The sequence below is a fragment of the Streptomyces sp. NPDC015532 genome (genome assembly GCF_043078065.1).
Taxonomy (GTDB): Bacteria; Actinomycetota; Actinomycetes; order Streptomycetales; family Streptomycetaceae; genus Streptomyces.
On the sequence record NZ_JBIBSY010000016.1, the window covers coordinates 1 to 57041 of the forward strand.

General features: G+C 71.4%; 49 protein-coding genes. 30 read left to right on the top strand and 19 right to left on the bottom strand.

The features are described from left to right. On the bottom strand, positions 1–377 hold a 377-nt coding region (locus ACF07B_RS34640; protein ID WP_392181847.1), incomplete at its 3' end, for a carboxyl transferase domain-containing protein. Positions 378–528: 151 nt separating this feature from the next. On the opposite strand from ACF07B_RS34640, the gene ACF07B_RS34645 reads away from it, so the two are divergent. Both ACF07B_RS34645 and ACF07B_RS34650 read left to right on the top strand, forming a co-directional pair. Continuing rightward, positions 529–1398 carry a biotin--[acetyl-CoA-carboxylase] ligase gene (locus ACF07B_RS34645; RefSeq protein ID WP_369483372.1) on the top strand — a complete coding sequence of 290 codons (870 nt, stop codon included), beginning with the start codon at positions 529–531 and terminating at the stop codon, positions 1396–1398. Positions 1399–1860: 462 nt separating this feature from the next. Then, positions 1861–3258 (top strand): adenylate/guanylate cyclase domain-containing protein, encoded by a 1398-nt coding sequence (locus ACF07B_RS34650; protein WP_392181848.1) that lies wholly within the window; start codon positions 1861–1863, stop codon positions 3256–3258. A 10-nt stretch (positions 3259–3268) separates the two neighbouring features. On the opposite strand, the gene ACF07B_RS34655 is transcribed toward ACF07B_RS34650, so the two are convergent. After that, a complete protein-coding gene (locus ACF07B_RS34655) occupies positions 3269–4204 on the bottom strand; it encodes a hypothetical protein (protein ID WP_392181849.1) in 936 nt (311 codons plus the stop codon). A 19-nt stretch (positions 4205–4223) separates the two neighbouring features. Here ACF07B_RS34655 and ACF07B_RS34660 point away from each other — a divergent pair, with 19 nt between their 5' ends. The 6 genes from ACF07B_RS34660 to ACF07B_RS34685 all read left to right on the top strand — a co-directional run bounded on the left by ACF07B_RS34660 (position 4224) and on the right by ACF07B_RS34685 (position 11268). After that, positions 4224–4871: a hypothetical protein gene (locus tag ACF07B_RS34660; RefSeq protein ID WP_392181850.1), complete on the top strand. Its 648-nt coding sequence runs from the start codon at positions 4224–4226 to the stop codon at positions 4869–4871. A gap of 184 nt (positions 4872–5055) precedes the next feature. Next, positions 5056–5883: an enoyl-CoA hydratase/isomerase family protein gene (locus ACF07B_RS34665; protein ID WP_392181851.1), complete on the top strand. Its 828-nt coding sequence runs from the start codon at positions 5056–5058 to the stop codon at positions 5881–5883. A gap of 84 nt (positions 5884–5967) precedes the next feature. Further along, the gene (locus ACF07B_RS34670; RefSeq protein ID WP_369483369.1) at positions 5968–7122 is read left to right on the top strand and encodes a diguanylate cyclase domain-containing protein; all 1155 of its coding nucleotides are present in this window, start codon (positions 5968–5970) and stop codon (positions 7120–7122) included. A 177-nt stretch (positions 7123–7299) separates the two neighbouring features. Then, positions 7300–8838 (top strand): histidine ammonia-lyase, encoded by a 1539-nt coding sequence (gene hutH / locus ACF07B_RS34675; RefSeq protein WP_392181934.1) that lies wholly within the window; start codon positions 7300–7302, stop codon positions 8836–8838. 278 nt (positions 8839–9116) lie between these two features. Further along, entirely contained in the window at positions 9117–9320 is a 204-nt protein-coding gene (locus tag ACF07B_RS34680; RefSeq protein ID WP_055556530.1) for a cold-shock protein, read from the top strand. 133 nt (positions 9321–9453) lie between these two features. After that, complete coding sequence (locus tag ACF07B_RS34685; RefSeq protein ID WP_392181852.1) at positions 9454–11268, top strand: DEAD/DEAH box helicase; 1815 nt, start codon at positions 9454–9456, stop codon at positions 11266–11268. Positions 11269–11426: 158 nt separating this feature from the next. Here ACF07B_RS34685 and ACF07B_RS34690 read toward each other — a convergent pair whose 3' ends face one another. Together ACF07B_RS34690 and ACF07B_RS34695 are read right to left on the bottom strand one after the other, a co-directional pair. After that, the gene (locus ACF07B_RS34690) at positions 11427–12179 is read right to left on the bottom strand and encodes a DUF2625 family protein (protein WP_369483367.1); all 753 of its coding nucleotides are present in this window, start codon (positions 12177–12179) and stop codon (positions 11427–11429) included. A 37-nt stretch (positions 12180–12216) separates the two neighbouring features. Continuing rightward, positions 12217–12603: a hypothetical protein gene (locus tag ACF07B_RS34695; RefSeq protein WP_392181853.1), complete on the bottom strand. Its 387-nt coding sequence runs from the start codon at positions 12601–12603 to the stop codon at positions 12217–12219. A gap of 110 nt (positions 12604–12713) precedes the next feature. Between ACF07B_RS34695 and ACF07B_RS34700 the strand changes: the two genes are divergently transcribed. The 5 genes from ACF07B_RS34700 (at position 12714) to ACF07B_RS34720 (ending at position 17997) form a co-directional block, all read left to right on the top strand. Beyond that, on the top strand, positions 12714–13058 hold the full coding sequence (locus tag ACF07B_RS34700; RefSeq protein ID WP_369483365.1) for a hypothetical protein: 345 nt from the start codon (positions 12714–12716) through the stop codon (positions 13056–13058). A gap of 242 nt (positions 13059–13300) precedes the next feature. Beyond that, positions 13301–14569, top strand: coding sequence for an Ig-like domain-containing protein (locus ACF07B_RS34705; protein ID WP_362408537.1), 1269 nt, complete (start codon positions 13301–13303; stop codon positions 14567–14569). A gap of 215 nt (positions 14570–14784) precedes the next feature. Then, positions 14785–16251 carry an ABC transporter permease gene (locus tag ACF07B_RS34710; RefSeq protein ID WP_392181854.1) on the top strand — a complete coding sequence of 489 codons (1467 nt, stop codon included), beginning with the start codon at positions 14785–14787 and terminating at the stop codon, positions 16249–16251. Positions 16252–16292: 41 nt separating this feature from the next. Beyond that, positions 16293–16976 (top strand): ABC transporter ATP-binding protein, encoded by a 684-nt coding sequence (locus ACF07B_RS34715; RefSeq protein ID WP_392181855.1) that lies wholly within the window; start codon positions 16293–16295, stop codon positions 16974–16976. Positions 16977–17226: 250 nt separating this feature from the next. Beyond that, the gene (locus ACF07B_RS34720) at positions 17227–17997 is read left to right on the top strand and encodes a group II truncated hemoglobin (protein ID WP_392181856.1); all 771 of its coding nucleotides are present in this window, start codon (positions 17227–17229) and stop codon (positions 17995–17997) included. 10 nt (positions 17998–18007) lie between these two features. Here the strand turns inward: ACF07B_RS34720 and ACF07B_RS34725 are convergent, their stop codons facing one another. Next, positions 18008–18922: a helix-turn-helix domain-containing protein gene (locus tag ACF07B_RS34725; RefSeq protein WP_369483361.1), complete on the bottom strand. Its 915-nt coding sequence runs from the start codon at positions 18920–18922 to the stop codon at positions 18008–18010. Between the two features lie 173 nt (positions 18923–19095). Here ACF07B_RS34725 and ACF07B_RS34730 point away from each other — a divergent pair, with 173 nt between their 5' ends. Beyond that, on the top strand, positions 19096–20139 hold the full coding sequence (locus ACF07B_RS34730; protein WP_392181857.1) for an NAD(P)-dependent alcohol dehydrogenase: 1044 nt from the start codon (positions 19096–19098) through the stop codon (positions 20137–20139). A gap of 243 nt (positions 20140–20382) precedes the next feature. Then, a complete protein-coding gene (locus ACF07B_RS34735; protein WP_392181858.1) occupies positions 20383–22545 on the top strand; it encodes a restriction endonuclease in 2163 nt (720 codons plus the stop codon). Between the two features lie 33 nt (positions 22546–22578). On the opposite strand, the gene ACF07B_RS34740 is transcribed toward ACF07B_RS34735, so the two are convergent. After that, positions 22579–23820 (bottom strand): serine hydrolase domain-containing protein, encoded by a 1242-nt coding sequence (locus ACF07B_RS34740; protein WP_392181859.1) that lies wholly within the window; start codon positions 23818–23820, stop codon positions 22579–22581. A 447-nt stretch (positions 23821–24267) separates the two neighbouring features. Here ACF07B_RS34740 and ACF07B_RS34745 point away from each other — a divergent pair, with 447 nt between their 5' ends. Further along, positions 24268–24744, top strand: a complete 477-nt coding sequence (locus ACF07B_RS34745; RefSeq protein WP_392181860.1) for a hypothetical protein — start codon at positions 24268–24270, stop codon at positions 24742–24744. A gap of 72 nt (positions 24745–24816) precedes the next feature. Here ACF07B_RS34745 and ACF07B_RS34750 read toward each other — a convergent pair whose 3' ends face one another. From ACF07B_RS34750 to ACF07B_RS34760, 3 genes are all read right to left on the bottom strand, one after another. Next, positions 24817–25410, bottom strand: coding sequence for a DUF4291 domain-containing protein (locus ACF07B_RS34750; RefSeq protein WP_392181861.1), 594 nt, complete (start codon positions 25408–25410; stop codon positions 24817–24819). A 100-nt stretch (positions 25411–25510) separates the two neighbouring features. Next, the gene (locus ACF07B_RS34755; RefSeq protein ID WP_392181862.1) at positions 25511–26614 is read right to left on the bottom strand and encodes a serine hydrolase domain-containing protein; all 1104 of its coding nucleotides are present in this window, start codon (positions 26612–26614) and stop codon (positions 25511–25513) included. Positions 26615–26687: 73 nt separating this feature from the next. Continuing rightward, the gene (locus ACF07B_RS34760) at positions 26688–27806 is read right to left on the bottom strand and encodes a hypothetical protein (protein ID WP_362397275.1); all 1119 of its coding nucleotides are present in this window, start codon (positions 27804–27806) and stop codon (positions 26688–26690) included. A 124-nt stretch (positions 27807–27930) separates the two neighbouring features. On the opposite strand from ACF07B_RS34760, the gene ACF07B_RS34765 reads away from it, so the two are divergent. Continuing rightward, on the top strand, positions 27931–29085 hold the full coding sequence (locus ACF07B_RS34765; RefSeq protein WP_362397273.1) for a cystathionine gamma-synthase: 1155 nt from the start codon (positions 27931–27933) through the stop codon (positions 29083–29085). A 28-nt stretch (positions 29086–29113) separates the two neighbouring features. Here the strand turns inward: ACF07B_RS34765 and ACF07B_RS34770 are convergent, their stop codons facing one another. The 3 genes from ACF07B_RS34770 to ACF07B_RS34780 form a co-directional block, all read right to left on the bottom strand. Continuing rightward, positions 29114–29365, bottom strand: coding sequence for a hypothetical protein (locus ACF07B_RS34770; RefSeq protein WP_369483351.1), 252 nt, complete (start codon positions 29363–29365; stop codon positions 29114–29116). Beyond that, positions 29362–29859 (bottom strand): sigma factor-like helix-turn-helix DNA-binding protein, encoded by a 498-nt coding sequence (locus tag ACF07B_RS34775; protein WP_392181863.1) that lies wholly within the window; start codon positions 29857–29859, stop codon positions 29362–29364. Before ACF07B_RS34775 ends, ACF07B_RS34770 begins: the two co-directional genes overlap by 4 nt. A 219-nt stretch (positions 29860–30078) precedes the next feature. Next, positions 30079–30585 (bottom strand): MarR family winged helix-turn-helix transcriptional regulator, encoded by a 507-nt coding sequence (locus ACF07B_RS34780; protein ID WP_389143532.1) that lies wholly within the window; start codon positions 30583–30585, stop codon positions 30079–30081. 165 nt (positions 30586–30750) lie between these two features. On the opposite strand from ACF07B_RS34780, the gene ilvA reads away from it, so the two are divergent. The 3 genes from ilvA to ACF07B_RS34795 all read left to right on the top strand — a co-directional run bounded on the left by ilvA (position 30751) and on the right by ACF07B_RS34795 (position 34068). Beyond that, positions 30751–31980, top strand: coding sequence for a threonine ammonia-lyase (gene ilvA / locus ACF07B_RS34785; RefSeq protein WP_369483349.1), 1230 nt, complete (start codon positions 30751–30753; stop codon positions 31978–31980). A 199-nt stretch (positions 31981–32179) separates the two neighbouring features. Further along, on the top strand, positions 32180–33214 hold the full coding sequence (locus tag ACF07B_RS34790; protein WP_369483348.1) for an ATP-binding cassette domain-containing protein: 1035 nt from the start codon (positions 32180–32182) through the stop codon (positions 33212–33214). Then, the gene (locus tag ACF07B_RS34795; RefSeq protein ID WP_369483347.1) at positions 33211–34068 is read left to right on the top strand and encodes an ABC transporter permease; all 858 of its coding nucleotides are present in this window, start codon (positions 33211–33213) and stop codon (positions 34066–34068) included. Before ACF07B_RS34790 ends, ACF07B_RS34795 begins: the two co-directional genes overlap by 4 nt. 128 nt (positions 34069–34196) lie before the next feature. Here ACF07B_RS34795 and greA read toward each other — a convergent pair whose 3' ends face one another. Beyond that, positions 34197–34694 (bottom strand): transcription elongation factor GreA, encoded by a 498-nt coding sequence (greA, locus tag ACF07B_RS34800; RefSeq protein ID WP_362397256.1) that lies wholly within the window; start codon positions 34692–34694, stop codon positions 34197–34199. A 220-nt stretch (positions 34695–34914) separates the two neighbouring features. Next, positions 34915–35313, bottom strand: a complete 399-nt coding sequence (locus tag ACF07B_RS34805; protein ID WP_362397253.1) for a DUF4307 domain-containing protein — start codon at positions 35311–35313, stop codon at positions 34915–34917. A gap of 171 nt (positions 35314–35484) precedes the next feature. Here ACF07B_RS34805 and mca point away from each other — a divergent pair, with 171 nt between their 5' ends. After that, entirely contained in the window at positions 35485–36345 is an 861-nt protein-coding gene (mca, locus tag ACF07B_RS34810; protein WP_392181935.1) for a mycothiol conjugate amidase Mca, read from the top strand. Continuing rightward, positions 36338–36595 (top strand): hypothetical protein, encoded by a 258-nt coding sequence (locus tag ACF07B_RS34815; protein ID WP_392181864.1) that lies wholly within the window; start codon positions 36338–36340, stop codon positions 36593–36595. Before mca ends, ACF07B_RS34815 begins: the two co-directional genes overlap by 8 nt. Before the next feature lie 394 nt (positions 36596–36989). Here ACF07B_RS34815 and ACF07B_RS34820 read toward each other — a convergent pair whose 3' ends face one another. Further along, entirely contained in the window at positions 36990–40184 is a 3195-nt protein-coding gene (locus tag ACF07B_RS34820) for a tetratricopeptide repeat protein (protein WP_392181865.1), read from the bottom strand. A gap of 273 nt (positions 40185–40457) precedes the next feature. On the opposite strand from ACF07B_RS34820, the gene ACF07B_RS34825 reads away from it, so the two are divergent. The 5 genes from ACF07B_RS34825 to ACF07B_RS34845 all read left to right on the top strand — a co-directional run bounded on the left by ACF07B_RS34825 (position 40458) and on the right by ACF07B_RS34845 (position 49212). Further along, a complete protein-coding gene (locus tag ACF07B_RS34825) occupies positions 40458–42494 on the top strand; it encodes a thioredoxin domain-containing protein (RefSeq protein ID WP_369483343.1) in 2037 nt (678 codons plus the stop codon). 181 nt (positions 42495–42675) lie between these two features. Then, positions 42676–43938, top strand: coding sequence for a glycosyltransferase (locus ACF07B_RS34830; RefSeq protein WP_392181866.1), 1263 nt, complete (start codon positions 42676–42678; stop codon positions 43936–43938). After that, complete coding sequence (locus ACF07B_RS34835) at positions 43935–45602, top strand: ArnT family glycosyltransferase (protein ID WP_369483341.1); 1668 nt, start codon at positions 43935–43937, stop codon at positions 45600–45602. Before ACF07B_RS34830 ends, ACF07B_RS34835 begins: the two co-directional genes overlap by 4 nt. Continuing rightward, the gene (locus ACF07B_RS34840) at positions 45599–46804 is read left to right on the top strand and encodes a glycosyltransferase (protein WP_392181867.1); all 1206 of its coding nucleotides are present in this window, start codon (positions 45599–45601) and stop codon (positions 46802–46804) included. Before ACF07B_RS34835 ends, ACF07B_RS34840 begins: the two co-directional genes overlap by 4 nt. A gap of 143 nt (positions 46805–46947) precedes the next feature. Then, entirely contained in the window at positions 46948–49212 is a 2265-nt protein-coding gene (locus tag ACF07B_RS34845; protein WP_392181936.1) for a galactose oxidase-like domain-containing protein, read from the top strand. A 30-nt stretch (positions 49213–49242) separates the two neighbouring features. Here ACF07B_RS34845 and ACF07B_RS34850 read toward each other — a convergent pair whose 3' ends face one another. From ACF07B_RS34850 to ACF07B_RS34865, 4 genes are all read right to left on the bottom strand, one after another. Continuing rightward, positions 49243–49968 (bottom strand): Mut7-C RNAse domain-containing protein, encoded by a 726-nt coding sequence (locus ACF07B_RS34850; RefSeq protein ID WP_392181868.1) that lies wholly within the window; start codon positions 49966–49968, stop codon positions 49243–49245. Positions 49969–49972: 4 nt separating this feature from the next. Next, the gene (locus ACF07B_RS34855; RefSeq protein WP_384243097.1) at positions 49973–50644 is read right to left on the bottom strand and encodes a TetR/AcrR family transcriptional regulator; all 672 of its coding nucleotides are present in this window, start codon (positions 50642–50644) and stop codon (positions 49973–49975) included. Continuing rightward, complete coding sequence (locus tag ACF07B_RS34860; RefSeq protein WP_392181869.1) at positions 50641–52203, bottom strand: MFS transporter; 1563 nt, start codon at positions 52201–52203, stop codon at positions 50641–50643. Before ACF07B_RS34860 ends, ACF07B_RS34855 begins: the two co-directional genes overlap by 4 nt. 175 nt (positions 52204–52378) lie before the next feature. Then, positions 52379–53092: a hemolysin III family protein gene (locus ACF07B_RS34865; RefSeq protein ID WP_392181870.1), complete on the bottom strand. Its 714-nt coding sequence runs from the start codon at positions 53090–53092 to the stop codon at positions 52379–52381. Between the two features lie 323 nt (positions 53093–53415). Between ACF07B_RS34865 and ACF07B_RS34870 the strand changes: the two genes are divergently transcribed. The 3 genes from ACF07B_RS34870 (at position 53416) to ACF07B_RS34880 (ending at position 56901) form a co-directional block, all read left to right on the top strand. Beyond that, the gene (locus ACF07B_RS34870; protein ID WP_362397227.1) at positions 53416–55242 is read left to right on the top strand and encodes a phosphoenolpyruvate carboxykinase (GTP); all 1827 of its coding nucleotides are present in this window, start codon (positions 53416–53418) and stop codon (positions 55240–55242) included. Between the two features lie 221 nt (positions 55243–55463). Beyond that, positions 55464–56450 (top strand): serine/threonine-protein kinase, encoded by a 987-nt coding sequence (locus tag ACF07B_RS34875; RefSeq protein ID WP_384241967.1) that lies wholly within the window; start codon positions 55464–55466, stop codon positions 56448–56450. Next, complete coding sequence (locus tag ACF07B_RS34880; protein ID WP_392181871.1) at positions 56437–56901, top strand: hypothetical protein; 465 nt, start codon at positions 56437–56439, stop codon at positions 56899–56901. Before ACF07B_RS34875 ends, ACF07B_RS34880 begins: the two co-directional genes overlap by 14 nt. The last annotated feature ends 140 nt before the right edge of the window (positions 56902–57041 follow it).

The following is a 57041-nucleotide window of genomic DNA, read 5'->3' on the forward strand; positions in this document are numbered from 1 at the left end:
ATCACCTTCATGATCTTCTGGCCGAAGACCTCGCCGAGTGCCCCGCCGAAGACGGTGAAGTCCTGGGAGAACACCGCGACGGGGCGGCCGTCGACAGTGCCGTAGCCGGTGACCACACCATCGCCGTAAGGGCGGTTGTTCTCCAGGCCGAAGTCCGTCGAGCGGTGCCGCGCGAACTCGTCGAACTCGACGAAGGACTCGTCGTCCATCAGCAGTTCGATGCGCTCACGAGCCGTCAACTTGCCCTTGGCGTGCTGCTTTTCGACGGCGCGCTCCGAGCCGGCGTGCGTCGCTTCCTGGATGCGGCGCTGCAGATCCGCGAGCTTGCCCGCGGTGGTGTGGATGTCGGGGTGGTGCAGCTCTTCCGGCTCGGACATCGGGATGCGGCTCCCTGCCTGATCTAAGGGGACGTGAGGGTGACTGCTCAGAAAACGCGGTGCTCAGAAGGGGGGCTTGCTACTCATCCGTAGCGTAGTGGCGTGCCTACCCATCGGCAGTGCGGCGTTTACCACACCTAGGGTGGGTTGCATGACGCCGCGAGATGCAGCAGACGCGAACGACAACCGGTGGTCCGACCTGGACCGTCCGCCGCTGAACGGGGCCGCCCTGCGCAGGGCACTGGTCCGCGACGGCGGCCTGTGGTGCGACGTGGAGGTGGTGGAACGGACCGGGTCGACCAACACCGACCTGGCGGGCATCGTCACGGGCGAGAAGGGGGCCGACGAGGGCGCGGTCCTCGTCGCCGAGGAACAGAACGCGGGACGCGGCCGCCTGGACCGCCGGTGGACCGCTCCGGCCCGCTCCGGCCTCTTCTTCTCCGTGGTGCTGAAGCCCACCGGAGTCCCCGTCGAACGCTGGGGCTGGCTGCCGCTGCTCACCGGCGTCGCCGTCGCGACGGGGCTCTCGCGCTCCGCGGGGGTCGACACGGCACTCAAGTGGCCCAACGACCTGCTGGTCACCGTGGACGGAGAGGAACGCAAGGCCGGCGGCATCCTCGCCGAGCGCGCGGGCGGCGACGCGGTCGTCGTCGGCATCGGCGTCAACGTCTCGCTGCGCGCCGAGGAACTGCCCGTACCGGGCGCCGGATCGCTGGCGCTGGCGGGCGCGACGACCACGGACCGTGACACCGTGCTGCGGGCCGTGCTGCGCTCCCTGGAGCAGTGGTACGTGCGCTGGCGGGACGCGGGCGGCGACCCCGTCGCGTCCGGCCTCCAGGAGACGTACGCGGCCGGATGCGCGACGCTCGGGCGCACGGTGCGGGCCGAGCTGCCCGGCGGCCGGTCGATCGTCGGGGAAGCGGTGGCCCTGGACGGGGACGGGCGGCTCGTCATCGCGACCGCGGACGGTGTGCAGGAGCCGGTGGGGGCCGGGGACGTGGTGCATCTGCGGCCCGCGTGAGGCTACGGGCGCGGCGGGCCGCCGCGACCCGGGCGCACCCCGGCCGCCTCGTCCGCCCGGCGTGCCGCACCTTGGTCTGTCCCGGCGGGCCGCACGGGCCGGGGCGTCCGAGCCCGTGCGGCCCGCCGGGTCGAACCGCCCGTCGGCGCGTCCGGGAACAGCCCTGTGGGCGCCCCGCACATAGAGCGGGCGCGCGCCGAGGGTCAGAAGGGCGCGTCCGGCGCGGTGGGTGGTGCGGGGGCGTGGTCCGGCGTGGTCGCTGGTGCGCGGGCGCGGTCCGGCGTGGCGGGCGGTGCGGGGGCGTGGTCCGGTGGGGGGTGTGAGGGCATGGACCCGTGACTGGTCCGGGCCTTCGGCACCGTCCCCGGGCTCGGTCCCGCCATCGGGAGTGAGCCAGCGCACACCTGCCGTAGAGTTGAGCGCGGTCGAACCTGACCACGGCAGATCGGAAGGGCAGCAGGAGTGACCGTCGACGACACCGGCTCCGGCACGGGTGCCCAACCCGCCCCCGGCGGCGAGCCGGGCCGTACCGCCGGGCCGGTCACGGACGCGACACCCGCACGGGCCGCCGCGGACGGCGAGGCCCCGCAGGGCGCCCGTCCCGACGCGGGGACCGGCACCCGCCCGAACCACCGACCGGACGACAGCTCGCCCGCGGGATCCGGCCGCCACGGGGAGGACCGCTCCCCGGCGGGGAGCGAGATCCGCAGGGACGACCACGGGAGCGACAGCCGCCCGGACGTCCGGCCCGACGCACGCCACGAGGCGAACGGCCGGGTGGACCCCCAGGGCGAGCCGGACTCCGGTGAGGACCCGCTCGCGCTGCGTCTGGAAGGGCTGATCCTCGGCGCCGAGCGGCGGTACACCCCGTTCCAGGCGGCCCGCAGCGCGGGCGTCTCCATGGAGCTGGCCTCCCGCTTCTGGCGGGCGATGGGCTTCGCGGACATCGGCCAGGCCAAGGCGCTGACCGAGGCGGACGTGCTCGCCCTGCGCCGGCTCGCCGGTCTCGTCGAGGCGGGCCTGCTGAGCGAGGCCATGGCCGTCCAGGTCGCCCGGTCCACCGGGCAGACCACCGCCCGTCTGGCCGAATGGCAGATCGATTCCTTTCTGGAGGGCCTGACCGAGCCCCCGGAACCGGGAATGACGCGCACCGAGGTGACGTACCCCCTGATCGAACTGCTCCTGCCCGAGCTGGAGGAGTTCCTCGTCTACGTCTGGCGCCGCCAGCTCGCCGCCGCCACCGGCCGGGTCGTGCAGGCGGCGGACGACGAGGAGATGGTCGACCGCCGCCTCGCCGTCGGCTTCGCGGACCTGGTCGGCTTCACGCGGCTGACGCGCCGCATGGAGGAGGAGGAACTCGGCGAACTCGTCGAGGCCTTCGAGACCACCGCGGCGGACCTGGTCGCTGCCCATGGGGGCCGGCTCATCAAGACCCTCGGCGACGAGGTGCTCTACTCCGCGGACGACGCCGGTGTCGCCGCCGAGATCGCGCTGCGGCTCATCGAGACGATGGCCAACGACGAGACGATGCCCGAGCTGCGTGTCGGCATCGCCTTCGGCACGGTGACCACCCGGATGGGCGACGTGTTCGGTACGACCGTGAACCTGGCGAGCCGGCTCACGTCGATAGCGCCGCGCGACGCCGTCCTCGTCGACGGCGCCTTCGCCGAGGAGCTGACCCGCACCGGTGACGCGCCCGCCTCCGAGGCGGCGGCCGCGGAGGCCGCGGCGGCGGCGGAGAAGGAGGGCGAGGAACCCCCCTCGTACCGCTTCGCGCTCCAGCCGATGTGGCAGCGGCCCGTTCGAGGTCTCGGCGTCATCGAGCCGTGGCTGCTGGCCCGCCGGGCCGACGAGGCGTAGTACGTCCCGGTCACTGGCCGCCCTGGCCGGGTGACAGCAGTCCGTTCACGCAGATCCCCACGATCGGCACGCACACGTCCGGCGGCCGATGGGACGGCGCCGGGGCGGTCGGGGCCGGGGACGGGGTGTGCCGCGGTACCTCGGCGGGCGCCGTGGCCGTCGGCGTCGGTCGCGCGGGCGGTGCTGTCGTCACGGGGGCCGTGGGAATGCCGGTGCTGCCCGGTGCCGTGGCGACGGGGGCGGCGCCGCGGGCGGCCGGGACCGTGGGTCCGGGCGTCCGGACCGACGCCGGGACCGGGCTCGCGTCCGAGGTGGGTGCCGGGCTCGTCCCGCCCATCGCGGGGCTCGCCGGTGCGGCGCCTGCCCCCGTGGGCGTGGGCATGGCCGCGACGGTGGGGACGGCGCCGCCCGCAAGGTCGTTGTCGGTGGCGGTCGCGACCGGTTCGGCCTCCGTGGCCCCCGCGTCCGCGTGCCCGGTCACCGAGTCCGGGGTCATCCGGGCGAGGCTCAGCACTCCCGCGGCGAGCGCGAGGCCGCCCGCGGCGAACAGCACCCGGCGTCGGCGGGGCTTGCGGTGACGGCCCCGGACGGTACGGAGCCGGACGGGCGCGGGTTCGTCGCCGGGGGCGTTCGTGGGCTCGTCGCCGGGGGCGTACGCGGGCTCGCGCACCTCGGCGGAACGCGGCGCCGGAACGATCCGCCGCCTCCGACCAGCACCATCAGCGCCACCCGTCACCTCCCGGGCACCGCTCCCGGCTCCCCGCGCCTTCTCCGCCCCGGCTTCCGTCAGCCGGGTGTCCATCGCCAGGGTGGCCGTGTGCGGCTCAGTCCCGGTTTCCCGTGCCTCTGCCCTGGTTTCCGTCAGCCGGGTGTCCATCGCCAGGGTGGCCGTGCGCGGCTCAGTCCCGGTTTCCCGCGCCTCCGCCCTGGTTTCCGGTGCCTTCATCCTGGCTTCCGTCCGCCGGGTGTCCGCCCCGACGGGGGCCCTGCGCGGCGCGGCCCCGGCTTCCCGCGCCTTCGCTCCGGCTTCCGGTGCCTTCTCCGCCGCGGCTACCGCCCACCGGCTGCCCGTCGCGACCGCGACCCTGCGCGGCTCGGCCGCGGACTTCCGTGCCGTCGCTCCGGGTTCCCGTGGCTCCGCCTGCGCTCCGGGTTCCCGGGTCCTCGGCCCGGGCTCCGCCCGCTGGGCTCCGGTCGTGACCGGAGCCTTGCCCTGCTCCGTCACGGCCTCCGCCCTCGCGGCGCCCGCCTCGGCTCCGGCGTCGGCGGTCGGTCTTCCCGGTGAGGGGGCCCAGACCTTCGCGGCCCTGTCCGGCGTCGTCCCGGTGCTCCCCGCGGCGGCCCCGGCGCGCTCGGCGCCGGTTCCCTCCGTACTACGGGTCGCCGGGGCGGACATCGCCCTGTTGAGCGGCGTGACGCGGATCCACCCGGTGTCCGCCGGCGCGGTCCCGGCCGCCGTGGAGTCGGAGCGCCGGTCGGGCGAGGTGCCGGGACCGGTGGCCCCGGACGCCGCCCGCTGGGCCGGCGGTCGCGTGAGTGCGGGTCGCTGGCCCGGCCGGGTACTGGTGGCCTGCGGTGTCTCGCGGTTCGTCATGGTCGTCCCTCCCCGGTGAGCCGGTGCCCCTGATGCGTTGCGGCGGTGCGCAGGTTATTCACGGTCTGGGGGCGGAGAAACGAAGTCGGGCGACATGTCACTCGAACGAGGAGCTACGGCCCGAGGGGGCGGGTTTCGCCGGACGGCCCCGGCTGCGATGATCGGAGCGTCGATTGTTAACCCGCGTTAACCGGGAGGGTGTCATGGCGGAGCACGAGGCGGACCAGGTGGCGGAGCCGGCCGAGCGGAGGTTCGGGGAGTTCGTGGCCGTACGACGGCACGGGTACGTCGCCGAGCTCGTCCTCGACCGGCCCAAGGCCATGAACGCCGTGTCCACGGACATGGCGCGGTCGATCGCCGGTGCCTGCGACGCCCTCGCCGCCGACCGGGACGTCCGCGTGGTCGTGCTGACCTCCACGCACGAACGGGCCTTCTGCGTCGGCGCCGACCTGAAGGAGCGCAACTCCTTCACGGACGCCGAGCTGGTACGGCAGCGGCCGATCGCGCGATCCGCGTACACCGGTGTCCTGGAACTGCCGATGCCGACCGTCGCGGCCGTTCACGGCTTCGCGCTGGGCGGAGGGTTCGAGCTGGCGCTGTCCTGCGACCTGATCGTGGCCGACCGTTCGGCGGTCGTCGGATTGCCCGAGGTGTCCGTCGGCGTGATTCCCGGAGGCGGCGGCACGCAGCTGCTGCCGCGCCGGGTCGGGGCCGCGCGCGCCGCCGAGCTCATCTTCTCGGCACGGCGTCTGGAGGCCGCCGAGGCGCGGGAGTTGGGGCTGGTGGACGAGCTGGTGGAGGCGGGGCGGGACCGAGAGGAAGCGCTGGCTCTGGCCACCCGGATCGCCGCCAACTCCCCGGTCGGGCTGCGCGCCGCCAAGCGTGCCCTGCGCCTCGGACACGGACTCGACCTGCGTGCCGGCCTGGAGGTCGAGGACGCGGCCTGGCGCTCCGTCGCCTTCTCCGGGGACCGGGCGGAAGGGGTCGCCGCGTTCAACGAGAAGCGCAGGCCGGAGTGGCCGGGAGAGTAGCCCCGGATTCCTTGTCGTGCGACCCGTACCCCTGTTCGCTCCGCCGATGTCCCGAATATGCGCAAATATACCTAGCCTGGGGTGATGGGTGAGGACTATCGGCTGAAGGCCGTGGTGACGCTGGCGCAGGGGATGGCGGCGGCGCACACCCCGCGGGAGTCGTGGCGGGCGGCGGCGCTCGGCGCGTGCCACGCGCTGGCCGGGAGCTTCGCCGCGCTCTCCGTGTGGGAGCGCGAACTCGGCCGGCTGCGGGTGCTGGCCAACGTGGGCGACCGTGCCGCGGACGAGGACGAGTTCCCCGACGGGGAGGCCTACCCGGTGCACCAGTTCCCGGAGATCACCGAGTTCCTGCACGAGCGCTGGGCGGGCGGCGGCGAGCCCAACGCCTGGGTCGAGACCGCCGCAGGCCCCGCGGGCGGCGCCTTCGGCTACTGCCACCAGCGCGTGGCGGCGCTGCGCAGGCGCGGCCGCGGCTGCTGTGTCGTCGCGCCGATCGTGCTGCACGGGCGGGCGTGGGGTGAGCTCTACGTGGCCCGTCCGGCCGGGGCCCCCGTCTACGGCCCGCAGGACGCCGACTTCGCGACCGTCCTCGCCTCCGTCGTCGCCGCCGGGATCGCCCAGACCGAACGCCTGGAGGAGGCCCGGCGCCTGGCCTACACCGACTCCCTGACCGGACTCGCCAACCGCCGCGCCGTGGACGTACGGCTGGAGGAGGCCGTGGAGCGGCACAAGGAGGACGGCGCCGTGGTCAGTCTCGTCGTGTGCGACCTCAACGGACTCAAGCGGGTCAACGACACCCGGGGGCACGCCGCCGGCGACCGGCTCCTCGAACGGTTCGGGTCGGTGCTCTCGCTGTGCGGGGCCATGCTCCCGGGCACCCTCGCGGCGCGGCTGGGCGGCGACGAGTTCTGTCTGCTGGCGGTGGGCCCGCCGGCCGACGACGTGGTCCGTATCGCCGGTGAACTCTGCTGCCGGGCGGCCGAGTTGGAACTCGGGGAGGGTGTGGCGTGCGGGGTCGCCTCGACCGGGGACGCGATCGGCCCCGTACGGTCGGCGCGGCGGCTGTTCCGGCTGGCGGACGCGGCGCAGTACCGTGCGAAGGCCGTCCGGGCCGCGAAGCCCGTGGTCGCCGGGCGCGAGGGCCCCGACGATCCGGTGGTGCGCCTCGCGGACGCGCCCCCGCCCGCGGAGGGCGAGCGGCGCAGGTTCCGCGGACGCCACGACAGGCCCCGCACATGACGACGGAACGGCCCGCGCCTCGGTGACCCGGCCCCGGGTGCGGCGTCCGCGTCCGTGACACGGTCCCGGGCCGCGGTCGCACAGAGCGGCCGTTGTGACGTACGCCGGGGTAAGGGGTCAACCCGCCACCCGCTAGTGACATCATCGAATTCACTGCGTACGCTCCTGAATATGGATATGCACACTGTGGTGGTGGGGACGTCCGGAGTGACCGCGTCCGACGTTCTCGCCGTGGCGCGCGAAGGCGCCCGGATCGAGCTCTCCGGCGAGGCGGTGGCGGCCCTCGCCGCGGCCCGCGAGATCGTGGAGGCGCTGGCCGCGAAGCCGGAGCCCGTCTACGGCGTCTCCACCGGGTTCGGCGCCCTGGCGAGCCGGCACATCAGCCCGGAACTGCGCGCCCAGCTGCAGCGCAACATCGTCCGCTCGCACGCCGCCGGCATGGGCCCGCGCGTCGAGCGCGAGGTCGTCCGCGCGCTGATGTTCCTGCGCCTCAAGACCGTCTGCTCCGGGCACACCGGTGTGCGGCCCGAGGTCGCGCAGACCATGGCGGACATCCTGAACGCCGGCATCACCCCGGTCGTCCACGAGTACGGCTCGCTCGGCTGCTCCGGCGACCTGGCGCCGCTGTCCCACTGCGCCCTGACCCTGATGGGCGAGGGCGACGCGGAAGGCCCCGACGGAGTCGTGCGGCCCGCGGGCGAGCTGCTCGCCGAGGCCGGCATCACCCCCGTGGAGCTGCGCGAGAAGGAGGGCCTCGCCCTCCTCAACGGCACCGACGGCATGCTCGGCATGCTGGTCATGGCCCTCGCCGACCTGGAGACGCTGTACAAGTCGGCCGACGTCAGCGCCGCGCTCTCCCTCGAAGCGCTCCTCGGCACGGACAAGGTCCTCGCCCCCGAGCTGCACGCCATCCGCCCGCACCCCGGCCAGAGCGCCAGCGCCGCCAACATGCTGGCCGTGCTGAAGGGTTCGGAGCTCACCGGCCACCACCAGGACGGCGCCCCGCGCGTCCAGGACGCCTACTCCGTGCGCTGCGCCCCGCAGGTCGCCGGCGCCGGCCGGGACACCCTCGCGCACGCCCGCACGGTCGCCGAGCGCGAGCTGGCCTCCGCCGTCGACAACCCCGTCGTGCTGCCCGACGGCCGCGTCGAGTCCAACGGCAACTTCCACGGCGCCCCGGTCGCCTACGTCCTCGACTTCCTCGCCATCGCCGCCGCCGACCTCGGTTCGATCGCCGAGCGCCGCACCGACCGGCTGCTCGACAAGAACCGCTCGCACGGCCTCCCGCCGTTCCTCGCGGACGACGCCGGCGTCGACTCGGGCCTGATGATCGCCCAGTACACGCAGGCCGCGCTGGTCAGCGAGATGAAGCGGCTCGCCGTCCCCGCGTCCGCGGACTCCATCCCCTCCTCCGCCATGCAGGAGGACCACGTCTCCATGGGCTGGTCGGCGGCGCGCAAGCTGCGCACCTCCGTGGACAACCTGACCCGGATCGTGGCGATCGAGCTGTACGCCGCGACCCGTGCGATCGAGCTCCGCGAGGGGCTGACGCCCGCCCCGGCGTCCCGCGCGGTCATCGACGCGGTCCGCGCGGCCGGTGTCCAGGGCCCCGGCCCGGACCGCTTCCTCGCCCCCGACCTGGCGGCGGCGGACGCGTTCGTACGCGCCGGCGGTGTGGTGGCGGCGGTGGAGCCGGTGACCGGCCCGCTCGCCTAGGGTCCCTGCCGCACGAGGGCGGGGCGCGTCCCCGTCCTCGTACGACGCCCCCGACCTCGTACGACAGTCAGGCGTGTCCCGGCCCGCGCACGGCCGTGGACCTCGCCTCGCACTCCCGCCCCGGCGTGTGCTACTGTCTCATTGATACGTTTTTGGTACCCATTTACTTTGTGCGCCTGATCGGAATCCTCCGCAGGCGCGTTTTGTTTTACCGGCATCTCCGGCATTACCCGGTGCATCTCCGGATGGGGGCCCAACTACCTGTTCAGGAGAACAACATGGCTACTGGCACCGTGAAGTGGTTCAACTCGGAAAAGGGCTTCGGCTTCATCGAGCAGGACGGCGGCGGCCCCGACGTCTTCGCCCACTACTCGAACATCGCCAGCTCCGGTTTCCGTGAGCTCGTCGAGGGCCAGAAGGTCTCCTTCGAGGTCACGCAGGGCCAGAAGGGCCTGCAGGCGGAGAACATCGTTCCCGCCTAGTTCGAACGCGCTTTTCCAGAGCCGGGTCCCGCGCCTTCGGGTGCGGGTCCCGGCTCAGCGCTGTGACAGCTCATGCAGTCGGTGAGCGCTGTGTGTGCAGTCCGTGGGCCCAGGAAGGAAATCCAGATCCAGCATGACTCGATCCGAACGTCCCGTCCGTAAGCGGCCGGCAAACGCGCGCGCCGCTCAGACCGGCGGTTCCGCGAGGAGCGCGAGCCGGGGTACCGGGCGCCCCGGCGCCCGCAAGGTCGCGCCGCCGCAGGAATTCTCCCTGCCCGAGACCATCACCCCGGCGCTGCCCGCGGTCGACTCGTTCGACGCGCTGGACATGCCTGCCGCCCTGACGAAGACCCTCGCGGCCCAGGGCGTCATAGAGCCCTTCCCGATCCAGGGCGCCACCCTGCCCAACTCCCTCGCCGGGCGCGACGTGCTCGGCCGCGGTCGCACCGGCTCCGGCAAGACGCTCGCCTTCGGGCTCGCGCTCCTCGCCCGCACCGCAGGCCGCCGCGCCGAGCCGCGCAGTCCGCTCGCGCTCGTCCTGGTGCCCACCCGCGAACTCGCCCAGCAGGTCGACGACGCGCTGACGCCGTACGCCACCGCCGTCAACCTGCGCGTGACCACGGCCGTCGGCGGGATGTCGATCGGCCGGCAGGCCGGCACGCTGCGCCGCGGTGTCGAGGTGCTCGTGGCCACCCCCGGGCGGCTCAAAGACCTGATCGAGCGTGGCGACTGCGCCCTCGGACAGGTCGCGATCACCGTGCTGGACGAGGCCGACCAGATGGCCGACATGGGCTTCATGCCCCAGGTCACCGCGCTGCTCAAGCAGGTCGAGCCGGGCGGCCAGCGGCTGCTCTTCTCGGCCACGCTCGACAAGAACATCGACCGGCTCGTCAAGATGTTCCTCACCGACCCGGTGGTGCACTCCGTCGACCCGTCCGCGGGCGCGGTGGTGACCATGGAGCACCACGTGCTGCACGTCGCCGACGAGACCGACAAGAAGGCGGTCGCGCTGCGGATCGCAGCCCGCGACGGCCGGGTGATCCTCTTCGTGGACACCAAGCGCGGCGCCGACCGCTTCACCAAGCGGCTGCTCGCCAGCGGTGTCCGGGCCTCCGCCCTGCACGGCGGGCGCAGCCAGCCGCAGCGCAACCGCACCCTCGACCAGTTCAAGACCGGTCAGGTCACCGCCCTCGTGGCCACCAACGTGGCGGCCCGCGGCATCCACATCGACGACCTCGACCTCGTGGTCAACGTCGACCCGCCGACCGACCACAAGGACTACCTCCACCGCGGCGGCCGCACCGCCCGCGCCGGAGAGTCCGGCAGCGTCGTCACCCTGGTGCTCCCCGAGCAGAAGCGTGAGATGACCCGGCTCATGGCGGACGCCGGCATCACGCCGCGCACCGCCCGGGTCAAGTCCAGCGACGAGGAGCTCGCCCGCCTCACCGGCGCCCGCGAGCCTTCCGGCGTCCCGGTCGTCATCGAGGTTCCGCAGCCGGCCGAGCAGCCGAAGGCGCGGCCCAAGGCGCGGCGTGCCACCGGGGGCGGGGCCAGGCGCCCGGCGGTCTCCGGCGGCGACACGGCAGGACGCTCCGGCTCCGGCTCCGACGGCCAGTCCCGCCGGCAGCGCGGCGGCCGTCCGGGCACGGACGCGGCGACGGGCGGCACGGCCGCCGGACGCCGCGCGAGCACCGGGGGAGCGGCCACGGGCCGTCGTACCGAGGCCGGTGGTGGCGCGGGTCGTCGTACCGAGGCCGGTGGTGGCGCGGGTCGTCGTACCGAGGCCGGTGGTGGCGCGGGTCGTCGTACCGAGGCCGGTGGCGGCGCGGGTCGTCGTACCGAGGCCGGTGGCGGCGCGGGTGCCGGTCGCTCCGGCGGCCGCGGGCGTGCTCCGCAGCGCGGTGGTCAGAACGGCGGCCAGGGCGGTGGCGGCCGCAGGGCCGCCTGACCCGATCGGACCGTTCGGCTTCGCCGCGGCCCCGTACACCCCGGCATCACGCCCGGGGGTGCGGGGCCGCCGCGTTGACGGCCCACACCCCCGCCTGGGGCCGGGAGGCCGCGTCGCGTGCTTCCCGGAGCCGAACCGGGCCGCGCGCCGCGGGGGTTTCAGACGTCGCCGAGGAAACCCGGGTCGACCCCGTCCAGTTTCAGGGCGAAGTTCCGGTGCAGGCTGAGCAGTTCCGCCAGCGGCACCGCGCGGCGGCTGGTCGACATCAGGTCGCGCCGCGCCTCCGCCGACCACAGGAACGGCATCACGGACAGCCCCTGCGTGCCAGTGAGGGCGCCGGACTCGGCCCGCCAGCCGGGCCAGCGCAGCGTGTCGTAGAACTTGTCCGTGCCCTCACCGAGGAGCCACTGGAGCCATGCCCCGTGGCCCACTTCGAGCGCCTCCCACTTCAGTGAGTCCGGCGCGAAGTACACGACCTCTCCGGGACGACCGGGACGTCCCACCGACTCCGGGGCCGCGCCGTTGAGGGCGAACACCCCGCCGAGCACGTCGTGGCCGACGACGAGCCCGCCGTCGCGCGGGCGCCAGCCGGGATCGAAGTACTCGGGGAATTCGTTGACTTCGGCCAGCGAGGGCAGGTCCGTCGAGCCGCCCGGAAGTCCCGTCGGCTCGTCCTCGGCCGGACTGCCGTAGATCCGCAGCCATCCGCTGTCCAGCACCACACCGCCGCAGTTGAGCACCATCCCGCCCAGCCAGGACCGCGCGGTGACCTGGAGCTGGAGCAGGCTCGCGCGGGCCAGACCGGGGTCCACCGGGGGAACCTCCATGGACACCCCGCTCGCGGCGATCGCCTGGGACAGCAGCGGCCAGGCCGGTTCCTCGACGTCGGTCAGCTCGCTCAGCTCTCGCATGGCTTCCCCGTGGGTTGTCCGGACGCGGTCGATGCGCTCAGTAGGCCATCATGCGCTCTCGGCGCACGGAATACGTCACGAATCCGGCGCCCAGACCGAGGAAGAGGGTGCCGCCGACGAGATACGGAGTGGTGTCCACGGCGCCTGTGTCCGCGAGCCGGGTCCCGTTGTCCCCGGAGAGCGTGTGCGGCCCCTCGTCGCCGGAGAGCGCCCGGGTCCCGTCACCGTCCGTCCCGGCGGACGCCCGTGCCGACGCGGTGGAGGCCGGTGCCGACGCGGTGGAGGCCGGTGCCGCGGACGACGGCGCCGTCGAGGCCGGTGTGGGCGCGTTCTGGGTCGCGTTGGCGGACGGGACGAACCACAGGGCACCCAGGAGGGTCCCCGCTGCGGTGGCGGTCAGCAACGATCGACGTGCGGCGGACACGAAATATCGATCCCCTTGTGGCGCTTGCGAATTGGCCGTGCGGGCCGATGCTAGTGAAAGGCGCGGGTCGTGGGAAAGTCGCGCGTGCCGGGGGCCGTACGCTCCCTCCCATGAGCACCCCTGAGACTTCACAGTTTGTACGGCTTCGTGTCGAACTCGTGCTGGAGATCGACGATGCCGGCGCCGTCACCCGGGCCGCTTTGGGCCGGATCGCCGACGACGCGGACCTGCCGGCCGACGAAAGAGCGCATGCCGAGGGCGCGGTGACGGAAGACACAGCGGAGGCCCTCGCCTATCTCGTCGACCCGTTCGACCTGGTCAGTGCGGTTCCCGGAGTCGAGCTCGCGCAGGCCTCGTGGAGCAGTGAGCCCATTGACTACGATCCCGATTCGCCGGATTGGGACATTGACGAGGATGATGCCGACGAGGACGACGAGGAAGACGTGCGCGGCTGAAACGGTCCGGGAACCCTGACCCCGGTCGGCGAACGCCGTCCGGGGTTCTTTGTCCCGGTGAAGCGCGAGCCGCCTCCGCACCACCCCCGCGCACCACTCCTCCGTACCACCTCGGTCGGTGTTTCCGAGCGCGGCGGACGTGGCGTGGGCCACACTTCCGCGTGAAGTGGAACGCGGTGAACCGGTTTTGGCGTTCTTATTGGTTACGGGACTCCCGTGGTCCTTTTCGGGAATCGGCAACGATGGAGAAGCGTGTGATGACGAACAGTAAGCGGCGCAAGCGTCTTTTGACCGCGTCCGCACTGCTCGGCGGGGTGCTGGTGCTCTCTGCGTGCAGCGGAGACGGGGACAAGGCCGGCGCATCGGACGGCGGCGACTCCACGTCGCAGGCCAAGGTCGACGAGGCCGCGGCCAAGAAGACGTCCGAGGCCCTGATCAAGATCACGCCCAAGGACGGTTCCGACAACGCCTCGATCAACAACGGCACCGCCGTCACGGTCAGCAAGGGCTCGCTCACGTCCGTCTCGATGAAGACCGCGTCCGGCACCGCCGTCGCCGGTCAGATATCGGCCGACAAGAAGAGCTGGAAGCCGCTGAACCGCCTGGAGCGCGCCACCACGTACAAGATCGCCGCCGAGGCCGCCGACTCCGAGGGCCGCACCGCCCACGAGAACGCGTCCTTCAGCACGGTCTCCCCGGCCAACAGCTTCATCGGCAACTTCACGCCCGAGGACGGTTCCACCGTCGGTGTCGGCATGCCGGTGTCGATCAACTTCGACAAGGCGATCACCGACAAGGCCGCGGTGCAGAAGGGGATCACCGTCTCCTCCAGCAGCGGCCAGGAGGTCGTCGGGCACTGGTTCAACGCCAACCGCCTGGACTTCCGCCCCGAGAGCTACTGGACCGGCGGTTCCACCGTCACCCTCAAGCTGAACCTCGACGGGGTCCAGGGCGCGAGCGGTGTCTACGGCGTGCAGCAGAAGACGGTCACCTTCAAGATCGGCCGCAACCAGGTCTCCATCGTCGACGCCAAGACCAAGACGATGCAGGTCACCCAGGACGGCAAGGTCGTCAAGACCATCCCGATCTCCGCGGGCGCTCCGGAGAACACCACGTACCAGGGCCAGATGGTGATCTCCGAGAAGTTCAAGGAGACCCGGATGGACGGTTCGACGGTCGGCTTCAAGGACGACAAGGGCAAGGGCGAGTACGACATCAAGGACGTGCCGCACGCCATGCGTCTGTCGAACTCCGGCACCTTCATCCACGGCAACTACTGGGGCGCGAAGTCCATCTTCGGCTCCGTCAACACCAGCCACGGCTGTGTGGGTCTGTCCGACACCAAGGGTGCCAACGACGCCGGCACGCCCGCCGCGTGGTTCTTCAACCACTCGCTGATCGGTGACGTCGTGGTCGTCAAGAACACCGGCGACAAGACCATCGCCCCGGACAACGGCCTCAACGGCTGGAACCTGGACTGGGCGGCCTGGAAGGCCGGTTCGGCCGCCTGAGCCGAGGCGCGGGCCTGACGGTCCGCGAAGGCCGGGGCGGGACCTGACGGTCCGCCGCGGCCGGGACGCGAACGAACACCGATGCGGCGGTGGCCCTCACGGGCCGCCGCCGCATCGGTGTCTCCCAAAGATTTCCTGGCCCGGCCACAGCCTTCTCATGGTTCTCTTATTTCGGCCTTATTCCTTCATCACACGGCGTAACTAGCTTGCGGCGCATGTTCTTCACCTACCTGAGGCGCGAACTGCGCCGCCGCAGAAAGGCGGCCCTCGTCGTCGCCTCCGGGCTCGCCCTGGGCATAGCCCTGGTCATCGTGGTCAGTTCCGTGTCCTCGGGCATGGAGAAGGCGCAGGGCAAGGTCCTCCAGTCGCTGTACGGGCTGGGGACCGACATGACGGTCACCAAGGCCGCCGCGCCGGCCAACAGCACCAGCGCCCGCCCGCGCTTCAACTTCGACGCGAAGGACAGCGATTCCGACAAGGAACAGAGCAGCGACCGCGTCATGGTCCAGGGCTTCCAGACCCTGGCCTCCTCGACCGTCGCCAAGGTCGACGCGCAAAAGGGCGTCGCGGACTCCGTCGGAGGCCTGAGCCTCCAGGTCGTCCGCATCAACGGCCAGTTCACCCGGGGCCAGTTCAAGCAGGACCCGAACAGCGGTGGCAGCCGGCAGGGCGGCCCCGGCGGCGGCCAGCAGTCCCCGCAGGGCCGCGTCGAGGGCGGCGGCGCCAACTTCGACGTCAACAACTACACGGTCTACGGCACCGACGTCACCAAGCCCGCCCTGGGCCCGCTGACCTCGTCGAAGATCACCAGCGGTCGTACGTTCAAGACCTCCGAGACGAACGCGAAGGTCGTCGTCGCGGACAAGTCGTACGCCAAGGAGAAGAAGCTCAAGCTCGGCGGCACCGTCACCGTCAAGAGCGTCAAGTACAAGATCATCGGCATCGCGACGCCCGACAGCGGCGACGCGGCGGCCAACCTCTACATCCCGCTCCAGCAGGCGCAGACGCTCAGCGGCTCCAAGAACAAGGTCACGACGATCTACGTCAAGGCCGCGGACTCGCAGCAGATCGCCGGCGTCAAGAGCACCATCCAGAAGAACATCTCGGGTACGACGGTCACCACCTCCGCCGACCTCGCGGACACGGTCTCCGGCTCCCTGTCCACCGCCTCCGACCTCGCCTCGAACGTGGGCAAGTGGCTGTCGATCGCGGTGCTCGTGGCCGCGTTCCTGGTCGCCGGTCTGCTCACCTCCTCCGCCGTGTCCCGCCGGGTGCGTGAGTTCGGCACCCTCAAGGCGCTCGGATGGAAGTCGAGCCGGGTGACCCGCCAGGTGGTCGGCGAGGCCATCGTCAACGGTCTGGTCGGCGGTGCCCTCGGTATCGCCCTCGGCCTCGCGGGCGCCTACGTCGTCACCGAGATCAGCCCCAACCTCCAGGCACAGCTGGGGAACACGGGCGGCGGCGGCCCGGGCGGCGGCGGTCCCGGTGGCGGCGGCTTCGGCGGCCCGGCGCGGCAGACCGCGTCCAAGGCCCTCGACGTCGCGCTCACCGCGCCCGTCAGCGTCAACACCATCGTCATCGCGGTCGCCCTGGCCGTGGCCGGCGGCCTGATCGCCGGCGCCTTCGGCGGCTGGCGCGCCTCCAGGCTGCGCCCCGCCGACGCCCTGCGCCGCGTCGAATAAGCCCCGCCCCTCACGTACTTACGTATCCCAGGAGTAAGACCATGTACGAACTCAGAGGCGTCACCAAGCGCTATGCGCGGGGCAAGGAAACGATCGACGCGCTCGCGGGGATCGACCTGACGATCGGCGACGGCGACCGCCTCGTCATCCAGGGTCCCACCGGCGGAGGCAAGTCCACCCTGCTCCAGATGCTCGGCGGGCTCGACCGGCCCACCGCGGGCAGCGTCGAACTCGACGGCGTCGACATGGCCAGGCTGTCCGAGGCGAAGCTCACCAAGGTGCGCAGCGAGAACATCGGCTTCGTCTTCCAGAGCTTCAACCTGATCCCCACGCTCACCGCCCAGGAGAACGTCGAGACCGCGCTCGTACCGCTGCGCGTGAAGGCCAAGGAACGGCGTGAGAGGGCCGCGGCGGCCCTGGAGTCCGTGGGGCTCGCCGAGCGGCTCGGACACCTGCCCGCCGAGCTGTCCGGCGGTCAGCAGCAGCGCGTGGCGATCGCCCGTGCCCTGGTCAAGCAGCCCAAGGTGCTGCTCGCCGACGAGCCCACCGGCAACCTCGACGAGGGCATGCGCGACGAGATCATGGACGTGCTCGAAACCATGTGGAAGGAGCACGGGCTGACCTTCATCATGGTCACCCACGACTCCGCGATCGCGAAGAAGGCCCCGCGCGTCGCGACGATCCGCAAGGGGAGGATCACCGTCAAGGAGAACGCGAAAGCCTAGCGGCGGCAGCAGCGGCGGCGGCGGGCACGGGAACGCGGGGCGGAGCGTACGCGCCGTCGCTGTCGCCGTCGCCGGCGGCGTCGGCCCGTCCCGTCCCGCGTCGGCCAGTCCCGCCTGGGCCCGGCCCGCCTCAGCTGTCCCGCTTCGGGCCGCCCGCCTCGGTCCGTTCCACGCGGGCGGAAGTGAGCCCGCAGCGAAAGGGCCACCGGAAAGAGAGCTTCCGGTGGCCCTTCCGTGTTTGTGTGGGGGCATGACCGTCTCGACAGTCGAATACGTCCGCTACCGGATTCCCGAGGAGCAGTCGGCCGCGTTCCTGGCCGCCTACACCCGCGCCGCCGCCCAGCTCGCCGCGGCCCCGCAGTGCGTCGACTACGAACTCGCGCGCTGTGAGGACGACTTCGAGCACTTCATCCTGAGGATCACCTGGACCTCGACCGAGGACCACATCGAGGGCTTCCGCACCTCCGAGCTCTTCCCCGACTTCCTCGCCGAGATCCGCCCCTACATCGTCAGCATCGAGGAGATGCGCCACTACAAGCCGACCTCGGTACGGGGCCAGGGCGCCGCCGTGCCCACGCTCTACGCCTGGGCGGGCGGCGCGGAGGCCTTCGCCCGTCTCACCGAGGCGTTCTACGACAGGGTCCTCAAGGACGACCTCCTCGCGCCCCTGTTCGCGGACCTCGCGCCCGAACACGCCGCCCATGTCGCCCTCTGGCTCGGCGAGGTCTTCGGCGGACCGCCCGCCTACTCCGAGACCCAGGGCGGCCACGGCCACATGGTCGCCAAACACCTGGGCAAGGGCATCACGGAGGCCCAGCGCCGCCGCTGGGTGAACCTGCTCCAGGACGCCGCCGACGACGCGGGACTCCCCACCGACGCCGAGTTCCGCTCCGCCTTCGTCGCCTACGCCGAGTGGGGCACGAGGCTGGCCGTGTACTTCTCCGGCCCGGACGCGACGCCGCCGGCGGAGCAGCCCGTACCGAAGTGGACCTGGGGCGCGGCGCCGCCGTACCGGCCGTGAGCCTGATCCGTCAGCGGGGTGAGGACGCGCCCGCCCGGGTCGCGTCCGTCCCCCACGACGCCAGCAGCCGCAACGCCTCGGCCGAGGCGGACCCCGGCTCCGCGTGATACGTGACCAGCGCCAGCTCGCTGTCGCCGATCAGCCGGAACGACTCGAACTGCAACGCGAGGTCGCCCACCAGCGGATGCCGCAGCAGCTTCACCCCGTGGCTCTTCTCCTTCACGTCGTGCGTCGCCCACAGCCGCCGGAAGTCCTCGCTCTTCACGGACAGCTCCCCGACCAGCGCGGCCAGCCGCGGATCGTCCGGATGGCAGCCCGCGTCCATGCGCAGCAGACAGACGATGTCGATCGCCTTCTGCTCCCACTCCACGAACAGCTCCCGGTACTCGGGCCGCAGGAAGACCATCCGCGCCCAGTTCCGCTCCTGCGGCGGCAGCTCCGACCAGTCCCCGAACACGGCCGCGGCCATCCGGTTCCACACGAGCACGTCCGAACGACGACCGGTGATGTACGCCGGGACGCCGTCGATCGTGTCCAGCAGCTGGCGCAGGGAGCCGCGCACCTGCTGTGGCCTGACCGTCTGCCGCTTCTTGTGCTGCTTGGGCTTCGCGAGGTGCGTGAGGTGGTTGTGCTCGGCATCCGTCAGACGCAGCGCCCGCGCGATGGAGTCCAGCACCTCGGCCGACACGTTGCGGCCGTTGCCCTGTTCGAGGCGTGTGTAGTAGGCGACGGACACCCCGGCCAGCTGGGCCAGCTCCTCGCGGCGCAGTCCGGGCACCCGGCGGTGCCGCCCGAAGTCGGGCATCCCGACGTCCTCCGGCTTCAGCCGGGCACGGCGGCTGCGCAGGAACTCGCTCAGCTCGGCGCGACGGTCGAGCGGGTGGGCCGCTTCCCCGGCGGGCACTTCGGAGGGCTGTTCATCCATGCTCCAGTATCGACGGTCGTACGTCGCGGAGCCTGACCCCGCCAGTGGTAGGACCAGCGAACGTACGCAGAGCCGTGGCCTGGGTGAACCCCGGGAGATCGGGCAGGCTGAACGCCGTGCCCGGCGTGAGACAGCCGGGCACGGACCACCCCCCTCCCGAGGAGAACCCCGGCATGACCACTGTCGTCGCGTACGCCGCCCCCGCCGCCAAGGCTCCGCTGGAGCGCACCACCATCGAGCGTCGTGAGGTCCGAGAGCACGACGTCCTGATCGACATCAAGTTCGCCGGCATCTGCCACTCGGACATCCACCAGGCCCGCGAGGGCTGGGGAGAGGCCATCTTCCCGATGGTGCCGGGCCACGAGATCGCCGGCATCGTCTCCGAGGTCGGCTCCGCTGTCACCAAGTTCAAGGTCGGCGACCGCGTGGGCGTCGGCTGCCTGGTCGACTCCTGCCGCGAGTGCGACAACTGCGCCGCCGGTCTGGAGCAGTACTGCACCGGCGGCGGCGTCGGCACGTACAACGCCGTCGGCAAGGACGGCGAGCCCACCTACGGCGGCTACTCGCAGAAGATCGTCGTCGACGAGAACTACACCCTCCACATTCCCGACGGCATCTCCCTCGACGTCGCCGCGCCGCTGCTCTGCGCCGGCATCACCACGTACTCCCCGCTCAAGCACTGGAACGCCGGCTCCGGCAAGAAGGTCGCCGTCCTCGGCATGGGCGGTCTCGGCCACATGGGCGTCAAGATCGCGCACGCGCTGGGCGCCGAGGTCACGGTCCTCTCCCAGTCGCTGCGCAAGAAGGACGACGGGCTGAAGCTCGGCGCCGACCACTACTACGCCACCAGCGACCCGGAGACCTTCAAGGCGCTGCGCGGAACGTTCGACCTGATCCTGTCCACCGTCTCCGCCCCGCTGGACCTGGACGCCTACCTCGCCCTGCTGCGCACGGACGGCGCCTTCGTGAACGTGGGCGCGCCCGAGGAGCCGGTCCGGCTCAACCTCTTCTCGGTGATCGGCGGCCGCAAGACCCTCGCGGGCTCCGGCATCGGCGGTATCCAGGAGACCCAGGAGATGCTGGACTTCTGCGCCGAGCACGGCTTCGGAGCCGAGATCGAGCTGATCGACGCGTCCGAGATCAACGAGGCGTACGAGCGGGTGCTGGCGAGCGACGTCCGCTACCGCTTCGTGATCGACACGGCCACGATCAGCTAGTCCCGGCGACGCGGGGCCGCCTCCCGACGCAGGACCCCTGGGCGCCGTTCCGGTCGTACGACCGGAACGGCGCCTTCGTGCTTCTCACCGGAGGTGACCTGCCAGAATGCCCGGGTCCGGCGGCCGCCGCCCAACGGATGTGCGGGACGGCGATTACTGGATAGAGTCACCCTTTTACACATGGTTGTGGGGACAACCAACGGGGCCTTTGGGCTGCCGGCATCGGGGGAGGGCCTGCACCACATGAGTCGTCGCTCTACGGGTTTCGTCGGCGTCTGGGCCGAGGTGCAGCGGCAGCAGCAGCGCCAGCGGGAGCTCGACGCGAGACGGCGCCGGCAGGAGGAGCAGCAGGCGCGGGCCCAGCAGCGGCGGGCCGCCACGGAGTACCGCGAGTACCGGCAGGCCGAGGCGCGACGCCGTACCGAAGAGCTGGACGCACAGGTCGCCTCGTTGCAGGGCCTGCTCGCCGCGGGCTGCCGGGCGCCCGCCTTCCGGGCCGCCGCGCTCCTGCGTCCCGAGGACATCCAGCCCTTCGCCCCGGGACCGCTGGCCCAGCCGGTGGTCATGCCGGACATCGGCCGGTACCAGGCGCAGAGCGGCTGGACCGCGAACCGCCGGGCACAGGCGCAGGCCGAGGCCCAGGCGCGCTTCGAGCGGGACTGGCACGCGGCCCAGGCCGCCGAGGCGCACCGGCAGCGGCAACTGGCGTCGTACCAGCGGGAGTACCAGCAGTGGGCCGACGAGCGGCTCGCGGAGGTACGGCGGCACAACGCGGGTGTCACCGAGGTCGCCGAAGGCGTCCGCCGCAGGGATCCCGACTCCGTGATCGAGTACTTCTCCGCCGCTCTCTACTCGTCCTCGGCGTGGCCGGAGGGCTTTCCGCGCCGGATAGCCGCCGCCTACGACGCTGCGGCCGGGCAGCTCGTCCTCGACTGGGAGCTGCCCGCGTTCGACGTCGTCCCCGACGTGAAGTCCGTCCGGTACCTGTCCGGGGCCGATCAGGACAAGGAGACCGCCCGTCCCGTGACCCAGCGGCGGAGCCTGTACCGCGAGGTCCTCGCGCAGTGCGCGCTGCTCGTGCTGCACGAACTCTTCGGCGCCGACGAGGAGGGCGCCCTCGAATCGGTCGTCCTGAACGGCTTCGTCGACGGACACGACCCCACCACGGGCCGGCCGGACCACATCGTTCTCGCCACGGTCATGGCGGCCCGCTCCTCGTTCCTCTCGCTGCACCTGGCGCAGGTGGACGCGGGCAGTTGTCTGACCGACGGGCTGCGCGGGCAGCTCTCGGCCCGCCCGGACCAGCTCACGCCCGTACGGCCGGGCCGGCGGCCGCAGGACGTCGGGAACCGTGTCGTCGCCCACGGCAGCGACGAGGACCCCGACCTGTACGCCATGGACCCGATCGCGTTCGAGGAGCTGGTGGCCGAGCTCTTCCGGGCCATGGGGATGCAGGCGGTGACGACCCAGCGCTCGAACGACGGCGGCGTGGACGTCGACGCCCTGGACCCGGCGCCGATCCGGGGCGGCAAGATCGTCGTCCAGGTGAAGCGGTACCGGAACACCGTGCCGCCGACCGCCGTGCGCGATCTGTACGGGACGGTGCAGGACGCGGGCGCCAACAAGGGGGTGCTCGTGACGACGTCGGGGTTCGGCCCCGGCTCGCACACCTTCGCCGACGGCAAGCCGCTGGAGCTGATCGCGGGCCCCGAACTCGTGGACCTGCTGCATCGCCATGGGCTGCGGGGGAGGCTGGGCGACGGAGGCCGCCCGCGGGACGAATCGGCCACGCGGCCGTCACCGCGGACGTCCCGGCCCTCAGGGAGGGGGTCGCAGTCGTCGTCGCAGCCGTCGGCGCGAACGTCGTCGAGGCCGTCGCGGCCGGATCAGGGGCCCGGGCAGCCGGATTCCGGGCTGCCCGACGACCACAACATCCTGGGCATGGGATGGACCGGAAGCGTCGCCCTGGACGTCTGCGCGCTCGTCTGCCGGGGCGGCCGTGTCCTCAGCGACGATCACTTCGTCTTCTTCAACAACCCGCGGACACCGGATGGCTCGGTGTCCGCGCTGCCCGCGTCGCCGCCCGACAAGGCCGCGATCGGCGTCTCCTTCGACGCGCTGCCCGCGGAGGCCGACCGGGTGGTCCTCGTGGCGGCCGTCGACCCCGAGGCCGCCCCGGACGCCGATCTCGCGGGTTTCACGGACGCCTGTATCCGGCTGCTCGGCCGGGACCTCGCCGAACTGGACCGGCTCGACGTCTCCGACGGCCGGCCCGGCGAGACCGCCCTGGTGCTCGGCTCCTTCCGCCGCCGGAGCGACGGGAACTGGAAGTTCGTCCTCGGCGGCAAGGGCTACCCGGGCGGTCTCGGGGAACTCGTACGGGACTTCGGCATCGCGGTGGAGTAGGACCTGCCGCCGGCCGTCCGTGCGGGGTGAGCCTCAGGGATTGACGACCGCGCCGGCGTAGACGTGGTCCGGGGTGACGATCTCCGTGATGGCCCTGGCGACCAGGGTGGAGGGCTCCTGGCCCTGGGAGGTGATGTCCGTGTTGATCATGACGACGAGGGTGGCCTTCTTCGCGGGCAGATAGACGGTCACGGTCTCGTATCCCGGCAGGGAGCCGTTGTGCCCGATCCATCCGCTGGCGTCGAAGATGCCGAGGCCGTACGACGTTCCCGGGAAGCCGGTCGGCAGTGTCTTGAGTCGCTGCGCCTGGGTCGCGGGGCTGAGCAGCGTGCCGGTGGCGACGACCTTGGCCCAGTGGCGCAGGTCCTGGAGGTTCGAGATCATCGCCCCGGCCGCCCAGCCCCAACTGGGGTTCCAGTTCGTGGAGTTCGCGACCTCGCCGCTCAACGTCTGGTCGGTGTAGCCCTGCGGGTGCGGCTTGGGGAACTCGTTCCCCTTCGGGAACAGCGTGTGCCGCAGATGGGCGGGGCGCAGGACCCGCTGGTCGATGACGTCGCGCAGTGTGTCGCCGGTGACCTTCTCGATGACCAGGCCCAGCAGGATGAGGTTGGTGTTGGAATACTCGAACTGCGCGCCCGGAGCGAAGGTGTTGGGGTGCTTGAAGCCGTACGCGAGAAGCTCCCGCGGGGTGAAACCGCGCTGCGGGTCGCTCAGCAGGTCGTGCTGGAAGTCCGCGTCGGAGGTGTACGGGAACAGTCCGCTGCGCATCTCGGCGAGCTGACGCAGCGTGATCCGGCGGCCGTTCGGCACACCGGGGATGTAGCGGGAGATCGGGTCGTCCAGCCGGACCCGGTGCCGGTCGACGAGTTCGAGCAGCGCGGTGACGGTGAAGGTCTTGGTCTCGCTGCCGATCCGGACGTAGGAGTCGACGGACATCGGCTCGCGGGTCGCCTTGTTCGCGACACCGGTCGCGCGGACGTAGTTCCCCTTGCCGGGCATCCACAGCCCGACGACGATGCCGGGAATATCGGCCTGCCGGCGGACGTCCGCGATGGCCTTGTCCAGCCGGGCGCTCAGCGCGGGGCCGAGACTGTCGCGCGCGCCGTCGTCCTCGCCGTATCCGTATCCGTATCCGTCCGCGTCCGTCGCGCGGACGCCTGCCGGGTGGACATCCGCCCCGTGGACGGCCGCGGCGGGCGTCGCTGTCATCGGGGCCAGCACGGACGCCGCGAGCAGTGCCGCGGCGAGCGGGCGGCGGTAGGGGGTACGTCGCATGGGGCCTCTTCCGGATCAGATCCAGCTCACGGGAACAGACGGCAACACCACCATCCGCACCCCCGGCAGAAGCCCCGGTCCGATGAGCGTTCCGGCAAGTCCACTCGTTCGGAGCTACGGAGCTACGGAGCTACGGAGCTACGGAGCTACGGAGCTACGGAGCTACGGACCAACGGAGCTGTGGAGCTACGGAGCTATGGCGGCGCGGGGCACGTTGCGCTGCGGCGGCTCGGGGTACGGCCCCTGGGCGCGGAGTCGGGCGGTACGGCCCGCAACCCTTCGGCTCACCCGAGTGTCTGGCTGTACGGCGCGGATGACCAGGACATCCATGGTCGGGAGCGGGATGAGGGGCACGGAGGGACGGGGATGAGGGGGACGGGGATGAGGGGACGGACGAACCGTCGGGACCGGCACAGGGAGGGGGCGCCGACACGGAGCCCGCTGCTGGTGATCGCCGGTCTGTTCGTGGTGGGCACGCTCGTGACCTGGCTCGCCCTGACGCATCTCGCGTACGCCACGGGTGTGGCGGGCACGTCCGGTCACCTCGGCGTCCGGGCCTGCTCGTGGAGCGAGACCGGAGGCCACCGGTATCCGCACTGCCACGGCGTCTTCCGTTCCGACGACGGGGCCGTGGTGGACCCCGACGCCACGATCGACAGCGACCTGCCCGTCGGCAGCACGGTCGCGTTGCGGCGGACGGCCTCCGACAGCTACGAACAGATCGGCGCAGGCGCCTCGTTCGGTTGGCTGGCGCTCTCCCTGCTCGGCCTGGTGGTGCTGGTCCTGGGCGCCATGGCCGTACGCGCCCGGTCGGGCACGCGAGGCAGCTCCCGCGCACTGTCCGTCCTGCTCGGCGTACTGGCCGCCGCGATGCTGACGAGCGCGCTGATCGGCGGAGTGGCGGGGATAACGGAGTCGTTCTGAACCCGGCCCCGTGGTCGGGGCGGAGCCCCCTGGTTCGTCCCCTTCGGGTCGTCCGGCTTGGCGCCCGGCCTGTCAGCCCCGCAAGTGGGCGATGAGCTCGTCCTGGCCGGTGTAGAGGGCTTCCTGGGGCAGCAGTCGGGTGGCCGCGTCCAGGTCGCCGCCTCTGACGAGGGCGTGGATCTCGTGGGCGAGCGGGGTGACGTCGCGGATGGCGACCGTCCATTCGTCGGCGTAGCGTCGCGCGGCCTCGCCCGAGAGGCCGAGTTGCAGGGACCGGTACGGCAAGGGCTGAAGCCGCAGGTCCCGCTCGGGGTCCCACTGCACCCGCGCGGGCGCCCTCCTCAACTCCCGCTTCCAGGCCGCCTGGTTCTCGTGCAGCCCGCGCACATAGTGCGAGAGGCGTGCGTTGCGCAGCGCCCACTCGAAGCCGGGGCGGGTGATCTCGACGGCCAGGACCGTCTCCTGGCCCTCCTTCAGACCCCAGCCGCAGCGGTACATCATCCACAGAAAGCTGGGCTTGATCCAGGTCATCCGGTCTCGCTTCCACACGGAGGGGAAACGGCCGTCGCGGGCGGCGGGCAGGCCGATCTCCGGGCGGTACGCCTGGTAGACGGTGATCGTGGACGCCGTGTGGTGAGCGCGGATGGCGCGGGCTGCTTCCTGCATGACGTACATCGTGGGGCCCGCATGGTGTGGGCGGCCATGTGTTTTTGGCTGCCGGTCCCGGGATGCGCGGCCTTCGGCCGGGTGTCCCGAGAGACGCCCGTCAGGGTTTTTGGCTCTGGAGGCTGGCGTAGGCGGACGTCACCAGGTTCATGCCCCTCTGGTCGTTCGCGGGCTCTCGCATCTGGTGGGTCACGTAGGCCACCGCCATACGGTGATCGGGGTCGATCACGACCAGGGAGCCGCCCCAGCCGCCCCACCCGAAGCCGGTGTCGAACAGGCCGTAGCCCAGGCCCCAGCGGACGGGCAGGCCCAGGCGGCGGTCCTCGCCGCTGAACTGTTCCTGGCGTGCGCGGTCGCAGCCCGACGGTGACAGGAGACGGGTTCCGCGCACCTCGCCCCCGCAGGCCATGGCCGACTGCGCGAGGGCGACCGAGCGGGCGTTGCCGAATCCGCTCGCCGCGGGGATCTCCGCACGGCGCCAGGCCACGCCGTTGCCGTCACGGACCCGTAGACGGGCGGTGGCGGCAGCTTCCGTGCCGGCGGGCGCGCTCGTGGCGTAGTCCTCGTCCTGGCCGGGCGGCGGGATCGTGAGGGCCACCCGGTGGTCGTGTTCGGCGGGCAGGCCGATGTGGAAATCGGCGCCCAGCGGGCCCGCCACCTCCTGCGCGAAGAACGCGCCCAGGCTCCGGCCGGTGACCCGTCGAACCACCTCGCCCACGAGGAACCCGTAGGTGAGCGAGTGATACCCGGCAGCGCTTCCCGGCTCCCATCGCGGGGCCTGCGCCTCCAGGCGTGCCGTGGCGGACGGCCAGTCGTAGAGGTCCTCGATCGTTCCGTCCCAGTCGGGCAGGCCCGCGGTGTGCGCGAGAAGGTGCCGCACCAGCACCTTCTCCTTGCCCGCCCGGGCGAACTCCGGCCAGTAGCGGCCGACCGGCAGGTCCAGGTCGAGCTCGCCACGGTCGACGAGGATCAGCGCGCACAGCGACGTCATCGTCTTGGTCACGGACCAGACGTTGGTGATCGTGTCCCGCTGCCACGGGATCGTGCGGTCCGCGTCGGTGAACCCGCCCCATACGTCCACCACCGGTTCGCCGTCCACGAAGACGGCCACCGAGCCGCCCGCGTCGCCCTCGTCGAGCATCACGGACAACGCGGCGGGCACGGTCGAGAAGAGGTCGTCGTACGAGCCCTGGATGTCGGCCATGTCTTGGTTTGTAGTCCGTGCGCCCCCGGCGGGCAAGCGCATCGCCGACTCGCGCCCACCCGGCGCGGCGCCGTCAGTGCGACAGGGTCGCCGGGCTGCCGCCGTTCGCCTCGTAGCCCGCCACCGCCAGCGCGCGGTATATCGCGTAGTCCGAGGCCGGGTCATGGCTCAGGGTCCAGGGCAGGGCGCCGACGTGGCCGTCCACGCGCACCAGCTGGTCCATCGCCTCGGACCAGCGCTCGCCGCGGACCAGGAAGCAGATCAGCAGATGGCGGACGTGGGCGAGCATCGGGTCGTCGGGGCGGGCCGCGTGGACCGCGTACAGCGCGCCGTGGACGGCCTTGGTCACGACCTCGCTCTGGTAGAAGCTGCGGACCAGGTTCACCTCGGGAAGGTGCTCGAAGACCGCGAAGAGCGGCATCGCCGCGAGGAGGGAGCCCTGCGGCGCGCGTGCCGCCGCGGCCTCCGCGAACGCGTACGCCGTCTCCCGCGAGCCGTGCCACTTCTCGCACCAGTAGTGCAGCGCCGCCAGATGCGCGCCCATGTGGGACGGCGAGCGGTCCAGGATCTTCAGCCAGAGCTTCTCGAACTCCGGCTGGGAGTAGTTGAGTCCACGGGCCACCGACAGCTCGATGATGTACGGGATCGGGTCACCGGGGGACAGCAGCGCCGCGTCGCCGCACGCGGACCGCGCCTCCTCCATGATGATCCGGAAGTCGTCGGACCCCGGCGTCGACGTCCGCCAGGCCTGCTGCACCAGGAACTCGGCGTGCACCGCCGCGCCGCCCGCGTCCTTGGGGGCCTCGGCACGCCACACGCGCAGCCACTGGCCGCCCGGGGTCTCGCTCACCCCGCCGGGCCGCTGCTGGAGCTCCAGGGCCGCGGCGCCCGCGAAGGCCTGCACCCGCTGCCAGCGGCTCTCGCCCTCGGTCTCCGTGCCGGCCAGGAGCTGCGAGGCCGCGCGGTAGTCCTGGGTCCGCTGCACCACGTCCAGGACGTTCAGCAGATCCGTGTCCGGGCCCGGCATACGGATGTCCAGCTCCTCCTGGCGCAGGAAGCCGTAGTTCGCCGGGTCCGCGGCGTCCGGGTCACCGGGCGTGACCAGTTGTATACCGGAGCGCCTGCGCCGGAACACCGGCAGCAGGACCACGCTGAACATGGCCAGCGCCATCAGGACCCAGAGAATCTGCATGCCTCAAGCGAACCAGACGGGTCCGACAATTGGCCAACCGGTCCGTGACGCTGTGGGCGAAGGCCCTCCGCGCCGCCGGGCGTACGCCGTCATGAACTCCCGGAGAGCACTAGGCTCGGGACTCATGAGCGACAGGCACATCAGTCAGCATTTCGAGACACTCGCGATTCACGCGGGCAACACCGCCGATCCCCTCACCGGAGCGGTCGTCCCGCCGATCTACCAGGTCTCGACCTACAAGCAGGACGGCGTCGGCGGTCTGCGCGGCGGCTACGAGTACAGCCGCAGCGCCAACCCCACCAGGACCGCACTGGAGGAGAACCTCGCAGCCCTGGAGGGCGGTCGCCGCGGCCTCGCGTTCGCGTCGGGACTGGCGGCCGAGGACTGCCTGCTGCGGACGCTGCTCAGCCCCGGTGACCACGTGGTGATCCCCAACGACGCGTACGGCGGCACCTTCCGGCTCTTCGCCAAGGTCGTCTCGCGGTGGGGCGTGGAATGGTCGGTGGCCGACACCAGCGACCCCGAGTCGGTACGAGCCGCCCTGACCCCGAAGACCAAGGCGATCTGGGTCGAGACCCCCTCCAACCCCCTGCTCGGCATCACGGACATCGCCGTCATCGCGCAGATCGCGCGCGAGGCGGGCGCCCGGCTCGTCGTCGACAACACCTTCGCGACCCCCTACCTCCAGCAGCCGCTCGCGCTCGGCGCGGACGTCGTCGTGCACTCCCTGACCAAGTACATGGGCGGCCACTCGGACGTCGTGGGCGGCGCCCTGATCACCGGCGACCAGGAACTCGGCGAGGAGCTGGCGTACCACCAGAACGCGATGGGCGCGGTCGCCGGGCCCTTCGACTCCTGGCTGGTGCTGCGCGGAACGAAGACGCTCTCCGTGCGCATGGACCGGCACAGCGAGAACGCGGGCCGCGTCGCCGAGATGCTCACGCGTCACGCGCGCGTGACGCGTGTCCTGTACCCGGGCCTCCCGGAGCACCCCGGTCACGAGATCGCCGCCAAGCAGATGCGGGCGTTCGGCGGCATGGTCTCCTTCCAGGTCGAGGGCGGCGAGGAGGCGGCCGTCGAGGTCTGCAACCGCGCCAAGGTGTTCACGCTCGGTGAGTCGCTGGGCGGGGTGGAGTCCCTGATCGAGCACCCCGGACGCATGACGCACGCCTCGGTCGCCGGTTCCGCGCTGGAGGTCCCCGCCGACCTCGTCCGCATCTCCGTGGGCATCGAGAACATCGACGACCTGCTCCAGGACCTCCAGCAGGCCCTGGGCTGAGCCCGAGGCGCGCGGTGGTGGCCCGCGGTCACCAACCCGTCAGCGGTGGAGTCGTCTGCGAAGGCGGCTCCACCCACGGACGGGCCGTCACCGCCCAGACGGCGAAGACGACGGCCGCGCCGAACAGCGCCAGCCACAGCAGCCGCCGCACCGCCTTCCCGCGGCGCTGCACGCGCCTGCCACGGCGTACGGCCTCGCCGTACAGGTCGGCCGGCACCACGGGCGGAGGCGCCTGCTCCAGCAGTCGTCGTACGGCCGCCTCGCGCTCCGGAAGATTCATGACGGCGCCACCTCCACCCGGGCCGGCGCCGGGTCGCGGGGCGGGTGCAGCAGGGTCGCCATGGCGCGCGCGCAGATCGCCCGGATCCGTTCCGCGGGGAGCCCGAGCAGCGCCGCCGCCTGCTCCTCGGCGACCCCCTCGTACAGCCTGAGGACGAGGACCAGCCGTTCCTGGGGCGTGAGCCCGGCCAGGACGTGGTCCGGGGAGGTGCGCCGGCGCCCGAAGCTCCCGTACTGGTGCCAGGCGGTGCGCTGGAAGCGCGCGGTCAGTTGCCGGCGGGTGCTGTCGTAGGGATCCTCGCCGTGCAGCCGGTTCCAGGAGGCGTACGTATGGGCGAGGGCCAGTGTCAGCAGCCGCCGCGCGCGCGGGTTGGCGTCATGGGGCTCCGCGGTGAGCAGCGTGGCGGTGTGCAGCAGCCGTCCCGCGGCGCCCGCCACGAACGTCTCGAACTCCCGGGTGCGGCGGACGCCTTGGGAGGCAAGCCTTTCTCGCACCACGCCTCCCGCCTGAGGGCGGCCCCCTGAGGGCGACCTCTGAGAAAGGGCCCGCGGCCGCGTGCGACCGGTCGCACCCCGTACGACGAGGACCCGGTCTCATATGAGGCCAGGTGGCGCCTTCCGGTCAAGAGTTCGGCGCACACGCACGCGCGCGTGCGCAGCGGCGGAGGCCCGGGGGCCTCGGGCGCGGTCCGCCGCACGCCCCCGGGGCGCGGTTCAGGAGGCCTGCTCGGACTCCGGCGCCGGCATGCCCTGGGCCGCCTGGCGGGCGGAGAGCGCGCCGTTGAAGCGGGTGAGGAGCGCGCAGAACACCTCACGCTCCTCCGGCGCCCATTCGTGTGTCAGCTCGGCCATCAACTGACGCCGGGACGCGCGTACTTCGTCGAGCCGGGACTGGCCGCGCGGGGAGAGCTGGAGCACCACGGCGCGGCCGTCCTCGGGGTGCGAGGTGCGCTTGACGAGCCCGGTGTCGACCAGCGGCGCGACCTGCCGGGTGACCGTCGAGGAGTCGATCCCCATGCTCGCCGCGAGGGCCTTGACGCCCATCGGGCCTTCCTTGTCGAGGCGGTTGAGCAGCAGGTAGGCGGCCCGGTCCATGGAGTTGCGCACCTGCCCCACCCCGCCGAGCCGGGTCTGTTCCGCGCGGCGTGCGAAGACCGCGACCTCGTGCTGAAGGGCTTCGAGAAGACCGGTGTCACCGACGGTCGTCATGTCCATCGACATCTCTGGTGTAGTGGGCATGGCCGGGGGCTCAATTCATGCGTGGGGAGCTGGGTTGGGGGACAGGTTACGCGGCCGGGGCGCGGGCCGTACCGGCGCTGCGCAAACCGGGTCTCGGAGGGTGGTCACCACGGGAGTACGCCCGCGTGAACTGCGAGACTGGTGGTCATGAGCTACAGCACGGCTGACTCCTTTCCCAGTGTGACTCTCGACGACGTGCGCGGCGCGCAGAAGATGCTCACGGGTGTGGCGCGGGTGACCGCGATGGAGGGCAGCAGGTATCTGACGCAGCTGGTGGGCGCGCCGGTGCAGTTCAAGTGCGAGAACCTCCAGCGGACAGGCTCGTTCAAACTGCGCGGCGCGTACGTGCGGATCGCGGGCCTGCTTCCGGAGGAGCGCGCCGCGGGCGTCGTCGCGGCGAGCGCGGGCAACCACGCGCAGGGCGTCGCGCTCGCCTCCTCGCTGCTCGGCGTGCGGTCCACCGTGTTCATGCCGAACGGCGCCCCGCTGCCCAAGGTCGCGGCCACCCGCGACTACGGCGCCGAGGTGAGGCTGCACGGGCAGGTGGTCGACGAGACCCTGGCCGCCGCGCAGGAGTACGCGCAGCGGACGGGCGCGGTGTTCATCCACCCCTTCGACCACCCCGACGTCATCGCGGGGCAGGGCACGGTCGGCCTGGAGATCCTGGAGCAGTGCCCCGAGGTGCGCACGATCGTCCTGGGGATCGGCGGCGGCGGGCTCGCGGCGGGCGTGGCCGTCGCGGTGAAGGCGCTGCGCCCGGACGTACGGATCATCGGGGTGCAGGCGGAGGGCGCGGCGGCGTACCCGCCCTCGCTCGCGGCCGGGCGGCCGCTGTCGGTCGAGAACCCGGCGACGATGGCCGACGGGATCAAGGTCGGCCGCCCCGGCGACGTACCGTTCCGCCTCGTCGAGGAACTGGTCGACGAGGTCCGTACGGTCTCCGAGAACGACCTGTCCAGCGCGCTGCTGCTGTGCCTGGAGCGCGCCAAGCTGGTCGTGGAACCGGCCGGCGCGAGCTCCGTCGCGGCGCTGCTGAGCGATCCCGGTGCCTTCGAGGGCCCGGTCGTGGCGCTGCTGTCGGGCGGGAACGTGGATCCGCTGCTGATGCAGCGCATCCTGCGGCACGGCATGGCGGCGGGCGGCCGCTACCTGGCGGTCACGCTGCGGCTCACCGACCGGCCCGGCGCCCTGGCCACGCTTCTCGGGGTGTTGTCGGTGGCGGACGCTAACGTCCTCGATGTGAGCCATGTACGGACCGATCCACGGCTCGGGCTCACGGAGGTGGAGGTCGAGCTGCACCTGGAGACGAAGGGGCACGAGCACTGCGCCGAGGTGAACACGGCGCTGCGCGAGGCGGGATACACGGTCATCGACTGAGGTGGGAGCCGCCCGCGGGGCCCGGTCGTCCTCCCCGGGGAAAATGTGTTGAGTGACGCGATACATCGCGTTACGGTGGGTCTTCGGATCGGCGCGACGGGCCGGGCCGATGACTTTCTCGTCGTGCACCAGTCCCCAGTACGCGCACATCCGGAAACACGCGCACATCCGAAAATCCCCAACGACGTGGAGACCACTCATGCCAGGCGCCATCTACGCCGAAGGCCTGGTGAAGACCTTCGGTGATGTAAGGGCTCTGGACGGCGTCGACCTCGATGTCCCGGAAGGCACCGTACTCGGCCTGCTCGGGCCGAACGGCGCGGGCAAGACGACCGCGGTCCGCTGTCTGACGACCCTCCTGCGCCCCGACAGCGGCAAGGCCGTCGTCGCGGGCGTCGACGTGCTCAAGGACCCCGACGCGGTACGGCGCAGGGTCGGCCTCTCCGGGCAGTTCGCGGCGGTCGACGAATACCTGACCGGCCGCGAGAACCTCCAGATGGTCGGCCAGCTCTACCAGATGCGGGCGAAGGCCGCGAAGGTCCGCGCGGACGAGCTCCTGGAGCAGTTCAACCTCGCCGACGCCGCCGACCGCACCGCCAAGACGTACTCGGGCGGCATGCGCCGCCGCCTCGACCTGGCGGCGGCCCTGGTCGTGTCGCCCCCGGTGATGTTCATGGACGAGCCCACGACCGGCCTCGACCCGCGCAACCGCCAGCAGCTCTGGGACGTCATCAAGCAGCTCGTCTCCGGCGGTACGACGCTGCTGCTGACCACCCAGTACCTCGAAGAGGCCGACCACCTCGCACACGACATCTGCGTCGTCGACCACGGCCGCGTCATCGCCCGCGGCACGGCCGACGAGCTCAAGGCGCAGACCGGCGGCGAGCGCGTCGAGGTCGTCGTGCACGAGCGCGAGCACATCGCGACCGCCTCCGAGGTGCTGCGCGGCTTCGGCAAGGGCGAGACGACGGTCGAGGAGCACACGCGCAAGCTCACCGTGCCCGTCACCGGCGGCGCGAAGCTCCTCGCGGAGGTGATCCGCGAGCTGGACACCCGTGGCATCGAGATCGACGACATCGGGCTGCGCCGCCCCACCCTGGACGACGTCTTCCTCTCGCTCACCGGCCATGTCGCCGAGGAGAAGGCCGAGGAGAACGGCGGTTCCGGGGACGGCCGGGGCGGCAAGGGCAAGGACGCCCGGAGCGACAAGAGCAGGAATGAGGCCGCGAAGTGAGCGCCGTCAGCGACGCCGTGCGGGTCACGGCACCCTCGAACCCGGTCTACCAGTCCATCCGGGACTCCCTGGTCATCGCCAAGCGGAACCTGATCAGAATGTCCAGGATCCCCGAGATGGTCATCTTCGGACTGATCCAGCCGATCATGTTCGTGGTGCTGTTCACCTATGTCTTCGGCGGGTCCATGAAGATCGGCGGCAGCACCAGCGCCACCGACTACACCAACTTCCTGATGGCCGGCATCTTCGCCCAGACCGTCACCTTCGCGACCGCGGGCGCCGGAGCGGGCATCGCCGACGACATGCACAAGGGCCTCATCGACCGCTTCCGGTCGCTGCCCATGGCGCGGGGCGCGGTGCTCACCGGCCGCACCCTGGCCGACCTCGTGCAGACCGCGCTGACCCTGCTCGTCCTCGCGGTGGTCGCCGTGATGGTCGGCTGGCGGGTCGGCTCGGACGGCAGCACCAACGCGTTCCGCGTCCTCGGGGCCTTCGGGCTGCTGCTCCTGCTCGGGTACGCGTTCACCTGGATCGGCGCGCTCATCGGCCTGTCCGTGCGGACGCCCGAGGCGGCCACCTCCGGCGGGCTGATCTGGCTCTTCCCGGTCACGTTCATCTCGAACGCGTTCGTGGACACCAGCAACATGACCCCCTGGCTGCGGCATGTCGCGGACTGGAACCCGTTCAGCGCCACCGTGCAGGCCTGCCGGGTGCTGTTCGCCAACCCGGGCGTGTCGACGTCCGACGCCTGGCCCATGCGGCATTCCATCTGGGCCTCGGTGATCTACTCGGTCCTGATCGTGGTGATCTTCCGGACGCTCGCCGTCCGCAAGTACCGCTCGGCGACGGCCTGAGGTGACGGCGTGGGGGCGACGGCCTGAGGTACCGCCCGGCGACGGCGTGAGGCCGACGCCGCCCCGGACGCGGATATGACGATGCCCCCGGCGTACCGCCGGGGGCATCGTCGTCGCTGGTTCCGGGCTCAGCCCCGGTGCGGTTCGGCCTTGAGGATCTTCACCGAGGCGAGCTTGCCGTTCGGCAGCTCGTACTGGGCGTCCTCGCCGACCTTCTTGCCGTTCACTCCGGAGCCCAGAGGCGACTGCGGGGAGTACGTCTCGAGGTCGGAGCTCGCGTACTCGCGGGAACCGAGCAGGAAGTCCAGGGTGTCGTCCTCGTCGCCGTCGAAGGCGATGGTCACGATCATGCCCGGCGCGACCACGCCGTCCGCCGCGGGAGCCTCGCCCACCTTGGCGTTCTCCAGGAGCTGGGTCAGCTGGCGCACGCGGAGCTCCTGCTTGCCCTGCTCTTCCTTGGCCGCGTGGTACCCGCCGTTCTCGCGCAGGTCGCCCTCCTCGCGCGCGGCCGCGATCTTGGCGGCGATCTCCGTGCGCGCGGGACCAGACAGGTACTCCAGCTCGGCCCTGAGCTGGTTGTACGCCTCCTGGGTCAGCCAGGTGACGTTTTCGCTGGTCTGGGTCACAGGTGCTCCTCGTAGGTACTGGGAATACAAAGCATCGCCCTACCCAGAAGCATGTTCTCTCACGGGTGGGCGAAACCACGAGCCTAACAATTCAGCGGCTCCGAGGGGAGGACATAAGACATCAGAATTGCATCAACGCAGGTCAGCCGCAGGTCAGCCGTCCGTCGCACAGAGTGACGCCGGCCTGTGCCGATGCCGTCGGGCCGGCCGGAGGCGCAGCTCAGCCCGCGTGACAGCCGAGGAGTTCCGCCGTGGTGCCCCGTGCCGTCGTCCGCAGGGTGAGCACCTTGTCGAGGCGGGAGGAGTCCTGGTCGAAGCGGAAGTCGGCGCGACCCACCTCCAGGCCGTCGGCGTCCTGCGAACGCAACGTGCAGTAGCCCTTCGTACCGGCGTCCTTGTGCACCTCCAGGTGCACCTCGACCGCGCTGTCCGAGACCGCCTTGAAGGTGATCACCTGCGCGCTGATCTTGGACCCGGCGATGTAGTCGTAGCCGAACCAGCCGACCACACCGATCAGGGCGACTCCCAGGACACTGCCGATGACCCTGAGCTTCCGGTCGGCCCGCTCGTCCGCGGAGCGGCCGTACCGGCCCTCGGGCAACGTGCTCGCCGTACTCATGATCGTCCTCTCGGCCGCGGTTCCAGGAGCCGGACCCCGGAATTAATCGCCCCCCGATTCCGTCACTATAGAAGCCGCCCGCAGCGCGGAATCACGCCGGGCGCCGACAGCGACCGCTCAGGCGACAGCCGACCGACCGAGGATTGAGTCTTGACTGACCAGCTGCGACTGATGGCCGTGCACGCCCACCCCGACGACGAGTCGAGCAAGGGTGCGGCCACCATGGCGAAGTACGTGTCCGAGGGGGTGGACGTGCTGGTCGTGACCTGCACGGGCGGGGAGCGCGGCTCCATCCTCAATCCCAAGCTTCAGGGCGACAAGTACATCGAGGAGAACATCCACGAGGTACGCAAGAAGGAGATGGACGAGGCCCGCGAGATCCTCGGCGTCAAGCAGGAGTGGCTCGGCTTCGTCGACTCGGGTCTGCCCGAGGGCGACCCGCTGCCGCCGCTGCCCGAGGGCTGCTTCGCCCTGGAGGACGTCGACAAGGCGGCCGGCGAGCTGGTCAAGCAGATCCGCTCGTTCCGCCCGCAGGTGATCACCACGTACGACGAGAACGGTGGCTACCCGCACCCCGACCACATCATGACCCACAAGATCTCGATGGTGGCCTTCGAGGGCGCGACGGACACCGAGAAGTACCCGGAGTCGGAGTTCGGCCCGGCGTTCCGGCCGCGGAAGCTGTACTACAACCAGGGCTTCAACCGGCCGCGCACCGAGGCGCTGCACCACGCGCTCCTGGACCGCGGGATGGAGTCGCCGTACGAGGACTGGCTGAAGCGCTGGAGCGAGTTCGAGCGCGTCGAGCGCACGCTGACCACGCACGTTCCGTGCGCGGACTTCTTCGAGATCCGTGACAAGGCGCTGATCGCGCACGCCACGCAGATCGACCCGGACGGCGGCTGGTTCAAGGTCCCCATGGACATCCAGCGGGAGGTCTGGCCGACCGAGGAGTACGAGCTCGCGAAGTCCCTCGTGGACACATCCCTCCCCGAGGACGACCTCTTTGCGGGCATCCGCGACAATGCCTGACATGAGCGCAAGCCTGGCACTGACGCACCTCGTCCCCCTCGCCAAGGAGGTCGACGAGAACAAGGTCACCCCCGGCGTCCTCGGCTTCATCGTCTTCGCGGTGATGGCCCTGGCCGTCTGGGGCCTGATGAAGTCCATGAACCGTCACATGGGCAAGGTCTCCTTCGAGCAGGACCCCGAGAACGAGGCGGTGTCCGCCGACGGCTCCGGTCCCGGCTCCGGCGGGAAGACCGCTCCCGCGAAGGGCTGAGCCGGCGCCCCGAGGGGCCGAACCCGCGCCCGCGCGCGTCCGGCCCCGTGGAGCCGGGGACCCGACGTCCGGCCCCCCGGGACCCGGGGATCGGGGGAGCTCCGGCCCGCGTGGACCCTCGGGAGCCCGGAGCCTGTGCACCCATGGGAGCTCACGGACCCTCGGGAGCCACGACCGGCACCCGGTGTGAGGCTTCCCGGACCCTCGGGAGTCGGTGGACGCGTGGGAGCCACGACCGGCACCCGGTGTGAGGCCTTCCGGGCACACGCCGGGCTCCGGCGCGTCCGAAGCCCGGTCGGCCGTACCGGCGCGTCCGGAACCGGCGGCCGCACCGGCGTGCCCGGAAGCCCGCAGGCCGTACCGGCGCGCGCCCGAGCAGCCGGCCGGGGCCTCCTCACGTCGTCACGGGCACGCCCATCACATCGCGGGCGTGCCGACCCGGCACCATGCCCAGACGCCAGGCCTGCCAGCCGGCGTCCAGGTCCACTCCCCGCTCCAGCAGCAGCCGGTACGCCTCGATGAAGTCGTCCAGCCTGCCGTCGCGGGTGGCGTGACCGGCCCGCGAGAGCTGCGACAGTTCCTCCAGGGCCACCGCCGCGCCCACCTCATGGCCGCCGGGCGCCGCGTAGGGGAGCAGCGTGCAGCGCAGGAAGCGGGCCCAGTCCTCCCCGCGGCGGTCGCCGTACGAGGCGAACAGACCGACGGCCTCGTCGCACAGGGACAGCGCCTGCTGGGTCCGGGCGTTGCCCGCGTCGACGACGGCGAGCTCCAGGCAGGTCCACGCCTCTCCGTGAGCCACCCCGATCCGCTGGAAGTCCGCGCGGGCGTCGACGAGGAGCTGGCGGGCGAAGCCCGAGTTCCGCAGGGAGCCCGTCTGCGCGGCGCGCTGGTCGCGGGTCACCCGGGCCGAGTGGTGACGGGCGCAGGCCAGCCCGTAGACGTCCCGCATCCGCGAGAACATCGTCCTCGAACGCTCCAGCTCCCGCACCGCCTGGTCCAGGCTGCCGGTCTCCTCCAGGGACTGGCCCAGGTAGTAGACCGTCCAGGCCTCGCCGCGCGCGTCCTCGTTCTCACGGTGCCGGGACGCCGCCTGGCGCAGCCCGTCGACCGCGGCCGACGGGTCGCCCTCGACGAGTCGCGCGCGGGCGAGCTGGGTGAGCGCCCAGGCCTCCCCACGGGCGTCGCGCGTACGGCCGTACAGATCGAGCGCCTCGCGCAGTTCACGTTCGGCGCGCGGCACGTCGCCCATCCGCAGCCCGAGCTGGCCGAGCTGGAAGTGGGCCCAGGCCTCGCCGTGCACCGAGCCGCTCTCGCGGTGCAGGACCAGGGCTTCGGTGAGAAGGCCCAGTGCCCGGCCGAGCCGGGACCGGTCCCGCTCCACCGCCGCGAGCGCGTGCATCGTCCAGGCGCGGTCGGCCGCCAGCTCGGGCGCGGCCTGAAGGTCCATGGCCTCCTGGAGCTTGGCCGCCGCCTCGACGAGGGTGCCCTGGTGGTGCAGCGTGATGCCGAGGGAGCACAGCGCCCGGGCGGCCCCCGCGTCGTGATGGGCCTCGAAATAGAGATCCACCACCGCGGCCAGGGTCGTCCGCGCCTTGTCCAGCTCGCCGAGCTGGCGGGCGGCGATACCGGTGCGCCACTGCACCGAGCGGACCAGGAGCCCCTGGTCGACGGCCTGGGTCAGCTCGCTGATCTCGCCCAGCCGGTACAGATCGCCGCGCAGCAGGCAGTAGTCGCACAGGGCGCCCAGCAGATGGAGCACCGCCGCCTGGTTCACGCCCTCCGCGTGCCGCAGGGCCGCCGTGATGAAGCTCGACTCGTCGTCCAGCCAGCGCAGCGCGGCGTCCAGGGAGGTGAAGCCCTGCGGCCCGAACTGGTCGGCGCGCGTCGACGTCCTGCCGTCCACCAGGCGGATCACCGAATCGGCAAGTTCCGCGTAGTTCACGATCAGCCGCTCCTGCGCCGCGGTGCGCTCCGAGGCCTCCTCCTCGTCGAGGAGACGGGCCGCCGCGAAGGTCCGCACGAGATCGTGCAGGCGGTAACGGCTGCCGCGCACGTGGTCGATCAGACCCGCCCGGGAGAGGGCGGTCAGATGACGGAGGGCCTCGGGTTCGTCCGTCGCGAGCAGGGACGCCGCCGCCGCCGCGCCCAGCGAGGCCCGGCCGGCCAGGGCCAGCCGGCGCAGCAGCCGGCGCGCCGCGTCCGACTGGTCCGTGTACCGCAGCCACAGCGCCCGCTCGACGGGCTCCACCGGGCCGTAGGCCGCGAGGTCACCGGCGAGAGCGCGCGGGGTGCGGGGGCCGAGCGAGGAGCCCGCGACCCGCAGGGCCAGCGGCAGACCGCCGCACAACTCCCGTATCCGGTCGGCGGATTCGGCGTCGTACGGACCGGACGCGTCCTGTGCCGCCGCGGTCAGCAGCTCCTCGGAGCCTGCCGCGTCCAGTGCCTCCACGGGGAGCTGGTGCACCCAGGCGGAGAGACCGGCGGGCAGGTCGAGGGGTTCGCGCGCGGTCACCAGGACCAGGCTCTCGGAGCGCTCGGGGACCAGGGTCCGCACCTGCTCGGCGTCGCTCGCGTCGTCCAGCACGATCGTCACGGGCAGACCGGTCAGATGCTGGTGGTACAGCTCGCTCAGTCGTTTGACCTGCTGGTCCTGCGAGGAGCGCTCGCGGAAGAGGAGCTGTTCGCGCGGGGCGCCCAGCCGGTTCAGCAGATGGAGGAGCGCGTCGCGGGTGGTCAGCGGCGGATCGTCCGGGCTGTCGCCCCGCAGGTCGACCACGCACGCGCCGCGGAACTGGTCCTTGAGGGCGTGCGCGGCCCGGACCGCGAGGGTGCTGCGGCCGGAGCCGGGGGTGCCGTGCAGGACGACGACCGTCGGTCTCGTCTCCGTGCTCGCGCGGGCCGCGTGAACCCACCGCGCGATCCGCGACAGTTCGGTGCGCCGCCCGGTGAACGGGCCCTCCTGCTCCGGGAGCTGACCGAAGGAATGCTCCAGCACGCTGCGCCGGCGGGCGGCCGCGCTCTTGTCGGTGCGCCGCAGCTGGGGCGCGCCCTTCTTGGCGCCGGTGGTGGCGCTGAGCACCCGCTGCTGGTCGAGGAACGGGCGGATGCCCCGTACCTCCAGGGCCGTCAGCCACTGGAGCCGCAGCTGCTCGGGGCCGCCGGGTTGCCCCAGGGCTCCGGCCCGGCGGCTCGCGGCGGGCACGTGCGCGGCCGTCACCTTCAGGACGGTGGCCGTCGCGCCCGCCACGGCCACCGTCGCTCCGGTGCCGACGGCCGTGCCGGCGCCGGTGCCGAGGGCCAGGTCGCAGGCGACGGCGGCCAGCGCGCCGACAGCGGCCACCAGCAGGGGAGTTCCGGATCCCTCGCGGGCGAACCGCTGTCCGAAGGTCTGCCGTCCGGCATCGGACTCGTCCAGCGCCCGCGTGTACGCCGTGTACTCCTCGGCGGCCGTCTCCGCCATCGCGTCGAGGGAGGCCCGCGCCCGGGACAGCAGGGCGGTCCCGTCCGTACGCCCCCCTGAGCGGCGCACCTCCTCCTCGACGGCCCGGACCAACAGCCCCTCGGCCTCAGCCCGATGGCCGTCCCGCATGTCACGTCCCCCTCCGGCAGCAACTCCCTGGCCTACGAGTGTCCTTCGGCCGGGACACGAACGCGAGGGGGCGTCGATCATTCACCGCGATCCCGAGGGCCCGGCGCCCGAGCCCGCCCCCGCGGCCCTGGGGGATCCGGCTACCGCGTCTCCCGCGCCGGCACCGAGCGCCCGCGGACCGGTACGGCTTGCTTCGTGAAGATGCCCCCGGCGGGCCACGCCCGGCGTACCTGCGCTTCTCCGCCGTCCCGGACGCCGTGGGAGAGTGGCAGGGTGAACCGACTGGCCGATGAGACGTCCCCGTATCTGCTCCAGCACGCCGACAACCCCGTCGACTGGTGGCCGTGGTCGGCCGAGGCCTTCGACGAGGCCCGCAGAACCAACCGGCCCGTGCTGCTGAGCGTCGGGTACAGCAGCTGCCACTGGTGTCATGTCATGGCCCACGAGTCCTTCGAGGACGAGGCGACGGCCGCCTATCTGAACGAGCGCTTCGTCAGCGTCAAGGTCGACCGCGAGGAACGGCCCGATGTCGACGCCGTCTACATGGAGGCGGTGCAGGCGGCGACCGGACAGGGCGGCTGGCCGATGACGGTGTTCCTCACCCCGGACGCCGAGCCCTTCTACTTCGGCACCTACTTCCCGCCCGAGCCGCGCCACGGCATGGCGTCCTTCCGGCAGGTGCTGGAGGGTGTGTCGACCGCCTGGAAGGACCGGCGGGACGAGGTCGCCGAGGTCGCCGGGAAGATCACGCGGGATCTCGCCGAGCGGGAGCTGTCCTTCGGGGACAGCCAGGTGCCGGGCGAGGAGGAGCTGGCCGGCGCGCTGCTCGGGCTCACCCGTGACTACGACGCCGCGCGCGGCGGATTCGGCGGTGCGCCCAAGTTCCCGCCGTCCATGGTGATCGAGTTCCTGCTGCGCCACCACGCGCGGACCGGTTCCGAGGGCGCTCTTCAGATGGCCGTGGACACCTGTGAGCGGATGGCGCGCGGCGGTCTCTACGACCAGCTCGGCGGCGGCTTCGCCCGCTATTCCGTCGACCGGGACTGGGTGGTCCCCCACTTCGAGAAAATGCTCTACGACAACGCGCTTCTCTGCCGGGTCTACGCCCATCTCTGGCGTTCCACCGGGTCCGAGCTCGCGCGGCGGGTCGCGCTGGAGACGGCGGACTTCCTGGTGCGTGAACTGCGCACCGACGAGGGCGGGTTCGCCTCGGCGCTCGACGCCGACAGTGACGACGGCACCGGCCGGCACGTCGAGGGCGCGTACTACGTGTGGACGCCCGCGCAGTTGCGTGAGGTGCTCGGGGACGCGGACGCCGAGTTCGCGGCCCGGTACTTCGGGGTCACCGAGGAGGGCACCTTCGAGGAAGGGGCCTCCGTGCTCCAACTGCCTCAGCAGGAGGGTGTCTTCGACGCCGAGCGGCTCGCCTCCGTACGGGAGCGGCTGCTCGCGGCGCGGGCCGGTCGACCCGCCCCGGGGCGTGACGACAAGGTGGTCGCCGCCTGGAACGGGCTCGCGGTGGCCGCCCTCGCGGAGACCGGCGCCTACTTCGACCGCCCCGACCTGGTGGAGGCCGCGATCGGCGCCGCCGACCTCCTCGTACGGCTGCACATGGACGACCGGGCGCGCCTGGCCCGCACCAGCAAGGACGGCCGGGCCGGCGCCCACGCGGGGGTGCTGGAGGACTACGCGGACGTCGCCGAGGGATTCCTCGCGCTGACGTCCGTGACCGGGGAAGGGGTCTGGCTGGAGTTCGCCGGGTTCCTGCTCGACCATGTCCTCGCGCAGTTCACGGATGCCGGGTCGGGCGCGCTGTACGACACGGCGGCCGACGCCGAGCGGCTGATCCGCCGCCCGCAGGACCCCACCGACAACGCGACGCCCTCGGGGTGGAGCGCGGCGGCCGGGGCGCTGCTGTCGTACAGCGCGCAGACCGGCGCGGAACCCCATCGCACCGCCGCCGAGCGGGCGCTCGGCGTGGTGAAGGCGCTGGGACCCCGGGCGCCCCGTTTCATCGGGTGGGGGCTCGCGGTGGCCGAGGCGCTGCTCGACGGCCCCCGGGAGGTCGCGGTGGTGGGCGAGGGGAGCGATCCGGCCACAACGGCCTTGCGGCGTGCGGCACTTCTGGGCACGGCGCCGGGGGCCGTCGTGGCGGTGGGGGTGCCGGAGAGCGAGGAGCTGCCGCTGCTCGCCGGCCGCCCGCTGGTGGACGGGAAACCGGCCGCGTACGTCTGCCGTAACTTCGTCTGCGACGTCCCGACCTCCGATCCCGACCGGCTTCGTGCGGTCCTGAACGGCCGAAACACGTAACCCCCAACCGGTGCAAACGCCCCCAGAGAGCGGTTTGTTCGGCAAATTGACCGAGCGTGATGAAACACGCTCTTCATCGGGGCAACCCGTGTCCTTCACAGATCGCCCATAGCTTCTGCGTGGGGTCGTGACAGCCATGACGCGCTGTCACGACGGGGGTTTGGGGATCTGGGGGGATCTGTTGCTGACGTCTGTCTTCATCACTGCCGTTTCACTGGCGCTCTTCTGCACGGCCGCCTTCACCCTGTGGTGGCAGATGCACGCGTGGCGTACGCCCGAAGTGCTGGCTTCCACCCGGTTCAGCAGTCCGGACGGGGGTGAGAGCGTGTCCTTCTCGCTGCTGCTGCCCGCGCGGCACGAGCAGGCGGTGCTCGACCACACCATCCAGCGACTGCTGGAATCCGGCCACACCGACTTCGAGATCGTCGTGATCGTGGGCCACGACGACCCGGAGACCACGGAGGTGGCCCGGAGCGCGGAGGCGCGCGACCCGCGAGTTCGGGTCGTCGTCGACCACCACGAGACGAAGAACAAGCCGAAGGCCATGAACACGGCCCTGCCGCACTGCCGCGGCGATGTGGTCGGGGTCTTCGACGCCGAGGACCAGGTCCACCCGGAGCTGCTCGCCCACGTCGACCACGCCTTCCGCACGACGGGGGCGGACGTCGTCCAGGGCGGGGTGCAGCTCATCAACTTCCACTCCAGCTGGTACAGCCTGCGCAACTGCCTGGAGTACTTCTTCTGGTTCCGCTCGCGCCTTCATCTGCACGCGCAGAAGGGGTTCATACCGCTCGGCGGGAACACCGTCTTCGTACGGACGGAGGTCCTGCGGGAGGCCGGCGGATGGGACCCCGACTGCCTCGCGGAGGACTGCGACCTGGGCGTACGGCTGTCCAGCGTCGGCAAGAAGGTCGTCGTCGCCTACGACTCCGACATGGTGACCAAGGAGGAGACCCCCGGCTCGCTGACGTCGCTGCTCAAACAGCGCACCCGGTGGAACCAGGGCTTCCTCCAGGTCTACCGCAAGCGCGACTGGAGACAACTGCCCACCTTCGGGCAGCGGTTGCTCGCCCGCTACACGCTGATGACGCCGTATCTCCAGGCGGTCTCCGGGGTGATCATCCCGCTCAACGTGGCGGTCGCGCTCTTCCTCGACGTGCCCGTCGGGATCGCCTTCGTCACGTTCCTGCCGGCCGTGACCGCCCTGGTCACCTTCGTCTTCGAACTCGTCGGGCTGCACGACTTCGGCAAGCAGTACGGGCTCCACGTGCGCTTCGTGCACTACCTGAAGCTCGTCGTCGGCGGCCCCTTCTACCAGGTGCTGCTGGCGGGTGCCGCCGTGCGCGCCGTCTGGCGTGAGCAACGGGGCCGCAACGACTGGGAGTTGACCAGTCACGTCGGCGCGCATCTCACCGACGCGATCCGAGAGGACGTTCCCGCGTGACCTCCACCCTTCCCGCGGCGACCACACCCACGGTCCCCGCGCAGCGGCCTCCTGCGCCCAAAATCGTCCCGACAGCCCTTCCGGTACCGCGATTTCGCGGCTCGCGCGCCGATCTGATCCTGTGCGCGGCGCTGCTCGCGGCGATCCTTCTCGTGCAGGGCTGGAACATCTCCGCCTATCCGGCCCTCAGCGACGACGAGGGCACGTACCTCGCCCAGGCCTGGGCCGTCCAGCACGGCAAGGGCCTGGCCCACTACACGTACTGGTACGACCACCCGCCGCTCGGCTGGATCCAGATAGCCCTGCTGACCTGGATCCCCGCGCACATCAGCCCGTCCCTGATGACGGTGGGCTCGATGCGCTTCGCGATGCTCGTGGTCAGCGCGGTGAGCGCGGTTCTGCTGTACGTCCTCGCGCGCCGGCTGTCGCTGCCGCGGTGGGCGGCCGGGCTCGCGATGGTCCTCTTCGGGCTCTCGCCGCTCTCGGTCGTGCTCCAGCGCGAGATCTTCCTCGACAACATCGCCGTGATGTGGACGCTGCTCGCGTTCTGCCTGGCAGCCTCGCCGAGCCGTCATCTGTGGCACCACTTCGGCGCGGGCCTCGCGGCCGCCGCCGCCGTGCTGACCAAGGAGACGATGCTCGTCATCCTGCCCGCGCTGTTCGTCACCATGTGGCGGCACAGCCACCGCGACACCCGCAAGTTCGCGCTCACCGGCGCCGTCACGGCATGCGTGCTCATCGGCACCGCGTATCCGCTCTTCGCCCTGCTCAAGGGCGAGTTGTTCCCCGGCGGAGGACATGTCTCGCTCTGGGAGGGCATCACCTACCAGATGAGCCGCCCCGGTTCCGGATTCGTCCTGGAACGCGGCACCGGCTCGTACGGGGTCCTCCATTCCTGGCTGTACTACGACCGGATCCTGCCGCTCGGCGGACTCGCGGGCGCGCTGCTGCTCCTGGTCACCTTCCGCTGGTCGGTGACGGCCCGCGCCCTGGCCGGACCCGCGCTCACCGTGGCGGTCCTCGCCGTGGTGGCGCTGCGCCCGAGCGGCTACCTGCCCGCGATGTACGTGATCCAGGCGCTCCCCTTCCTCGCCCTCGTCCTCGCCGGAGGCACCGCGAGCGTGGCCCACGCCGTACTGCGCAGACGGCGGACCGAGGAGGAGCGGGCGTATGTGACCTGGGGGCGGCGCGGGCTGGCCGCGGTGCTGGTGGTGGCCGCGGGCGCCTATGTCGTGCCCCGCTGGTACGACGGTGACCGCACCGCCATGACGGCCGACGCCAACGCCCCCTACCGGGCGGCCTCCGCATGGCTGAGGACCGAGGTGAAGGACCCCGGGGACACCCGGGTCCTGGTCGACGACGCGCTTTGGCTCGACCTCGTGCACGACGGCTACCGGCCGGGCCTCGGCGTCATCTGGTTCTACAAGGCCGACCTCGACCCCGCGGTCACGAAGACGATGCCGCGGGGCTGGAAGGACCTCGACTACGTGGTCGCCTCCCCGACGGTACGGCGCGACGCGCCCGACCTGCCGAACGTGAAGGCCGCGATCGAGCACTCCACGGCCGTCGCCACGTTCGGCACGGGCGAGGACCGCGTCGAGATCCGGCGGATCGACGACAGCGACACCACCACCACCGTCCGTTCTTCCGGAGGCGATCGATGAGCGGCTTCGAGAGCACCGCACCGCGGGAACTGGGCCATCCGGCCGTACGCGCCACCGAGGTCCCGGAGCCGGGCGCCGTCACCGTCGTCGTACCGACCTTCAACGAGTCGGCGAACATACGGCAGTTGCTGCGGCAGATCACCGAGTCGGTGCCGGCCCGGCTGCCCTGCGAGGTCGTCTTCGTGGACGACTCCACCGACGACACCCCCGAGGTGATCACCGAGGCCGCGCGGGACTGTCCGTTCCCGGTGACCGTGCTGCACCGCGAGACACCCGAGGGCGGGCTCGGCGGCGCGGTCGTGGAGGGGCTGAAGGCGGCGAGCTCCCAGTGGATCGTCGTGATGGACGGAGACTGCCAGCATCCTCCGTCCCTGATACCGGAGTTGATCGCCTCGGGTGAGCGGACGAACGCGGGCCTCGTGGTCGCGAGCCGGTACATCAAGGGCGGCAGCCGGGAAGGGCTCGCGGGCGGCTACCGGATCGCGGTGTCACGCGGCGCGACCTGGCTCACCAAGTCGCTCTTCCCGCTCAGGCTGCGGGGCATCAGCGATCCGATGAGCGGGTTCTTCGCGATCCGGCGCAGCGCGGTGACCGCCGAGGTCCTGCGGCCGCTCGGCTACAAGATCCTGCTCGAACTCGCCGTGCGCAGCCGGCCCCGCCAGGTCACCGAGGTGCCGTTCGTCTTCCAGGACCGCTTCGCGGGAGAGTCCAAGTCGAGCGCCCGGGAGGGCTTTCGGTTCCTGCGCCATCTCGTCGGGCTGCGCACCGCCTCGCCGATGGCCCGCATGGTGGTCTTCGGGCTGATCGGCGCCACCGGTTTCGTGCCGAACCTGCTCGGGCTGTACGCCCTCACGGCCGCGGGACTGCACTACGTACCCGCGGAGATCCTCGCCAACCAGCTCGGTGTGGCCTGGAACTTCCTGCTCGTCGAGCATCTGCTGTTCCGGGAGCGGCGCGAGCACCGCAAACGCTGGGACCGCGTGGGCCGGTTCGCGCTGATCGCCAACGCCGACCTGGTGCTGCGCATCCCGCTGATCGCGCTCTTCGTCGGCCGCTTCGGCATGGGCGCCCTGTCCGCCACGGCACTGGCCCTGGTGACGACCTTCGTTCTGCGCTTCGCCGGGACCGAGGCGCTGGTCTATCTGCCGCGCCGCGGCCGCGAGAGCGGACGCGGGGACCGTACAGCGAGGAGGACCGCGTGAGATTCCGGGTGAGACCGCGACGCGGAACCGCACTTCTGGCCGTGACAGGTCTGGCCGCCGGGCTGCTGCTCGTGTCACCGCAGCCCGCGGCCGCCGCCAACCTCGTCACGAACCCGGGCTTCGAGACCGCCGGCACCGACGGCATGCCGTCCTGCTGGGAGAAGTCCGGCTGGGGCGACAACGACTTCACCTTCGCGACCGTCAGCGACGCCCGTTCCGGCTCCAAGGCCATGAAGGTGACGCTGACCCGCCGGGTGGACGGCGACCGCAAGGCGCTGATCACGGAGTCCACCGCGTGCGCCCCGGTGGTCACCGTGGGCAAGCAGTACGACCTCGGGCTGTACTACAAGACGACCACCCCCGACGCGGCGATCACGCTCTTCCGGCACGACACCACGGCCGGGTGGCAGTACTGGACCGACCTGAAGACCCTGGACATGGCGGCGGCCTGGACGCCGGCGACGGTGCGCACCCCGGCCGTCCCGGCGGGCACCGACCGCGTCACCTGGGGCGTCTCCGTGTACGGCACGGGCTCCGCGACCACCGACGACTACACGATGGAACAGGTCTCCGACCCCGTCCCGCCGGCCACCTGCACGGGTACGGCCGAGGAGTGCGCGAACGGGAAGTGGACGGTCCTGCCCACACAGAACCCGGTCCGCTCCATGCACTCCGTCGTCCTCAACAACGGCAAGGTGCTGCTGATCGCGGGCTCCGGGAACAGCGAGGAGAACTTCGCGGCGGGCACCTTCACGTCGGCGGTCTACAACCCGGCGACCGGCTCGTACAAGGTGATCCCCACCCCCAAGGACATGTTCTGCGCCGGGCACGTCCAGCTCGCCGACGGGCGGGTGCTGGTGATGAGCGGCAACAAGGCCTTCCCGGTCGTGGGCGGGCACGGGTACGAGGGGTACAAGGACTCGTACCTCTTCGACCCGGTCACCGAGACGTACAGCAGGACGAACGACCTCAACGACGGTCACTGGTATCCCTCCGCGACCGAGCTGGGCAACGGCGACATCATCTCGTTCGGCGGTCTGCGCGAGGACTCGTCGGGTTCGGTGACGGCCGAGCGCTGGTCGAACGCCCAGCAGCAGTGGCTGCCGTTGTGGCAGGTCAACCAGACGTGGTCGTTCTGGGGCCTGTACCCGTCGATGATCCTGATGCAGGACGGCCGGCTCTTCTACTCGGGCAGCCATGTCTTCGGCAACGGAACCCCGGGCACCGGCTCGGCGATCTACGACTACGACGCCAACACCCAGACCGCGGTCCCGGGGCTGCAGAACAAGGACGAACGCGACCAGTCCGCGAGCGTGCTGCTGCCTCCCGCGCAGGACCAGAAGGTCCTCACCCTCGGCGGCGGCAACATCGACGCGAACCCGGCCGCGAACCGGCTCACCGACATCATCGACCTCAAGGCCGCAAGCCCGGCCTACACGATGGGCCCGCCGATCCCGCAGGGCGCGGTGGACCTCGGCAACGGCAAGGTCGCCCAGACCGGCGGCCAGGGCAAGATGTACGTCTCCGCCGTCCTGCTGCCCGACGGCAAGGTCCTGGAGACGGGCGGCGGACTGCACAACCGCGCCGACCCGGTCTTCGAGGCGTCGCTCTTCGACCCGGCGACCTCGGCCTTCGACCCGGTGGCCGCCGACCCGCAGGCCCGCGGCTACCACTCCTCCGCGTTCCTGCTCCCCGACGGCCGCGTGATGGCGACCGGTGACAACCCGGGCAACGGAACCTGGAACCACAACGTGTCCGTCTACACCCCGCCGTACCTCCTCAAGGGCACCCGCCCGACGATCACCTCGGTGATCGACAACGAGTGGGTGTACGGGGACACACAGCGCATCACCGTCGACCGGCCCGTCGTGAAGGCGGAGTTGATCCGGCCCGCCGCGGTGACGCACTCCTCCGACCCCAACCAGCGGTTCGTGGACCTGCCGCTGAGCGTGGACGGCGGCAACGTCGACCTCAACGTGACGAGCAACCCCAACATCGCGCCGCCCGGCTGGTACATGCTCTTCGCGGTCGACGCCAACGGCGTTCCGTCGGTGGCCAAGTGGGTGCATCTCCAGGGCCCGTCGGCGCTCGCCGCGGACACCGCCTCGGCGCACGTCCACTCCTTCGCCGACTCCGTCGAGGGCGCGGTCACCGGGCCGGGCGGGAAGCGGACCTCGCAGAAGGTGTCCACGACCATCTCCGGCTGCGACCGCCACTACGGCACGGTCAACGTCTGTGTGCCGACGGTCTTCCCGGAGGGGGTGAGGAAGACGACGGTCTCCCGCTGCGCCTGGCTGAAGAAGAACGACTACGGACGGCTGAGGATCAACGGCAAGGACGATCCGCTCGGACTCGACCCCAGCCGGGACGGACTGGCCTGCGGAACAAGGGATCTGATCAGGCGTTAGGTGTCGTCCGCGGGCTCCGGGGCCTGTCCTTCAGGCCCCGAACTCCGCGAGGGCGCGCTCCACTACGGTCTCCAGCCGGTCGTGGTGCGCGCCCTTCCAGTAGGCGCGCCCGCACTCGCCGCACTGCGCGAAGACGTCGTACGACCGCTCGGTGCCGCTTTCCAGCTGGTCCGCGACCTGCTCCTTGGTGGCCTTCGCGAGCAGGCCGTTGCACGCGGTGCAGCGCGACCAGGGTTTCAGCTCGGGCGCGAACCGGCCCAGGACGTCACGGAGTTGGTCGTCGGGCTGGGTGCTGTAGACGAAGCCGCCGGCCCACAGTTCGCGGCGGTGCAGCAGCCCGCGGTCGCGGCTGAGCAGGACACGCCGCTCGGCCGCCGAACGGGCGGCGAGCGCCGGGTCGCCGATGTCGGTGGACTCGTACGCCGTGTCGACGCCGAGCAGGCGCATCCGGCGGGCCAGGGTGCCGAGATGGACGTCCAGGAGGAAGCGCAGCGGCGCGCCCGGAACCCGCTGCGGGCGTTCGACGGCACGGACCCGCACCGTCTCGTCGGCGGCAGGGATGTGCGAGAAGGGCACCTCGCGCCCGTCCACGACGAGGGCACCGACCTCGGTGAGCGGCACGCCCAGCGACTCGACGACATGGCCGAGGGTGGAGGAGCCGTCGGTACCGACGGGGGTGACCCCGGAGCGGCGGGCGTGCGGGACGAACAGCCCCAGTTCGGGGGCGAATTCGATGTGGATCTCCGGTCCGTTCACCCGGTCAGGATGTCATGCGGGGTGCGCCTCGGTCCCCCGGGTTTCGCGGCGGCAGACCGTGCTCCAGGACGTTCACGGCGCGCTCGACGAGGTCGGCGAAGTCGTCCCGGTGGCCGTTCTCGGCCCAGTACAGGGAGGTTTCCATCAGCCCGCCGATCAGGGACATCGCGAAGACGCGGACCTCCAGGCTGTCCGGGTCCCGGCCGACGCGCTCCCCGATGGCCCGGCTCAGCAGCCGCCCGGTGACGGACGCGCTCTCCATCATCCGGGAACGCACCGCGGGTACCTCGACCATCAGCCGGGTCCGGAGCCGGCTGACCTCGGGGTCCTCGGAGTCGTTGAGGCCGATGGCCTTCGTGAGCACATGGCGCAGGGAGTCGAACCACGGCTCGTCCGCGGGCCGCTCCCGCAGTTCCTGTTCCAGCAGCGGGTCGTACTCGTCCGTGAGGACGATGTCCTCCTTGGTCGGGAAGTAGCGGAACACCGTGGACGGGGAGACCTCGGCCGCCTCCGCGATCTGCTCGATCGTCGTGGCGTCGTACCCCTGCCGCTCGATCAGCCGGTACGTCGCCTCGCGGATCGCGATGCGGGTCTTGATCTTCTTCCGCTCGCGGAGCCCGGGCTGGGGCTCCGCGGCGGAAGGGGAGGTCTGTGCGGTGGCGGCCATGCCTCTCATTGTCCGGCATCCGCCGGGGCCGGGGCCATGTCGGTGTCCTCCCGCTCCGGCTCGGCCAACTGCCGCGGGCTCGGCAGCAGTGCCGCCGCCAGCAGCGCGGTGACCAGCGCCGCGATCCCGCTGACCAGCAGGACCAGATCCATGCCGTGGATGTACGCGGCGTTCGCCGAGGCTTCGAGGGCGCGGTCGCCGAGCCGGCCGGCGACGACATGGGCGCCGACCACCGAGTCGTCGGCGGCCTTCGCCGCGGCGCGCGGCAGCGCGGAGGTGTCGAGGCGGTCGGCGTAGGTGCTCGCGAGCAGGGAGCCGAGCAGGGCGATGCCGATGGCGCCGCCCACCTGGCGGACCGTCATCAGCAGTCCGGAGCCGCTGCCGGCCCGGTCGCGGGGGAGCGCGCCGAGGGCGGTGGACATCGCGGGCACCACGGCGAAGCCGAAGCCGAGCCCGGCGACGGTCAGCCACAGGGCGGTTGCGCCGTACCCGTCGTCCACGGTCGTGCGGCTGCCGAGGAACGCGGCGAAGGAGAGGACGACGAGGCCCGCGCTGATCACCGCGCGGGCTCCGAAGCGGGCGACCAGCGGCTGCGCTCCCCGGGAGGCGATGAGCAGCCCGCCCATCATCGGCAGCATCCGCACGCCGGTCGCGAGCGCGTCGTGGCCGAGGACCGCCTGGAGGTACTGGGGCAGCACGAACATCAGACCGGACAGCACGAACATGACGAGCGTCGCGGCGAGGGTGTTGAGCAGGAAGCCGCGCCGGGCGAGCAGGGCGAGGTCGAGCATCGGGCGGGGGCTGCGGCGTTCGCGGGCGACGAGCAGGGCGATCAGGACGACGGAGGCGGCGAAGCAGCCGAGGACGAGCGGGTCGCCCCAGCCGCGGGACGGGGCCTCGATGATCGCGTAGACCAGGACGCTGAGGCCGACCGCGGTGAGCGCGGTGGAGACGGTGTCCACCTTGGGTGAGGCGGGGTCCCGGGTCTCGGGCAGGAGGAGGACGCAGGCGGTGATGCCGATGGCGGCCATCGGCACGTTGACCAGGAAGACCGAGCCCCACCAGAAGTGGTTCAGCAGCCAGCCGCCGATGATCGGGCCGAGCGGCAGACCGAGCGCCGAGGCGGCGGAGACGGCTCCGACCGCCTTGGTGCGCTCGTCGGGTCCGAACAGCGAGGGCAGTACGGCGAGCGCGAGCGGCATCACCAGCGCGCCGCCGACACCCATCAGGGCGCGGGCGACGATCACCCAGGCGACGTCGTCGACGAGGGCGCCGACCAGGGAGCCGGCGAGGAAGACCGCGAGACCCGTGATGAGCATCCGGCGCCGCCCGAAGCGGTCGCCGAGCAGGCCGGCCGGGAGCATCAGCGAGGCGAAGACGACGACGTACGCGTCCGCCATCCACTGCTGCTGCCCGGTGGACGCGCCGAGGTCCCGGGCCATCGTGGGCAGCGCGACGTTGAGGATCGTCATGTCGAAGCCGAGCACGAGCATGCTCGCGACCAGGGCCCCGAGGGCCCACCAGCGCCGGGGGTGGCGAACGGCGCCGTCTTGCATGGGAGTCACCATGAAATGACAGTAACTCTCAAAAGGTGGTAGGTGTCAATCGGATACGACTTTCAGTTGGTGGCGGGTGCCGTCGTGGCGGAACGTCACGGCGGGGCCGGTGATGGCCGAAAAACGCCCAGTGGCCGCGGCTGGGGAGCCGCGGCCACTGGGAGGGGCGAGAGAGTGGGGGAGGAGGTCAGCCGTGCCGGTAGGCCACCAGGGAGATGCCGACGTAGTGCACGATGAACGCCGCGAGGGTCAGGGAGTGGAAGACCTCGTGGAATCCGAACCAGCGCGGTGACGGGTTGGGCTTCTTGATGCCGTAGATCACCCCGCCGGCGCTGTAGAGCAGCCCGCCGACGATCACCAGGACGAGGACGGCGATGCCGCCCGTACGCATGAAGTCGGGCAGGAAGAACACGGCTGCCCAGCCCATCGCGATGTAGCAGGGCGTGTAGAGCCAGCGCGGGGCGCCGACCCAGAACACCCGGAAGACGATGCCCGCCGCCGCGGCGGCCCAGATGCTCCACAGGAGCCACTTCCCCTTGGCGTCGGGGAGCAGCAGCATCGTCAGCGGCGTGTAGGTGCCCGCGATGATCAGGAAGATGTTCGCGTGGTCGAGTCTGCGCAGGACACCGTCCATGCGCGGGCTCCAGTCGCCGCGGTGGTAGAGGGCGCTCACGCCGAACAGCAGGCAGGCTGTCAGGGCGAAGATCCCGCAGGCGATACGGCCGCGGGTCGAGTCCGCCAGGGCGGTGAGGACCAGTCCGGAGACGAGGGCGGCCGGAAACATGCCGAGGTGCAGCCAGCCGCGGAGCTTGGGCTTGATCTCTTCCGACAAGGAGTGCGCGACAGACGTCTGGCCGGCGACCGGCGAGTCCGTGGGCGCGTCGGGGACGGACGCAGTCATGCGCCGAATCGTACCTACGGAACCGTAAGTTACGCGTCAGTCCCACGTAAGCGTGCCGCAATAGTGGCCATGATCTCACGGAGTCGGCCGGAGCCGCCGGGGTACGCGCGGTGAACCGGGAGTGAGCGGGCGGAAACCTCCCCCGAAGTGGCGATGCTCACTCCGCTCAGGTGTGAGGCCCTCTGGACATATGCGCGGCCCGGTCGGATCATCAAATGAGTGCGGTCGGCACCGGATGAGCGCCAGGGGTTCCCTCACCGTGAAGCATCCGGGCCGCAGCCCCCACGGGGCACAACAACAAAAACCCTCATTTAGGAGCAATCGTGGCGCGCGACATCGCGGCTCCCGTCCCGACCAACCACAAAGAACTGATCTCGTGGGTCAACGAGATCGCCGAACTGACCGAGCCGGACAGTGTGGTCTGGTGTGACGGATCCGAGGCCGAGTACGAGCGACTGAGTGAGGAGCTCGTCCGCAAGGGCACCTTCAAGAAGCTCGACCCGATCAAGCGCCCCAACTCGTACTACGCCGCTTCCGACCCGACCGATGTCGCGCGGGTCGAGGACCGGACGTTCATCTGCTCCGAGAAGGAGCAGGACGCGGGCCCGACCAACCACTGGAAGGCCCCCGCCGAGATGCGGGAGATCTTCCAGGGCGAGGGCGGCGAGGGCGGTGTCTTCCGCGGCTCGATGCGCGGCCGCACGATGTACGTGGTCCCGTTCTGCATGGGCCCGCTCGGCTCGGACCTCTCCGCGATCGGCGTCGAGATCACCGACTCCGCCTACGTCGCCGTGTCCATGCGCACCATGACCCGTATGGGACAGCCGGTCCTGGACGAACTCGGTACCGACGGGTTCTTCGTGCGTGCCGTGCACACGCTCGGAGCCCCGCTGGCCGAGGGCGAGGCGGACGTGCCGTGGCCGTGCAACTCCACGAAGTACATCTCGCACTTCCCGGAGACCCGCGAGATCTGGTCGTACGGCTCCGGCTACGGCGGCAACGCGCTCCTCGGCAAGAAGTGCTACGCCCTGCGCATAGCGTCCGTGATGGCGCGCGACGAGGGCTGGCTCGCCGAGCACATGCTGATCCTCAAGCTGACGCCGCCGCAGGGCGAGTCGAAGTACGTCGCCGCGGCCTTCCCGAGCGCCTGCGGCAAGACCAACCTCGCCATGCTGGAGCCGACGATCTCCGGCTGGACGGTCGAGACCATCGGTGACGACATCGCCTGGATGCGGTTCGGCGAGGACGGCCGCCTCTACGCGATCAACCCCGAGGCCGGCTTCTTCGGTGTCGCGCCCGGCACCGGTGAGCACACCAACGCCAACGCGATGAAGACGCTGTGGGGCAACTCCGTCTTCACCAACGTCGCGCTCACCGACGACAACGACATCTGGTGGGAGGGCATGACGGAGGAGACTCCGGCACACCTGACCGACTGGAAGGGCAACGACTGGACCCCGGAGTCCGCCACGCCCGCGGCGCACCCCAACGCCCGCTTCACGACGCCCGCCGCGCAGTGCCCGATCATCGCCCCCGAGTGGGAGGACCCCAAGGGCGTGCCGATCTCGGCGATCCTCTTCGGCGGCCGCCGCGCCACGGCGGTCCCGCTGGTGACGGAGTCCTTCGACTGGAACCACGGTGTCTTCCTCGGCGCGAACGTCGCCTCCGAGAAGACCGCCGCGGCCGAGGGCAAGGTCGGCGAGCTGCGCCGCGACCCCTTCGCCATGCTGCCGTTCTGCGGCTACAACATGGGCGACTACATGGGTCACTGGGTCGACGTCGCCAAGGACAAGGACCAGTCGAAGCTCCCGAAGATCTACTACGTGAACTGGTTCCGCAAGAACGACGCGGGCAAGTTCGTCTGGCCCGGCTTCGGCGAGAACAGCCGCGTCCTGAAGTGGATCGTCGAGCGCCTCGACGGCAAGGCCGAGGGCGTCGAGACCCCGATCGGCGTCCTGCCGACCCGCGAGGCCCTCGACACCGACGGTCTCGAACTGGCCGAGTCCGACCTCGACTTCCTGCTCACGGTCGACAAGGAGGTCTGGCGCGAGGAGGCCGCCCTGGTCCCCGAGCACCTCAACACCTTCGGCGAGCACACGCCGACGGAGCTGTGGGACGAGTACCGCGCACTGGTGCAGCGCCTGGGCTGACGCCCTCAACGACTCCGCGGCCGACCCGAGTTGCCCTGACCTGCGACCTTTGCGGCGGTCGGCCGCGGTGACCGCACCCGCCGGGGTTCCGCGCACATCTGTGCGGGACCCCGGCTTTTTCGTCCTCCGGGCCCCCACCCGTGCCGGAACGGCTGAAAAAGCGGGGATTTCGGGGGACACTCCTGACATCCTGCACTGAACGCCGAAATGAGGTGGGCGGGGTGCGTACGCCTGTCAGCGACCCCATGAAGATCGGTCCGTACCGCATCGTGGGCCGGCTCGGCTCCGGCGGCATGGGATGGGTGTATCTCGGCCGTTCGCCCGCCGGGCGCGAGGTCGCGGTCAAGGTGGTGCGGCCCGAACTGGCCGCCGAGCGCGAGTTCCGGGAGCGCTTCGCGCGCGAGGTCGCCGCGGCACGCGTGGTCAGCGGCGCCTACACCGCGGCCGTGGTCGACGCCGACACCGAGGCCGAACTGCCCTGGCTGGCCACGCTGTACGTGCCCGGTCCCTCGCTCGCCGAGGCGGTCCAGACCGACGGACCCCTGCCCGAGCCGCAGGTACGACGGCTCGGCGCGGGCCTGGTCGAGGCGCTCCAGGCCATCCACGCCGCACGCGTGGTGCACCGGGACCTCAAACCGGCCAACGTGCTCCTCGCCTCCGACGGCCCGCGCGTCATCGACTTCGGGATCTCCCGCGTGGACGGCGCCCCCGGCCTCACCCAGGTCGGCGTCGTCGTCGGCACCCCGCCCTACATGTCCCCCGAGCAGATCAGGGGCGCCAAGGTCGGCCCGCGGAGCGATGTCTTCTCCCTCGGCGGGGTCCTGGTGTACGCGCTCACCGGACGTCCGCCGCACGGCTCCGGAGAATCCGTGCGCCACCGAGTGGCGTTCGACGCCCCCGAACTCGACGGCATCGCGGGCCCGATGCGGGAACTGGTCGCGCGCTGTCTGGCCAAGCGCCCCGAGGACCGGCCCCGCCTGGACCTGCTCCTGGCCGGGCTGCTGGAGCGGGAGCCCCGGCAGGGGGAGTGGCCACCGCCCACGGTCGCGCTCAGCATCAAGGCGCGCACCCAGGACCTGATCAAGCGCCGTAAGCAGAGCGCCAGCGTGTCCGTACCCTCCTGTCTGCTGTCGCACGCCCAGGCGCTGCTCGACGCCGGACTGACCGACGCGATGGTCGCCGAGGCGGTGGGCCGTGGCGACGCCTGACTCCTTTCCCGGCCGTGGCCGGGAGATCCTCGAAATCGGAACACACTGGCGGCAGCTGGTGCAGACCTGGGTGGCCGGGCGGAATTTCCACACGGTGACCGACACCGTTTCCGTCTCCATGCGATTCGACCTGGAGGAAACAGGCCGGATGGTCACCGTCCGATTCATGACGACCAAGCGACTGCTGGTCGCTTTCGCGACCGACGGGCGTTTCCTGCGCAAGGACCAACTGGCCCTCGCCGCCGCCGCGTCGAACGCGTGGAACACCGAACAGCTCCACCCCATGCTGTCCGTGTGGGACGTACGGGGACCGCGTCCCTGTCTCGCGGGAGTGTGCGATCTTCCGCTGACCTGTCGAATGACGCAAACAGATTTCGATGCTTTGGCCAGTGATTGGGTGGAGCGGGCGAGACAAATGTTCACCCGATGCCATCAGGTGTTCGAGTTGTAGAAGTGATGTCCGCCGCGTTCCCCAAACCCTTCCGGACACCCTCCGGTTTCCGCCACTATGGGCGAGTGCCTTTCAAGGCCGCGGGGGTGTTTTCTTAGGGCCATGGGGGGTCTTTTCATGCGGCGACGGCTTTCCCACGT

What these genes read in the sequence shown, in the direction of transcription:
- ACF07B_RS34725 (WP_369483361.1), bottom strand. Translation starts at nt 18,922, where the DNA reads ATGGATGAACAGCCCTCCGAAGTGCCCGCCGGGGAAGCGGCCCACCCG.
- ACF07B_RS34670 (WP_369483369.1), top strand. Translation starts at nt 5,968, where the DNA reads ATGGGTGAGGACTATCGGCTGAAGGCCGTGGTGACGCTGGCGCAGGGG.
- ACF07B_RS34685 (WP_392181852.1), top strand. Translation starts at nt 9,454, where the DNA reads ATGACTCGATCCGAACGTCCCGTCCGTAAGCGGCCGGCAAACGCGCGC.
- ACF07B_RS34815 (WP_392181864.1), top strand. Translation starts at nt 36,338, where the DNA reads ATGCCTGACATGAGCGCAAGCCTGGCACTGACGCACCTCGTCCCCCTC.
- ACF07B_RS34690 (WP_369483367.1), bottom strand. Translation starts at nt 12,179, where the DNA reads ATGCGAGAGCTGAGCGAGCTGACCGACGTCGAGGAACCGGCCTGGCCG.
- ACF07B_RS34705 (WP_362408537.1), top strand. Translation starts at nt 13,301, where the DNA reads ATGGAGAAGCGTGTGATGACGAACAGTAAGCGGCGCAAGCGTCTTTTG.
- ACF07B_RS34645 (WP_369483372.1), top strand. Translation starts at nt 529, where the DNA reads ATGACGCCGCGAGATGCAGCAGACGCGAACGACAACCGGTGGTCCGAC.
- ACF07B_RS34740 (WP_392181859.1), bottom strand. Translation starts at nt 23,820, where the DNA reads ATGCGACGTACCCCCTACCGCCGCCCGCTCGCCGCGGCACTGCTCGCG.
- ilvA (WP_369483349.1), top strand. Translation starts at nt 30,751, where the DNA reads ATGAGCTACAGCACGGCTGACTCCTTTCCCAGTGTGACTCTCGACGAC.
- ACF07B_RS34820 (WP_392181865.1), bottom strand. Translation starts at nt 40,184, where the DNA reads ATGCGGGACGGCCATCGGGCTGAGGCCGAGGGGCTGTTGGTCCGGGCC.
- ACF07B_RS34860 (WP_392181869.1), bottom strand. Translation starts at nt 52,203, where the DNA reads ATGGTGACTCCCATGCAAGACGGCGCCGTTCGCCACCCCCGGCGCTGG.
- ACF07B_RS34780 (WP_389143532.1), bottom strand. Translation starts at nt 30,585, where the DNA reads ATGTCGATGGACATGACGACCGTCGGTGACACCGGTCTTCTCGAAGCC.
- ACF07B_RS34665 (WP_392181851.1), top strand. Translation starts at nt 5,056, where the DNA reads ATGGCGGAGCACGAGGCGGACCAGGTGGCGGAGCCGGCCGAGCGGAGG.
- ACF07B_RS34760 (WP_362397275.1), bottom strand. Translation starts at nt 27,806, where the DNA reads ATGCAGATTCTCTGGGTCCTGATGGCGCTGGCCATGTTCAGCGTGGTC.
- ACF07B_RS34865 (WP_392181870.1), bottom strand. Translation starts at nt 53,092, where the DNA reads ATGACTGCGTCCGTCCCCGACGCGCCCACGGACTCGCCGGTCGCCGGC.
- ACF07B_RS34855 (WP_384243097.1), bottom strand. Translation starts at nt 50,644, where the DNA reads ATGAGAGGCATGGCCGCCACCGCACAGACCTCCCCTTCCGCCGCGGAG.
- ACF07B_RS34840 (WP_392181867.1), top strand. Translation starts at nt 45,599, where the DNA reads ATGAGCGGCTTCGAGAGCACCGCACCGCGGGAACTGGGCCATCCGGCC.
- mca (WP_392181935.1), top strand. Translation starts at nt 35,485, where the DNA reads ATGGCCGTGCACGCCCACCCCGACGACGAGTCGAGCAAGGGTGCGGCC.
- ACF07B_RS34750 (WP_392181861.1), bottom strand. Translation starts at nt 25,410, where the DNA reads ATGCAGGAAGCAGCCCGCGCCATCCGCGCTCACCACACGGCGTCCACG.
- ACF07B_RS34845 (WP_392181936.1), top strand. Translation starts at nt 46,948, where the DNA reads ATGCCGTCCTGCTGGGAGAAGTCCGGCTGGGGCGACAACGACTTCACC.
- ACF07B_RS34790 (WP_369483348.1), top strand. Translation starts at nt 32,180, where the DNA reads ATGCCAGGCGCCATCTACGCCGAAGGCCTGGTGAAGACCTTCGGTGAT.
- ACF07B_RS34755 (WP_392181862.1), bottom strand. Translation starts at nt 26,614, where the DNA reads ATGGCCGACATCCAGGGCTCGTACGACGACCTCTTCTCGACCGTGCCC.
- ACF07B_RS34710 (WP_392181854.1), top strand. Translation starts at nt 14,785, where the DNA reads ATGTTCTTCACCTACCTGAGGCGCGAACTGCGCCGCCGCAGAAAGGCG.
- ACF07B_RS34730 (WP_392181857.1), top strand. Translation starts at nt 19,096, where the DNA reads ATGACCACTGTCGTCGCGTACGCCGCCCCCGCCGCCAAGGCTCCGCTG.
- ACF07B_RS34700 (WP_369483365.1), top strand. Translation starts at nt 12,714, where the DNA reads ATGAGCACCCCTGAGACTTCACAGTTTGTACGGCTTCGTGTCGAACTC.
- ACF07B_RS34720 (WP_392181856.1), top strand. Translation starts at nt 17,227, where the DNA reads ATGACCGTCTCGACAGTCGAATACGTCCGCTACCGGATTCCCGAGGAG.
- ACF07B_RS34805 (WP_362397253.1), bottom strand. Translation starts at nt 35,313, where the DNA reads ATGAGTACGGCGAGCACGTTGCCCGAGGGCCGGTACGGCCGCTCCGCG.
- ACF07B_RS34770 (WP_369483351.1), bottom strand. Translation starts at nt 29,365, where the DNA reads ATGAATCTTCCGGAGCGCGAGGCGGCCGTACGACGACTGCTGGAGCAG.
- ACF07B_RS34735 (WP_392181858.1), top strand. Translation starts at nt 20,383, where the DNA reads ATGAGTCGTCGCTCTACGGGTTTCGTCGGCGTCTGGGCCGAGGTGCAG.
- ACF07B_RS34715 (WP_392181855.1), top strand. Translation starts at nt 16,293, where the DNA reads ATGTACGAACTCAGAGGCGTCACCAAGCGCTATGCGCGGGGCAAGGAA.
- ACF07B_RS34765 (WP_362397273.1), top strand. Translation starts at nt 27,931, where the DNA reads ATGAGCGACAGGCACATCAGTCAGCATTTCGAGACACTCGCGATTCAC.
- hutH (WP_392181934.1), top strand. Translation starts at nt 7,300, where the DNA reads ATGCACACTGTGGTGGTGGGGACGTCCGGAGTGACCGCGTCCGACGTT.
- ACF07B_RS34655 (WP_392181849.1), bottom strand. Translation starts at nt 4,204, where the DNA reads ATGAAGGCACCGGAAACCAGGGCGGAGGCGCGGGAAACCGGGACTGAG.
- ACF07B_RS34680 (WP_055556530.1), top strand. Translation starts at nt 9,117, where the DNA reads ATGGCTACTGGCACCGTGAAGTGGTTCAACTCGGAAAAGGGCTTCGGC.